The organism is Streptomyces sp. NPDC059454 (assembly GCF_042749965.1).
In the GTDB taxonomy this organism is placed as follows: domain Bacteria; phylum Actinomycetota; class Actinomycetes; order Streptomycetales; family Streptomycetaceae; genus Streptomyces.
The window spans coordinates 56,603-103,319 of the sequence record NZ_JBHYVC010000025.1; the positions used below are offsets into that span (position 1 = coordinate 56,603).

At 71.4% G+C, this 46,717-nt stretch carries 41 protein-coding genes and 1 tRNA gene (1 of these 42 only partly in view); 20 read left to right on the plus strand and 22 right to left on the minus strand.

Annotation, left to right across the window (positions count from 1 at the left end):
• Both gltB and ACFXAE_RS19065 read left to right on the plus strand, forming a co-directional pair.
• Positions 1-1,300: the 3' portion of a glutamate synthase large subunit gene (gene gltB, locus ACFXAE_RS19060; protein ID WP_384715907.1), read on the plus strand. Its footprint begins 3,299 nt before the window's first position; the window shows 1,300 of its 4,599 coding nt (coding positions 3,300-4,599); its start codon lies off the left edge, out of view; it ends in the stop codon at positions 1,298-1,300.
• A complete protein-coding gene (locus tag ACFXAE_RS19065; RefSeq protein ID WP_384715787.1) occupies positions 1,293-2,756 on the plus strand; it encodes a glutamate synthase subunit beta in 1,464 nt (487 codons plus the stop codon). The genes gltB and ACFXAE_RS19065 overlap by 8 nt, the downstream gene beginning before the upstream one ends.
• Positions 2,757-2,880: 124 nt before the next feature.
• Here the strand turns inward: ACFXAE_RS19065 and ACFXAE_RS19070 are convergent, their stop codons facing one another.
• Positions 2,881-3,783 carry a chitosanase gene (locus ACFXAE_RS19070; RefSeq protein ID WP_384715790.1) on the minus strand — a complete coding sequence of 301 codons (903 nt, stop codon included), beginning with the start codon at positions 3,781-3,783 and terminating at the stop codon, positions 2,881-2,883.
• Complete coding sequence (locus ACFXAE_RS19075) at positions 3,780-4,709, minus strand: rhomboid family intramembrane serine protease (protein ID WP_384715793.1); 930 nt, start codon at positions 4,707-4,709, stop codon at positions 3,780-3,782. The genes ACFXAE_RS19070 and ACFXAE_RS19075 overlap by 4 nt, the downstream gene beginning before the upstream one ends.
• A 136-nt stretch (positions 4,710-4,845) precedes the next feature.
• On the opposite strand from ACFXAE_RS19075, the gene ACFXAE_RS19080 reads away from it, so the two are divergent.
• A complete protein-coding gene (locus ACFXAE_RS19080; RefSeq protein WP_384715796.1) occupies positions 4,846-5,571 on the plus strand; it encodes a vWA domain-containing protein in 726 nt (241 codons plus the stop codon).
• A 75-nt stretch (positions 5,572-5,646) separates the two neighbouring features.
• On the opposite strand, the gene ACFXAE_RS19085 is transcribed toward ACFXAE_RS19080, so the two are convergent.
• The gene (locus tag ACFXAE_RS19085) at positions 5,647-6,543 is read right to left on the minus strand and encodes a hypothetical protein (protein ID WP_384715798.1); all 897 of its coding nucleotides are present in this window, start codon (positions 6,541-6,543) and stop codon (positions 5,647-5,649) included.
• 81 nt (positions 6,544-6,624) lie between these two features.
• Here ACFXAE_RS19085 and ACFXAE_RS19090 point away from each other — a divergent pair, with 81 nt between their 5' ends.
• From ACFXAE_RS19090 to ACFXAE_RS19105, 4 genes are all read left to right on the plus strand, one after another.
• Positions 6,625-7,002, plus strand: coding sequence for a chorismate mutase (locus ACFXAE_RS19090; RefSeq protein ID WP_384715801.1), 378 nt, complete (start codon positions 6,625-6,627; stop codon positions 7,000-7,002).
• Between the two features lie 110 nt (positions 7,003-7,112).
• On the plus strand, positions 7,113-7,655 hold the full coding sequence (locus ACFXAE_RS19095; protein ID WP_384715804.1) for a two-component system response regulator: 543 nt from the start codon (positions 7,113-7,115) through the stop codon (positions 7,653-7,655).
• A gap of 48 nt (positions 7,656-7,703) precedes the next feature.
• On the plus strand, positions 7,704-10,298 hold the full coding sequence (gene pepN / locus ACFXAE_RS19100; RefSeq protein WP_384715807.1) for an aminopeptidase N: 2,595 nt from the start codon (positions 7,704-7,706) through the stop codon (positions 10,296-10,298).
• Positions 10,299-11,056: 758 nt separating this feature from the next.
• The gene (locus ACFXAE_RS19105) at positions 11,057-12,460 is read left to right on the plus strand and encodes a lysine N(6)-hydroxylase/L-ornithine N(5)-oxygenase family protein (RefSeq protein WP_384715810.1); all 1,404 of its coding nucleotides are present in this window, start codon (positions 11,057-11,059) and stop codon (positions 12,458-12,460) included.
• A 24-nt stretch (positions 12,461-12,484) separates the two neighbouring features.
• Here ACFXAE_RS19105 and ACFXAE_RS19110 read toward each other — a convergent pair whose 3' ends face one another.
• Positions 12,485-14,290 carry a 5'-nucleotidase C-terminal domain-containing protein gene (locus tag ACFXAE_RS19110; RefSeq protein WP_384715813.1) on the minus strand — a complete coding sequence of 602 codons (1,806 nt, stop codon included), beginning with the start codon at positions 14,288-14,290 and terminating at the stop codon, positions 12,485-12,487.
• A gap of 152 nt (positions 14,291-14,442) precedes the next feature.
• Between ACFXAE_RS19110 and ACFXAE_RS19115 the strand changes: the two genes are divergently transcribed.
• Together ACFXAE_RS19115 and pyk are read left to right on the plus strand one after the other, a co-directional pair.
• Positions 14,443-15,114, plus strand: a complete 672-nt coding sequence (locus ACFXAE_RS19115; protein WP_384715816.1) for an SIMPL domain-containing protein — start codon at positions 14,443-14,445, stop codon at positions 15,112-15,114.
• Between the two features lie 133 nt (positions 15,115-15,247).
• Positions 15,248-16,684 carry a pyruvate kinase gene (gene pyk / locus ACFXAE_RS19120; RefSeq protein WP_384715819.1) on the plus strand — a complete coding sequence of 479 codons (1,437 nt, stop codon included), beginning with the start codon at positions 15,248-15,250 and terminating at the stop codon, positions 16,682-16,684.
• A 102-nt stretch (positions 16,685-16,786) separates the two neighbouring features.
• Here the strand turns inward: pyk and ACFXAE_RS19125 are convergent.
• A tRNA-Leu gene (locus tag ACFXAE_RS19125) sits at positions 16,787-16,859 on the minus strand.
• Positions 16,860-16,964: 105 nt separating this feature from the next.
• On the opposite strand from ACFXAE_RS19125, the gene ACFXAE_RS19130 reads away from it, so the two are divergent.
• Complete coding sequence (locus tag ACFXAE_RS19130; protein WP_384715822.1) at positions 16,965-17,621, plus strand: ANTAR domain-containing response regulator; 657 nt, start codon at positions 16,965-16,967, stop codon at positions 17,619-17,621.
• 70 nt (positions 17,622-17,691) lie between these two features.
• Here the strand turns inward: ACFXAE_RS19130 and ACFXAE_RS19135 are convergent, their stop codons facing one another.
• From ACFXAE_RS19135 to ACFXAE_RS19175, 9 genes are all read right to left on the minus strand, one after another.
• Positions 17,692-18,408, minus strand: coding sequence for an ABC transporter ATP-binding protein (locus ACFXAE_RS19135; protein WP_384715825.1), 717 nt, complete (start codon positions 18,406-18,408; stop codon positions 17,692-17,694).
• Positions 18,405-19,358, minus strand: coding sequence for an ABC transporter ATP-binding protein (locus tag ACFXAE_RS19140; RefSeq protein ID WP_384715828.1), 954 nt, complete (start codon positions 19,356-19,358; stop codon positions 18,405-18,407). The genes ACFXAE_RS19135 and ACFXAE_RS19140 overlap by 4 nt, the downstream gene beginning before the upstream one ends.
• A gap of 5 nt (positions 19,359-19,363) precedes the next feature.
• Positions 19,364-21,190 carry a branched-chain amino acid ABC transporter permease gene (locus tag ACFXAE_RS19145; RefSeq protein WP_384715831.1) on the minus strand — a complete coding sequence of 609 codons (1,827 nt, stop codon included), beginning with the start codon at positions 21,188-21,190 and terminating at the stop codon, positions 19,364-19,366.
• Between the two features lie 5 nt (positions 21,191-21,195).
• Complete coding sequence (locus tag ACFXAE_RS19150) at positions 21,196-22,128, minus strand: branched-chain amino acid ABC transporter permease (RefSeq protein WP_384715834.1); 933 nt, start codon at positions 22,126-22,128, stop codon at positions 21,196-21,198.
• Between the two features lie 112 nt (positions 22,129-22,240).
• Complete coding sequence (locus tag ACFXAE_RS19155) at positions 22,241-23,476, minus strand: branched-chain amino acid ABC transporter substrate-binding protein (RefSeq protein WP_384715837.1); 1,236 nt, start codon at positions 23,474-23,476, stop codon at positions 22,241-22,243.
• Between the two features lie 288 nt (positions 23,477-23,764).
• Positions 23,765-24,367, minus strand: coding sequence for a Tat pathway signal sequence domain protein (locus tag ACFXAE_RS19160; RefSeq protein ID WP_384715840.1), 603 nt, complete (start codon positions 24,365-24,367; stop codon positions 23,765-23,767).
• Positions 24,364-24,798, minus strand: coding sequence for a hypothetical protein (locus ACFXAE_RS19165; RefSeq protein WP_384715843.1), 435 nt, complete (start codon positions 24,796-24,798; stop codon positions 24,364-24,366). Before ACFXAE_RS19165 ends, ACFXAE_RS19160 begins: the two co-directional genes overlap by 4 nt.
• A 76-nt stretch (positions 24,799-24,874) precedes the next feature.
• Complete coding sequence (locus ACFXAE_RS19170; RefSeq protein WP_384715846.1) at positions 24,875-25,357, minus strand: PaaI family thioesterase; 483 nt, start codon at positions 25,355-25,357, stop codon at positions 24,875-24,877.
• Positions 25,358-25,408: 51 nt separating this feature from the next.
• Positions 25,409-27,688, minus strand: coding sequence for an FdhF/YdeP family oxidoreductase (locus ACFXAE_RS19175; protein WP_384715849.1), 2,280 nt, complete (start codon positions 27,686-27,688; stop codon positions 25,409-25,411).
• Between the two features lie 219 nt (positions 27,689-27,907).
• Between ACFXAE_RS19175 and polA the strand changes: the two genes are divergently transcribed.
• On the plus strand, positions 27,908-30,634 hold the full coding sequence (gene polA, locus ACFXAE_RS19180) for a DNA polymerase I (RefSeq protein ID WP_384715853.1): 2,727 nt from the start codon (positions 27,908-27,910) through the stop codon (positions 30,632-30,634).
• A 429-nt stretch (positions 30,635-31,063) separates the two neighbouring features.
• Positions 31,064-31,483, plus strand: coding sequence for a hypothetical protein (locus ACFXAE_RS19185; protein WP_384715856.1), 420 nt, complete (start codon positions 31,064-31,066; stop codon positions 31,481-31,483).
• Here ACFXAE_RS19185 and ACFXAE_RS19190 read toward each other — a convergent pair.
• Positions 31,407-32,261, minus strand: coding sequence for a DUF4184 family protein (locus tag ACFXAE_RS19190; protein ID WP_384715859.1), 855 nt, complete (start codon positions 32,259-32,261; stop codon positions 31,407-31,409). The genes ACFXAE_RS19185 and ACFXAE_RS19190 overlap by 77 nt on opposite strands.
• A 286-nt stretch (positions 32,262-32,547) precedes the next feature.
• On the opposite strand from ACFXAE_RS19190, the gene ACFXAE_RS19195 reads away from it, so the two are divergent.
• A complete protein-coding gene (locus ACFXAE_RS19195) occupies positions 32,548-34,296 on the plus strand; it encodes a lytic transglycosylase domain-containing protein (RefSeq protein ID WP_384715862.1) in 1,749 nt (582 codons plus the stop codon).
• Positions 34,297-34,312: 16 nt separating this feature from the next.
• On the opposite strand, the gene ACFXAE_RS19200 is transcribed toward ACFXAE_RS19195, so the two are convergent.
• Together ACFXAE_RS19200 and ACFXAE_RS19205 are read right to left on the minus strand one after the other, a co-directional pair.
• Complete coding sequence (locus tag ACFXAE_RS19200) at positions 34,313-36,964, minus strand: ATP-dependent RNA helicase (protein ID WP_384715865.1); 2,652 nt, start codon at positions 36,962-36,964, stop codon at positions 34,313-34,315.
• 4 nt (positions 36,965-36,968) lie between these two features.
• Positions 36,969-37,844 carry a class I SAM-dependent methyltransferase gene (locus ACFXAE_RS19205; RefSeq protein WP_384715868.1) on the minus strand — a complete coding sequence of 292 codons (876 nt, stop codon included), beginning with the start codon at positions 37,842-37,844 and terminating at the stop codon, positions 36,969-36,971.
• Positions 37,845-38,148: 304 nt separating this feature from the next.
• Here ACFXAE_RS19205 and rpsA point away from each other — a divergent pair, with 304 nt between their 5' ends.
• The 4 genes from rpsA (at position 38,149) to ACFXAE_RS19225 (ending at position 41,880) form a co-directional block, all read left to right on the plus strand.
• Positions 38,149-39,645, plus strand: coding sequence for a 30S ribosomal protein S1 (rpsA, locus tag ACFXAE_RS19210; RefSeq protein ID WP_384715871.1), 1,497 nt, complete (start codon positions 38,149-38,151; stop codon positions 39,643-39,645).
• Positions 39,646-39,880: 235 nt separating this feature from the next.
• Positions 39,881-40,819 (plus strand): PAC2 family protein, encoded by a 939-nt coding sequence (locus tag ACFXAE_RS19215; RefSeq protein WP_384715874.1) that lies wholly within the window; start codon positions 39,881-39,883, stop codon positions 40,817-40,819.
• Between the two features lie 18 nt (positions 40,820-40,837).
• A complete protein-coding gene (coaE, locus tag ACFXAE_RS19220) occupies positions 40,838-41,449 on the plus strand; it encodes a dephospho-CoA kinase (RefSeq protein WP_384715877.1) in 612 nt (203 codons plus the stop codon).
• Positions 41,450-41,499: 50 nt separating this feature from the next.
• Positions 41,500-41,880, plus strand: coding sequence for a tetratricopeptide repeat protein (locus ACFXAE_RS19225; RefSeq protein WP_217136400.1), 381 nt, complete (start codon positions 41,500-41,502; stop codon positions 41,878-41,880).
• A gap of 9 nt (positions 41,881-41,889) precedes the next feature.
• Here the strand turns inward: ACFXAE_RS19225 and ACFXAE_RS19230 are convergent, their stop codons facing one another.
• Positions 41,890-42,153, minus strand: a complete 264-nt coding sequence (locus ACFXAE_RS19230; protein ID WP_384715910.1) for a DUF6343 family protein — start codon at positions 42,151-42,153, stop codon at positions 41,890-41,892.
• A 146-nt stretch (positions 42,154-42,299) separates the two neighbouring features.
• On the opposite strand from ACFXAE_RS19230, the gene ACFXAE_RS19235 reads away from it, so the two are divergent.
• Positions 42,300-42,986, plus strand: a complete 687-nt coding sequence (locus tag ACFXAE_RS19235; protein WP_384715880.1) for a class I SAM-dependent methyltransferase — start codon at positions 42,300-42,302, stop codon at positions 42,984-42,986.
• A gap of 15 nt (positions 42,987-43,001) precedes the next feature.
• Here ACFXAE_RS19235 and ACFXAE_RS19240 read toward each other — a convergent pair whose 3' ends face one another.
• A complete protein-coding gene (locus tag ACFXAE_RS19240) occupies positions 43,002-43,640 on the minus strand; it encodes an RNA-binding S4 domain-containing protein (protein ID WP_384715883.1) in 639 nt (212 codons plus the stop codon).
• Positions 43,641-43,714: 74 nt separating this feature from the next.
• Between ACFXAE_RS19240 and ACFXAE_RS19245 the strand changes: the two genes are divergently transcribed.
• On the plus strand, positions 43,715-44,431 hold the full coding sequence (locus ACFXAE_RS19245; protein ID WP_384715886.1) for a uracil-DNA glycosylase: 717 nt from the start codon (positions 43,715-43,717) through the stop codon (positions 44,429-44,431).
• A gap of 36 nt (positions 44,432-44,467) precedes the next feature.
• Positions 44,468-45,439: a prolyl aminopeptidase gene (pip, locus tag ACFXAE_RS19250; protein WP_384715889.1), complete on the plus strand. Its 972-nt coding sequence runs from the start codon at positions 44,468-44,470 to the stop codon at positions 45,437-45,439.
• 64 nt (positions 45,440-45,503) lie between these two features.
• Here pip and ACFXAE_RS19255 read toward each other — a convergent pair whose 3' ends face one another.
• The 3 genes from ACFXAE_RS19255 to ACFXAE_RS19265 all read right to left on the minus strand — a co-directional run bounded on the left by ACFXAE_RS19255 (position 45,504) and on the right by ACFXAE_RS19265 (position 46,650).
• Complete coding sequence (locus ACFXAE_RS19255) at positions 45,504-45,884, minus strand: hypothetical protein (protein ID WP_384715892.1); 381 nt, start codon at positions 45,882-45,884, stop codon at positions 45,504-45,506.
• 52 nt (positions 45,885-45,936) lie between these two features.
• On the minus strand, positions 45,937-46,155 hold the full coding sequence (locus ACFXAE_RS19260; protein WP_384715895.1) for a hypothetical protein: 219 nt from the start codon (positions 46,153-46,155) through the stop codon (positions 45,937-45,939).
• Positions 46,156-46,356: 201 nt separating this feature from the next.
• Positions 46,357-46,650: a hypothetical protein gene (locus tag ACFXAE_RS19265; RefSeq protein WP_384715898.1), complete on the minus strand. Its 294-nt coding sequence runs from the start codon at positions 46,648-46,650 to the stop codon at positions 46,357-46,359.
• Positions 46,651-46,717: the final 67 nt, after the last annotated feature.

Sequence of the window (46,717 nt, forward strand, 5' to 3'; positions counted from 1 at the left end):
CGTCGTGCAGACCGACGGCCAGCTCAAGACCGGCCGTGACGTGGTCATCGCCGCGCTGCTCGGCGCCGAGGAGTTCGGCTTCGCCACCGCCCCGCTGGTCGTCTCCGGCTGCGTCATGATGCGCGTCTGCCACCTGGACACCTGCCCGGTCGGCATCGCCACCCAGAACCCCGTCCTGCGGGACCGGTTCTCCGGCAAGGCCGAGTACGTCGTGAACTTCTTCCGGTTCATCGCCGAGGAGGTCCGCGAGCTCCTCGCCGAGCTGGGCTTCCGCTCCATCGAGGAGGCCGTCGGCCACGCCGAGGTGCTCGACGTGACCCGCGCGGTGAACCACTGGAAGGCGCAGGGCCTGGAGCTGGCCCCGCTGTTCCACGTGCCCGAGCTGCCCGAGGGCGCCGTCCGCCACCAGGTCGTCGCCCAGGAGCACGGCCTGGAGAAGGCGCTCGACAACGAGCTGATCAGGCTCGCCGCCGACGCGCTCGCCGCGTCCGGCGCCGAGGACGCCCAGCCGGTGCGCGCCCGGGTCGCCATCCGCAACATCAACCGCACGGTCGGCACCATGCTCGGCCACGAGGTGACGAAGAAGTTCGGCGGTGCGGGCCTGCCCGACGACACCATCGACATCACCTTCACCGGCTCCGCCGGCCAGTCCTTCGGCGCCTTCGTCCCGCGCGGTGTCACGCTGCGCCTGGAGGGCGACGCCAACGACTACGTCGGCAAGGGCCTGTCCGGCGGCCGGATCGTGGTCCGCCCCGACCGCGGCGCCGACCACCTCGCCGAGTACTCGACCATCGCGGGCAACACCATCGCGTACGGCGCGACCGGCGGCGAGCTGTTCCTGCGCGGTCGTACGGGCGAGCGGTTCTGCGTCCGCAACTCCGGCGCGCTGGTCGTCTCCGAGGGCGTGGGCGACCACGGCTGCGAGTACATGACCGGCGGTCACGCGGTCGTCCTCGGCGAGACGGGGCGCAACTTCGCGGCCGGCATGTCCGGCGGCATCGCTTACGTCATCGACCTCGACCGGGACAACGTCAACGCCGGTAACCTGGACGCCGTAGGGGCCCTGGACGACGCCGACAAGCAGTGGCTGCACGACGTGGTCCGCCGCCACCAGGAGGAGACGGGCTCCACCGTCGCCGGGAAGCTGCTCGCCGAGTGGGACACCGCCGTGCGGCGCTTCAGCAAGATCATCCCCAGCACGTACAAGGCAGTGCTCGCCGCCAAGGACGCCGCCGAGCGAGCCGGTCTGTCCGAGACCGAGATCACCGAGAAGATGATGGAGGCGGCGATCAATGGCTGACCCGAAGGGCTTTCTGAACCACGGCCGCGAGGTCGCCAGGTCGCGTCCGGTCGAGGAGCGCAGGAAGGACTGGAACGAGGTCTACGTTCCCGGCTCCCTGCTGCCGATCATCAGCAAGCAGGCCAGCCGCTGCATGGACTGCGGCATCCCGTTCTGCCACAACGGCTGTCCGCTGGGGAACCTCATCCCCGAGTGGAACGACTACGCCTACCGCGAGGACTGGGGCGCCGCCTCCGAGCGGCTGCACGCCACCAACAACTTCCCGGAGTTCACCGGCCGCCTGTGCCCCGCTCCGTGCGAGTCGGCGTGTGTGCTCGGCATCAACCAGCCGCCGGTCACCATCAAGAACGTCGAGGTCTCGATCATCGACAAGGCGTGGGAGACCGGTGACGTCGCCCCGCAGGTCCCCGAGCGCCTGTCCGGCAAGACCGTCGCGGTCGTCGGCTCGGGCCCGGCGGGTCTGGCCGCCGCCCAGCAGCTGACCCGGGCCGGCCACACCGTGGCGGTGTACGAGCGCGCGGACCGCATCGGTGGTCTCCTGCGCTACGGCATCCCCGAGTTCAAGATGGAGAAGCGGCACATCAACCGCCGTATCGAGCAGATGCGCGCGGAGGGCACCAAGTTCCGCACGGGCGTCGAGATCGGCCGCGACATGCCGGCGACGGCGCTGCGCAAGCGGTACGACGCCGTGGTCCTCGCCGTCGGTGCGACGACCGCGCGCGACCTGCCGGTGCCGGGGCGCGAACTCAAGGGCATCCACCAGGCCATGGAGTACCTGCCGCTGGCCAACAAGGTGCAGGAGGGCGACTTCGTGGCGCCCCCGATCACCGCCGAGGGCAAGCACGTCGTGGTGATCGGCGGCGGTGACACCGGCGCGGACTGCGTGGGCACCGCCCACCGTCAGGGCGCGGCCTCCGTCACGCAGCTGGAGATCATGCCCCGCCCGAACGAGGAGCGGAACCCGGTCTCCCAGCCGTGGCCGACCTTCCCGATGCTCTACAAGGTCACGTCCGCCCACGAGGAGGGCGGTGAACGGGTCTACTCCGTCTCCACCACCCACTTCGAGGGCGACGAGGACGGCAACGTCCAGTGGCTGCACCTGAGTGAGGTCGAGTTCGTCGACGGCAGGCTGACCCCGAAGCCGGGCACCGAGCGCAAGATCCCGGCCCAGCTGGTCACCCTCGCCATGGGCTTCACCGGCACCGACCGGGACAACGGCCTGGTCGAGCAGTTCGGCCTGGACCTCGACGAGCGCGGTAACATCGCCCGTGACGCCGACTTCCAGACCAACGTGCCCGGCGTGTTCGTCGCCGGTGACGCCGGCCGCGGCCAGTCGCTCATCGTGTGGGCGATCGCGGAGGGCCGCTCGGCCGCCCGCGGCTGCGACCGCTTCCTCACGGGGGCGAGCGAGCTGCCGGCCCCGATCCGCCCGACGGACCGCTCACTGATGGTCTGACGGAACGGTGCACAAGGAGACCTGACGGTCCCTCACACACGTCCCGTACAACGGCGTACGGAACACATGGTGGCGCCTGCCCGCCAGTCCCCGACCGGACGACTGGGCAGGCGCCTCCGCATGTTCAGGGAAGCCTGTGGTGCTCCCCGTACATCTCCCACACCAGCGGGGTGTCCAGCCCCAGGTTCCCCGCCTCCAGGAACCGGCGCTGGGCCGTGTCGACGCGGGAGGTGTCGCGGTCCGGGTACCGGGTCAGCATGGCCTCGCGGCGGATGTCGAGGAAGGCGTTCAGGTACCTCTTCTCGGAACCCCCCGCGGCGGGCGTCTTCGCCTGCTTCAGCGTGCGCTCACGCAGGCCGTAGAAGCCGTTCGTGTCGAGGTCGGGGCCGTGGGAGACCATCGCGTCGAAGTAGACGAACTGGCCCAGCGTGCCGAGACCGTCCAGCTTGGCGAGCCGCACCGCCGGCTCGAAGTAGATGCGGTCGCGCTCCGCCTCCTGCGCCTCGCGGAACGCCGGCAGCTCCGCCTCCGCCTCCCAGGCGGCGGGGAAACCGGGGTCCAGGCCCTCGTGGGAGTCCGATCCGTCGACCTCGCGCAGGGCGGGCAGATAGGACGCCAGCCCGTTGTCCGGGTGGTCCTCGGTGTAGTTCTCGACCAGCATGAGCAGATCGTGGGTGCCGGTGCAGAAGCCGATGATGCCCGCCGTGTACCCGCAGCCGTCGCCCTCGTCCTCGATGACCCCGTAGGTGGTGCGCCAGTCGGTGGTCGAGTGTTCGGCGCTCGCCACCAGCCGCTGGGCCAGCTCCTTCTTCGCGGGGGCGGCCAGCCCCGCCGGCAGACCGGCGACGACCGCGTCGTCCTCCGCCCGCTCCTCCTCGGCCCGTTCCTTGGCTTCCTCACGGGCCGACTGGGCGGTCGCCGCGGGCGGCGCCGCCGGCGCGCCGGCCGGGTCCGCCGGCATGACGAAGTACGCCCCCGTGGCGATCACGGGAACGGCCGCGAGGAACAGCACACCGGCACGTCTCACCGGGGGACACCTCCACCTGTCAGTTCGGACACCTTGACCACGGCCGCCACCGCCAGCACCACCACCAGCGCCACGCACGCGCCCGCCTGCACCACCGTCCGCCGCCCGTCCCTGGGGGCGTACGCGAACGCCACCGCCAGCGCGCCGCCCGTCAGCAGCCCGCCGAGGTGTCCCTCCCAGGAGGTGAGCCCGGCGGAGACCACCAGCCACAGCAGCAGGAAGGCCATGAAGCGGTTGACCGCCGCCATGTCCGCGCCCAGCCGGCGGTGCAGCACGTAGTATGCGGCCCCCACGCCGAAGACCGCCCCCGAGGCGCCCACCGAGGACCGCCCGGGATCGGCCAGGACCAGCACCAGGACGGAACCGCCCAGCGCGGACAGCAGGTACAGGACGGTGAAGCGGACCCGGCCCAGCATCAACTCCACCGTCCGCCCCAGCTGCCACAGCGCCATCATGTTCATGGTGATGTGCAGGATGCCGAAGGTGCCCTCGAAGGGCGACAGGTGGAGGAAGGCGCCGGTGAGCATGCGCTCCCACTCGCCGGCGGCGACGCCCTCCGCACGGAGATGCCCGAAGTACACGCCTTCATGGACGTAGTGACCGCCGTCCGGCCCGGCCAGCCGGGCACCCACCATCGAGAACCGGTCCACGATCTCCGGCCGCACCACCTCCGCCAGATACGCGAGCACGTTCAGCGCGAACAGCACGTACGTCACCACGGGCGTCGCCGAGATCCGGCCGCCCGCGACGGTCCGGGCCTGCCGGACCGACCTCGCCCCCTCCTTCACGCACTCGGGGCACTGGTGACCGACGGGAGCCTCCCGCATGCAGTCCGGGCAGATGAACCGCTCGCAGCGGGTGCAGCGGACGTGGCACTCCACCGCCGGATGGCGATAACAGGTCGTGACAGTGGACTCGGAATCCACGGCCGGCTCCTCGGGGTGGGACGGACGGTGAGCCGGTGGGGCGGCGGCGAACAAAATATCGAACACTGGTGACACGAGCGAATGGTGGGGTGGCTGCCGTACCCTCGGGCCAGTTCCATGACCGAGGGGGAGTCGTATGGCCGCGATCAGTCTCAGCAAGATCGAGGAGACGGCGCCCGCGCTGGTGAGCCTCTACAAGACCGCCGGGGTGTCCCTCGCCAAGCACGGTCTGGACGGGCTGCGCGCCGCGGTCTACCTGGTGGTCGACTACTCCGGCTCGATGAAGCCGTACTACAAGGACGGCAGCGTGCAGGCGCTCGCCGACCGGGTGCTGGGCCTGTCGGCGCACCTCGACGACGACGGCACCGTGCCGGTCGTCTTCTTCTCCACCGACGTCGACGCCGTCACCGACATCGCCCTCGCCGACCACCGGGGCCGCGTCGAACGGATCGTGTCCGGCCTCGGCCACATGGGCAGGACCAGCTACCACCTGGCGATGGACGCGGTCATCGACCACTACCTGGACAGCGGCTCCACGGCTCCCGCCCTGGTGGTCTTCCAGACCGACGGCGGACCCGTCAACAAACTCGCCGCGGAGAGGTACCTCTGCAAGGCCGCCCGCCTCCCCCTGTTCTGGCAGTTCGTCGGCTTCGGCGACCCGAACAGCAAACAGTTCGACTACCTGCGCAAACTGGACGAACTGGCAGTCCCGGCGAAACGCCCCGTGGACAACGCGGGCTTCTTCCACGCGGGCGAGGACCCGGGCAGGGTCCCGGACGCCGACCTGTACGACCGACTGGTGGGCGAATTCCCCAAGTGGCTGGTGACAGCACGCTCACAAGGGATCGTGCGTGAGGCATAGCGCCCCTATAGGGGCGCGGGGAACCGCGCGACAAGCCACCGCGCACCCGCACCCAAAAACTGAGCCCCGATACCGCTAGGTATCACACTCCAACACGGTGCGGCACAGCCCGCACCGCGCCCGCACACGCCCTCGCACCGGCACACGAATCCGCTGGTGACACGTAGGGCAGGGAAACGCCACCCGCAGGGAGCCGCGGTCCGCCGGACTGAAGCTGTACGGAACGTCCGGCTGCCCCGCGGACACGCGATGACCCTCCGCATGCCGCCGATCCCGCGCATACCGCCGCCTGCCGGCCCACCCGGCGGAAACGAGCGGCGGCTGCTGCTCGTCCCGGCGTGCCAGCGCCACCCCCTTCGTGTACGCCGCATACGCCTGCGCGCTGGTGAACCACACCGACGGATCCTCCCCGAACACCAGTGACCGCTTCGCCAGCACGTACCCGAACTCCTCCGGGGTGAGATACCCCAGCTTCTGCGACGACGCCCCGTCCTGGCGGAACGCGTCCAGCAGCAGCCACCCCGCACCCAGGTACGTCGCCGTCGTGTCCGTCAGGATCTCGTTCTCCCGTGTCCCCGGGAACGACAGGTCCAGCCGGTGCAGGTACACATGCGCCACCTCGTGCGCCAGGGCCGCCCCGATGTCCCGCCGATGCGTCCGGAACCGGTCGTTCAGCTCGACGAAGTACTCCGGCCCGGCCGCCAGTTCCACGTTCGCCGCATGCGTCATCTCACGGAACCCCACGATCAGCCGCGCGTCCGGCAGCCGGTAGTGCCGCACCAGCTCGCGGGCCACCCGCTGTGCCCCCAGATGAAGATCGTCGGTGTCGCAGAACGCCACGTCGGCCGGCGCCACACTCACCGAGAACGTGCGGACCGTGTCGTACGACAGCCGCCGGTACAGCGCGGTGACGGCCGCCCGCACCGTCTCCAGATGCGGATAACCGTGCTCGACCGGTCCGCCGTTCGCCACGTCTCACCCCCGGACGCCCTGAACCCGGTTCCACTGTACGGGCCCGCCCCGGACCGTGCCCGCCCCGTAAGGTGACCCACCATGACCACCAGCAACACCACCACCGGTGACGCCGACCCCGCCGTCCGCGAGGAGCTCGCCCGGCTGCGCGACAGCATCGACAACATCGACGCGGCCGTCGTCCACATGCTCGCAGAACGCTTCAAGTGCACCCAGCAGGTCGGCCGTCTCAAGGCCGCGCACCAGCTGCCGCCCGCCGACCCGGGCCGGGAGGCCCGCCAGATCGCCCGGCTGCGCGTCCTCGCCGAGAACGCCAAACTCGACCCGGCCTTCGCGGAGAAGTTCCTGAACTTCATCATCGCGGAGGTGATCCACCACCACGAGCGCATCGCCGAGGACACCCTGGACGGCGCCACGCCCTCAGCGAACCACGCCACGGTGTCCTTCCCCGGGGAGTGACACAGCCGCCCGCGCGGGGCATGCTGCGCTGTGCACTCCTTGTCGGCCGGCGAGCACCGTCCGCCGGCCCCCGGACAGCCATCCGGTCCCTTGCGAGGAGGGACGCGCGCATGCCGCCGAACGCCCGGATCCTCATCGTCGACGACCACGAGGACACCCTGTACGCCCTGGAGAGCGCCCTGGCCCCGCTGGGCCACCTGCTGGGCCGGGCCACCAGCGGCGACGAGGCCCTCAAACAGCTGCTGCGCGGGAACGTCGGCCTGCTGCTCCTCGACGTCCGGCCGCCCGGCACCGGCGGACTCGACGTCGTGCGCTACATGCGGCGCCTGGAACAGACCCAGCTCATCCCCGTCGTCCTGCTCACCGGCTTCGCCCGCGACCCGCAGCTCGCCGCCGCCGCGTACGCCCTCGGCGTAGCCGACCTCGTCACCCAACCGGTCGACCCGTGGGCGCTGCGCACCAAGATCCGTCACCTCTACGACGCACACCAGCGCCATCTCGCCCTGGAACGCGAGGTCCGCGCCCTGCGCGCCCGGCTCGAGGAACGCACCCCCACCCCCGGACAGCCCGCCCTGCCCCACCCGCACGCGCATGTGCCGCCCGGACAGCCCGCCGGGGCGCACACCGGGGAGCTCGAACGAGACCGGACATAGGGCACGTACCCGATCCGCCCCTGTGGTTCGGCGACCGCATCAGGCAGCATGGCCCGCATGTCCGTACTGACGCGCGACGAAGCGCAGAACCGAGCACAGCTCCTCGACGTCCACCGCTACACGATCGAACTCGATCTGAGCACCGGTGACGAGACGTTCGACTCCCGCACCCTGATCAGGTTCAGCGCCCGCACGGACGCGGACACCTTCGTCGAGCTCAAGCCCGCCGAGCTGCGCTCCGTCACCCTCGACGGACAGCCCCTGGACGCCGGCACCCTCGACGGCAACCGGCTGCCGCTGAAGAACCTCACCGCCGGCGAGCACGAACTGCGCGTCGACGCGAGCATGCGCTACTCCCGCACCGGCGAGGGCATGCACCGCTTCACCGACCCCACCGACGGCGAGACCTACGTCTACACCCAGCTGTTCCTCGACGACGTGCAGCGCGTCTTCGCCGCCTTCGACCAGCCCGACCTCAAGGCCGTCTTCGAGCTGACCGTCACCGCCCCGCGGCACTGGACCGTCCTCGCCAACGGCATCACCGAGCACACCGGCGAAGGCGTGTGGCGGGCCGCGCCCACCCCGCTGATCTCCACCTACCTCGTCGCCGTCGCCGCCGGCCCCTGGCACTCCGTGCGCACCGAGCACCGCGGCCTGCCCTTCGGCATCCACTGCCGCCGCTCGCTCGCCCCCCACCTGGACGTGGACGCCGACGAGCTCCTCGACATCACCCGCGCCTGCTTCGACCGCTACCACGAGAAGTTCGAGGAGCCCTACCCCTTCGACTCCTACGACCAGGCCTTCGTCCCCGAGTTCAACGCGGGCGCCATGGAGAACCCCGGACTGGTCACCTTCCGCGACGAGTTCGTCTACCGCTCCGCCGTCACCGACACCGAGCGCCAGACCCGCGCCATGGTGATCGCCCACGAGATGGCCCACATGTGGTTCGGCGACCTCGTCACCCTGAAGTGGTGGGACGACATCTGGCTCAACGAGTCCTTCGCCGAGTACATGGGCTACCAGACCCTCACCGAGGCCACCCGCTTCACCGACACCTGGACCGACTTCGGCGTCAACCGCAAGTCCTGGGGGTACGACGCCGACCAGCGGCCCTCCACCCACCCCGTGGCCCCCGAGAACGTCCAGGACACCGCCTCCGCCCTGCTCAACTTCGACGGCATCTCCTACGCCAAGGGCGCCTCCGCCCTGCGCCAGCTCGTCGCCTGGCTCGGCGAGAAGGACTTCCTCGCCGGCATCAACACCCACTTCGCCCGGCACCGGTTCGGCAACGCCGGCCTCGCCGACTTCATCGACTCCCTCGCCGCCACCACCGACCGCGACGTCCACGCCTGGGCCGACGCGTGGCTGCGCACCACCGGCGTCGACACCCTCACCCCCGAACCGAGGAGCGGCGACAACGGCCACTGGCACCTCGGCATCGGACACCTGGGCAGCCCCGGGGGCCGGCCCGGGCCCGACCCCGACGAGAACCTCCACGGTCCGGAGCACGCCGGCCGGCTCGAACCGGCCGGCGGCACGCGCCCGCACCGCATCACCATCGGCGTCTACGACCACGACCTGCACGAACCCGACCGGCTCACCCTGCGCGACCGCTTCGAGGCGGACATCCCCGCCGGCGAGGACATCGCCCTCAGCAGCGGCGGCACCCGCCCGGCCCTCGTCGTCCTCAACGACGGCGACCTCACCTACGCCAAGATCCGCTTCGACGCCGAGTCCCTGGAGACCCTGCGCGCCCACCTGTCCGGCCTGCCCGAACCCCTCACCCGCGCGGTGGTGTGGAACGCGCTCAGGGACGCCGTCCGCGACGGCGACCTGCCCGCCGGCGACTTCCTGGACGTCGCCCGCGCCCACCTCCCGCACGAGACGGACCTCGCCCTCGTCCAGGGCGCCCTCGCCTTCGCCTCCGTCCACATCGCCGACCGCTACCTCACCCCCGACAAGCGGCCCGCCGCGCTCACCACCCTCACCCACCTGTGCCGCGACCTCATCCGCCGCACCGAGGACGGCGACCACCCCGGCCTGCGCCTCATCGCCGTACGCCAGTTCATCGACGTCGCCGCCCACCCCGACACCATCGCCGCCTGGCTCGCCGACGGCACCGTCCCCGGCGGTCCCGAACTCGATCCCGAACTGCGCTGGCGCGTCCTCGCCCGGCTCGCCGTGCTCGGCGCCACCGACGAGGCCGCCATCGCCGCCGAACTCGCACGCGACCCCAGCGCCACCGGCCAGGAGGGCGCCGCCCGCTGCCGCGCCGCCCTGCCCGACGAGGAGGCCAAGGCCCGTGCCTGGGAGGCCATGTTCGGCTCCGACGACCGGGCCGACCTGTCGAACTACCTGTTCACCGCCACCGCCCGGGGTTTTTGGCAGCCCGAACAGGCCGACCTCGTACGGCCCTACGTGTCCCGCTACTTCAAGGACGCCGTCGCCGTCGCCGCCCGCCGCGGTCCCGCCATCGCCGAGGCCGCCGGCCGCTGGGCCTTCCCCGCCCACGCGGTCGACGCCGAGACCCTGAGGCTCGGCGAGAAGTGCCTGCGCAAGGCCGACCCGATCCCCGCCCTGCGCCGCAAGCTCGTCGACCAGCTCGACGACCTGGCCCGCGCGTTGCGTGTGCGGGAGGTGTAGCCGGGCGCGCGGGGCCCGCCCGTCCGTCCGGCGGGCGCGGACGGGCGGGCCCGGGCCCTCCGGCGGGCGCGGAGGGGCGGGGGCGTGGGCGGCCGGTACGACGGTCGCTCCGGAGGTACCGCCTCGAGCACCGACCGATCCGGTACGCGCGGGTCGGAGTCCCGGGTTTCCCGCATCCGGGCGACGTCGTCGAACGGAGGCGGCAGTGGATCGTTCCGGGTCAACGCGGTGAGCGCCCCGGCGACCCACGGCGGATCGGTCAGGCCCGCCGCCTCGCAGGCCCGGCGGGCGGCCGGCGACACCACAGCGCCCGGGACCGCGGCCCCGCACAACCCCCGGCTCTGACCGGCGAACGCCTCGGAGAGGCCCGGGGGCACGCCGTCCGGACCGCTCTCCACGCAGATCTGGCTGTAATGGACGTGCACCTCGCCCGGGACCGGCCCGCGCATGGCACCCTCCCCTCCGTCGCCGACGGCCCGGGGGCCCGCTGCCGGACGGGCCGTCACATCCCGCATCATGCCGCGGCCCACTGACAACAGGTCCGGCGACAACAGCCGCCGGGCCCGCCCCGCGCTCCGGGGGACCGCCTCCGACGGAAGGCGGGGAGGCGGGAAGGCACCTCGCACACACCTCACTATTCCGGACGTACCTCCTTTCGGGTTCCCTTCCCGTCTCTTCCGGGCGCGGCGTCCTCCCGCGCGTACAAGCTGGGGCCCCGCCGCCCGCCCCGGCGACCTTGCGCACGCGGAAGGACCCCGATGACCCCCACACCCCCCGACACCCCCCGCGACCTCGTCGGCATCGGCATCGGCCCCTTCAACCTCTCCCTCGCCGCCCTCGCCCACCCCCTCACCGCGCTGCGCACCGCCTTCTACGACCAGCGCCCCCGCTTCACCTGGCACCCCGGACTGCTCCTCGACGACGCCACCGTCCAGGTCCCCTTCCTCGCCGACCTCGTCACCCTCGCCGACCCCACCAGCCCCTGGACCTTCCTCAACCACCTCAGGGACCGCGAGCGCCTCTACCCCTTCTACTTCGCCGAGCACTTCCACATCCGCCGCACCGAGTACGACGCCTACTGCCGCTGGGTCGCCGAGCACCTCCCCGCACTCCACTTCGGCCACCGCGTCGACACCGTCCACTGGGACCCCGCGCACGCCCTCTTCGACGTCCGCCTCACCCGCCTCGACGCCGACGGGAACGCCACCCCCACCGACCGCGTCCGCACCCGGAACATCGTCCTCGGCGTGGGCACCGAGCCCTGGGTGCCCGAACCGCTCAGACCCCTCGCCGACGACCCCGCCCTGCCCGTCGTGCACGCCGACGACTACCTCGCCCACCGCGACGCCCTGCTCGCCGCCGGCCACGTCACCGTCGTCGGCACCGGCCAGTCCGGCGCCGAGGTCTTCCTCGACCTGCTCCGCCGGCGGCCCGCCGGCCGGGAACGGCTGCACTGGCTGGGCCGCACCGAGGCCTTCGCCCCCATGGAGTACTCCAAGCTCGGCCTGGAGCACTTCACCCCCGACCACACCCGCTACTTCCACGCCCTGCCCGAACCCGTCCGCGACCGGCTCGTCCCCGCGCAGTGGCAGCTCCACAAGGGCATCGACGCCGCCACCATCGCCGCCGTCCACGACGAGCTCTACCGGCGCACCCTGCACGGCGGCTGGCCCGACGCCGCCCTCACCCCCGCCGTCCGCGTCCACGCCGCCGCCCGCACCGGCGCCGCCGGGATCGAGCTCCACCTGGAACACACCCTGCAGGGCACCCGCACCCGCCTCACCACCGACGCCGTCGTCCTCGCCACCGGCCACCGCGAGCGCCCCCTCGACGCCCTCCTCGCGCCCCTCGGCGCCCACCTGCGCCGCGACCGCGCCGGCCGCCCCCGCGTCGACGAGCACCACCGGCTGGTCCTCGGCCCCGCCGTCACCGGCGGCGTGTACGTGCAGAACGCCGAACTCCACACCCACGGCGTCGGAACACCCGATCTCGGACTCGCCGCCTGGCGCAGCGCCACCATCCTCAACCACCTCACCGGCGAGGAGACCTACCCGCTGCCCGCCCGCACGGCCTTCACCACGTTCGGCCTCCACCCCCCGACACGGCAGGTCCCGCCCGCCCGGCGAGCCGCACGGCTCACCCCACTGGCGGACGGGACCTGAGACCCGTACGGACCGGAGGAACGGTCAGAACACCGGCGTACCGTCCCGCGTCAGCCTCCAGTCGACGGACGCGAAGTCCTTCGGGTCCAGCACACCCTTCGCCGTCACCCACTCGGCGATCCGGGTCCGGATCTCCGTCGACTCCGCCCACAGCTCCTTCGCCGACGCCACGTGCGGGAACGCGCCGCCGCCGTTGGCGCGGTAGTTGTTCACCGCGAACACGAACCGCGCCGCGTCGTCCAGCGGGACCCCGCCGTGGGCCAGGTTCCGGATGCGTGAACCCGCCGGCCGCGCGATGTCGATGTCGTAGGTGAGTCCCGAGACGTAGTCGTAGTTGTAGTCCGGGCGGTTGCCCGCGTTCGTCAGCTTCGCCACGTCCACCGGGGCGCCCGCCGCCGTCTGGGCGAAGTACTCCGCCGAGTACTCCAGGTACGCCCGCACCTGTGCGCCCGTCATCAGCTTCGCGACCAGCGTGTTGTCGTACACGTACAGGCTGGACAGGTCACGGATCGTCACCTCGCCCGCCGGGATCTGGGACGTCCGGGAGAACGGCGAGGCCTGCGCCAGCACCGGCAGCGACGCGTACTCGGTGCCGGCGAGGGCCGCCCGCACCACGTCCTCCTGCACCTTGGCGATGAGGTCGATGATCGGCGCGTCCTTGTAGCGCGCCTCCACCGTGGTCAGGGTCTCCGTCGCCGTGCCGACCACCTGGTTGACGTACGCCACGACCACGGCGTGCTCGTCCGCCAGCAGCTCGGTGATCGCCGGGTCGTCCTGAACCGTCGCCGCGTCCCGCAGCGACGCCTTCACCGACTCCACCCGCCACCGGCCCCGCTCGAAGGCCAGTTCGAAATCGAACAGCGTCAGCCGCTCGGCGTAGCACAGGGGTTCCGACAGCACGACGTCCCTGCCGGTCTCCTCGTTGACGACCCGCAGTTCCGCGATCTCCTGGTGCGCGTGCCCGACCAGGATCGCGTCGATGCCCGGCACCTGCCGCGCCACGTTCGCCGCCGCGTTCTCCACGTACGGGAGCTGGTCACCGTACGACGACGTCCCCGAGGACCCGGAGTGCGCCGACACGACGACCACGTCCGCGCCCATCGACCGCAGCTTCGGCACCCACTTCGCCGCCTGCTCCTCCAGACCGGGGAACGTCAGCTTCCCCTGCACGTACGCCTTGTCCCAGATCGCGATGCCCGGGTTGGTCAGGCCCAGCACCGCCACCTTCACCGGCGGGGCGCCCTTCACGTGGAACTTCTTGATGAAATAGGGAGGGAAGGCGGGCCTCAGCGTCTTCGCGTCCAGCGCGTTCGCGCCCAGCAGCGGGAAGTCGCACTGCTCCTCGAACTTCCGCAGCGTCTCGATGCCGTAGTTGAACTCGTGGTTGCCGAGCGCCACCGCGTCGTACCCGATGGCGTTCATCGCCTGCGCCATCGGATGCACCGGACCGCCCTTCGCGGTGATCGGGTCCACCTTCGCGTAGTAGTACGTCAGCGGGGTGCCCTGGATGGTGTCGCCCGCGTCCAGCAGCAGCGTGTTGTGCCGGCCCTTCTCCTCGCGCACCTGGTCCACCAGCGTCGACACCCGCGCCAGGCCCTGCGCGTTGCCGGCCGCGTCCGCGTACTCGGCGTCCTTGAAGTAGTCCCAGTTGAAGACGTGACCGTGCAGATCGGTCGTGCCCATCACGGTCAGCGCGTACCGCTTCACCGGCTTCCTCCCCCGCCCCGCCGCCCCGGCGGCCTCGGCCGGGGGGACCGCCGTACCCGCCAGCGCCACCCCCGCCCCCGTCACGGCGGACCTCTTCAGAAACTTCCGGCGGTTCAACGGCATGTCAGGCTCTCCTCGGACAACGACGAACAACGCGCGTAGATTCGCCCGATGATTCTGACCTGAACACGCCCATGCGGAACAGTCCCCACAGATTGCGATCCGGTGTCCGGCAGCCGCCCCGCGCCCGCACGACCGGTGACACAGTAGGACGCATGACCACCCCTCACCCGTACGGCACCCCCGGCGCACCCCATCTCGCCGTCCGCGGCGAGGCCCACCTCGAAACCGCCCCCGACCTCGCCCGCATCGCCGTCACGCTCACCGCGCGCGGCCGCGACCGGCGCGCCACCCTCGACGACCTCACCCGCCGCAACACGGCCGCCCTCGACCTGCTCAAGTCCTACGGCGACGCCGTCGAGCACCTCGAGACCGGCGCCCTCACCGTCACCCCGGAACTCACCGCCCACGGCCGCGGCGAACGCGTCCGCGCCCACCACGGCACCGTCCACCTCACCGCCGACCTGGGCGACTTCACCGCCCTCGGCACACTCGTCACCCGTCTGGCCGACCTCGACCTCACCCGTGTCGACGGCCCCTGGTGGACCCTCCGTCCGGATTCCCCCGCCCACCGCGAGGCGCGGCGGCAAGCGGTGCACGACGCCGTCCGGCGCGCCCGCGAATACGCCGAGGCGCTCGGCACCGCCCTCGCCGCCCTCATCGAGCTCACCGACACCGGGACGGGGCCCGAACCCTCCGCCCGCACCCGGTCCATGGCGTTCGCCGCGGGCGCCGAGGACGCCCCGCCCCTCGACCTCGAACCCCGGCGACAGCACGTCCACGCCGAGGTCAACGCCCGCTTCACACTCCAGCCGCCCCGCCTGTAGAACCGGCGTTCGAGCGCTCATCGGAGCGGCCTGGCGCACACTTCAACACTTGTCAACAACCCTTCATCCAGCGGCCGTTGAGTCGTCACGCGCAACCAGATCACTACCGACGGGTAAGCCCTAGGCTCGAAACATGCGCCGAGCGAAAATCGTCTGCACACTGGGCCCTGCCACCGACACGTACGACCAGATCAAAGCCCTGGTCGACGCGGGGATGGACGTCGCCCGATTCAACCTCAGCCACGGCGAACACGCCGAGCACGAGGAGCGCTACCGAAGGGTGCGGAAGGCCGCCGACGAAACCGGCCGCAGCGTCGGCCTCCTCGCCGACCTTCAAGGCCCGAAAATCCGCCTCGGCCGCTTCACCGAAGGCCCCGTACTCCTTGAACGCGGCGACACCTTCACCATCACCGTCGAAGAGGGAGTCGAAGGCGACGGCCGCACCTGCGGCACCACCTACGCCGGCCTCGCCACCGACGTCACCACCGGCGAACGCATCCTCGTCGACGACGGCAGGGTCACCCTCGAAGTCACCGCCGTCGACGGCCCCCGCGTCCGCACCACCGTCGTCGAAGGCGGCATGGTCTCCGACCACAAGGGCCTCAACCTCCCCGGCGTCGCCGTCTCCGTCCCCGCCCTCTCCAAGAAGGACGAGGACGACCTGCGCTGGGCGCTGCGCACCGGCTTCGACGTCATCGCCCTCTCCTTCGTGCGCAGCGGACGCGACATCAGGGAGGTCCACCGCATCATGGACGAGGAAGGCCGCCGCCTCCCCGTCATCGCCAAGGTCGAAAAGCCCCAGGCCGTCGAGAACATCGACGACATCGTCGCCGCCTTCGACGGCATCATGGTCGCCCGCGGCGACCTCGGCGTCGAAATGCCCCTCGAGCAGGTGCCGATCGTCCAGAAGCGGGCCATCAAACTCGCCAAGCGCAACGCCAAACCGGTCATCGTCGCCACCCAGATGCTCGACTCGATGATCGACAACGCCCGCCCCACCCGCGCGGAGGCCTCCGACGTCGCCAACGCCGTCATCGACGGCACCGACGCCGTCATGCTCTCCGGCGAGACCAGCGTCGGCAAGCACGCGGTCGAGACGGTGCGCACCATGGCCCGCATCGTCGCGGCCGCCGAGGAGGACATCCTCGCCAAAGGGCTCCCGCCCCTCACCGAACGCAACAAGCCCCGCACCCAGGGCGGTGCCGTCGCCCGCGCGGCGGCGGAGATGGGCGACTTCCTCGGCGCCCGCTTCCTGGTCGCCTTCACCCAGTCCGGCGACACCGCCCGCCGCCTCTCCCGCTACCGCAGCCCCATCCCCCTGCTCGCCTTCACCCCGGACCCGGCCACCCGCTCCCGGCTCAGCCTCACCTGGGGCGTGGAAACCTTCCTCGGCCCGCATGTGGACTCCACGGACGCGATGGTCGACCAGGTCGACGAGCTCCTCCTGAAGTACGCCCGCTGCGAGAAGGGCGACACGGTCGTCATCACGGCGGGCTCCCCTCCGGGGGTCTCCGGCTCGACCAACCTGGTCCGGGTCCACCACATCGGCGAGGACGACAGCCCGAAGTGACCGGGCGCCGGGCGCGCACGCGGGACGGGCGGCAAAAAGCGGATGTTCACCGGAAAGGTGGACATCCGCCCTCAAATAGTGACCTTGGATGTTAAGGAAAAGTACCCCGGGTCGGATTCGAACCGACGCTGGATGGTGTTTGAGACCATTGCCTCTACCGCTGGGCTACCGGGGCGCCCTGCAAAACGAAGGTCGACGGTCACCCGCCGTGCCCCCACCTTATCGCAGCTGGGTACGCTCTTGTCAGCAGTACCGGTCTGCCCCGCACCAAGGAGCCCACGTGAGCGCCCCCGAGTCGCCCCAGCCTGTAGACGCGCCCGATGACGACAAGTCGCACGTGCCTCCGATGACGACCCGCGTCGTGATCGCCGAGGACGAGGCGCTGATCCGGCTCGATCTCAAAGAGATGCTGGAGGAGGAGGGGTACTCCGTCGTCGGTGAGGCCGGTGACGGTGAGCAGGCCGTGGAGCTGGCGCGCGAGCACCGGCCCGATCTGGTGATCCTCGATGTGAAGATGCCGAAGCTGGACGGTATCTCCGCGGCGGAGAAGATCGCGGAGGAGAGCATCGCCCCGGTGCTGATGCTGACCGCGTTCTCGCAGCGTGACCTGGTGGAACGGGCGCGGGACGCGGGCGCGATGGCGTACCTGGTGAAGCCGTTCAGCAAGAGTGACGTGGTGCCCGCGATCGAGATGGCGGTGTCGCGGTTCACGGAGCTGAAGGAGCTGGAGCGCGAGGTCGCGGACCTGAGTCTGCGGCTGGAGACGCGGAAGCTGGTGGACCGGGCGAAGTCGGTGCTCCAGACGCAGTACGGGCTGACGGAGCCGGCGGCGTTCCGGTGGATCCAGAAGACGTCGATGGACCGACGGATGTCGATGCAGCAGGTGGCGCAGGCGGTCATCGACGACGCCGAGGAGAAAAAGGCGTCGAAGGACTGAGCGCTGTATACGACGAGAGGCCCGCGCTCCCTGTTCGGCAGGGGGTGCGGGCCTCTCGTCGTCGTACGGTTCAGTCCTCGCCGAGGTAGGCCTTGCGGACGGACTCGTCGTGGAGGAGGTCCCGGCCGGTGCCGGAGAGGACGATGTTGCCGACTTCCATGACATGACCGTGGTCGGCCAGGGAGAGGGCGGCCTGGGCGTTCTGCTCGACGAGCAGGATGGTGGTGCCCTGGGACTTGAGTTCGGTGATGGTCGCCATGATCTTCTGCATCATGATCGGTGAGAGGCCCATGGAGGGTTCGTCGAGCATGAGGAGCTGGGGCCGGGACATCAGGGCCCTGCCCATGGCGAGCATCTGCTGTTCTCCGCCGGAGAGGGTTCCGGCGGCCTGCTTGCGGCGTTCCCCGAGGATGGGGAAGAGGTCGTAGGCGCGCTGGATGTCCTTGTCGATGCCCGCCTTGTCGGTGCGGAGGAAGGCGCCGAGGCGGAGGTTGTCCTCGATGGTCATGCGGGGGAAGATGTGCCGCCCCTCGGGGGAGTGGGCGAGCCCGAGGGAGACGATCTTGTGGGCGGGGATCTTCTTGAGCGACTTGCCGTTGAACTTGATCTGGCCGCCGACGGGCTTGAGGAGCCCGGAGAGCGTGCGCAGGGTGGTGGTCTTGCCGGCGCCGTTGGTGCCGATGAGGGTGACCACTTCGCCGGCGTCGACGCTGAAGGAGATGCCCTTGACGGCCTGGATCTTGCCGTAGGCGACTTTGAGGTCCTCGACTTCGAGGAGTGCGGTCATCGGTCGTTCTCCTTGCCGGGCGCTGAGTCCGTGGTGGCCTCGGCCTCTGTCTTCGCCTCTGTCTTCGCCTCTGTCTTCGCTCCGGCCGCGGCTTCGGCGGCTTCGACTTCGGCGGCCTCGGCGGCGCCGGGGTCGTTCTCCAGGGGTTCGCCGATGTAGGCGGCGATAACGCGTTCGTCGCCCTGGACGGTGGCCGGGTCGCCCTCGATGAGCTTCTGGCCCTGGACGAGGACGGCGACGCGGTCGCAGAGGTTGAAGATGAACCGCATGTCGTGCTCGATCACGAGGACGGCGATGCCCTGGTCGCGGATGGCGAAGATGAGTTCCTCGGCCGCCCGGGTCTCCTGGGGGTTCATGCCTGCGGTGGGCTCGTCGAGGAGCAGCAGGCCCGGCTCGCTGGCGAGGGCGCGGGCGATCTCGAGCTTGCGCTGTTCGCCGTAGGGGAGGTTGCGCGCGAGGTGGTCGGCCTTGGCGTCGAGGCCGACGAACTCCAGGAGTTCCATCGCCCGTGCGCGGGAGGCCGCCTCGGCCCTGTGGAAGCCGGGGCCGCGCAGGATGGCGGACCAGAAGCCTTCCTTGGTGCGGGTGTGCCGGCCGACGAGGACGTTCTCGAGGACGGTCATGTTGGCGAAGAGCCGGATGTTCTGGAACGTCCGGGCGATGCCGGCGGCGGTGACCTTGAAGGACTTGGGCGGCAGCACCTTGTCCTTGTAGCGGACCTCGCCCTCGGTGGGGATGTAGAGACCGGTGAGGCAGTTGAAGAAGGTGGTCTTGCCGGCGCCGTTGGGGCCGATGAGGCCGACGATCTCGCCGCTGTTGACGGTGAGGTCGACGTCGCGGACGGCGGTGAGGCCGCCGAAGCGCATGGTGACGCCGCGTGCGTCGAGGACGGTGGTGCCGGGGGCGGGTGCGCCCGGTGCGGTGTCCTTGGTGGTGGTGTCGGTGGTCATGGTGGTCAGGCCCCTGTCTTGCTCAGGACTGTGGGCGCGTCGGCCTCTTCGTGGAACTCCAGTTGGCGGCGCCGGTTGGGGATGAGGCCCTCGGGCCGGAAGCGCATCAGCAGGACGAGTGCGAGTCCGAAGGCGAGGAGCTGGTAGTCGCCGAGGAACTGGAGCTTGTTGGGGATCAGGAAGAGCAGCGCGGCCCCGATGAGGGGTCCGGCGATGGTGCCCATGCCGCCGAGGACGACCGCGGCGAGCAGGAAGGCGGAGTTGGGCGGGGTGGTGCCGGCGAACAGGTACTGCTCGGGCGTCACGGTGTAGGTGACGTGTGCCTGCACGGTTCCGGCGAGGCCGGCGAGGGTGGCGCCGACGGCGAAGGCGATGAGCTTGACCCGGAAGCCGTGGATGCCCATGGCCTCGGCCGCCGTCTCGTCCTCGCGGATGGCGACCCAGGCGCGGCCGATGCGGGAGTCGCCGCTGCGCCGGAAGACGAGGACGACGACGGCCGTGATGAGCAGCATCAGGAAGAAGTAGTTGGCGAACCGGCCGATGGTGAAGCCGGCGATGTCGTGCTGGACCCCGAGGTCGAAGCCGAGGATGTTCAGGTCCGGGATCGAGGCGATGCCGTTGGAGCCGTTGGTGAGGTCGGGTCCGGAGGTGCCGTCGGTGTTGTTGGCGGCGATACGGAAGATCTCACCGAAGCCGAGGGTGACGATGGCGAGGTAGTCGCCGCGCAGTCGCAGGGTCGGGGCGCCGATGAGGACGCCGAAGACGAGGGAGGCGACGGCTCCGACGATGACGGCGGCCCAGAAGGGGAAGTGGACGCCGAAGGGCGAGCTGGGGGAGCCGGAGACGAGCGCGGCGGCGTAGGCGCCGACGCCGAGGAAGGCGACGTAGCCGAGGTCGAGCAGACCGGCGAGGCCGACGACGATGTTCAGACCGAGGGCGACCGTGGCGAAGATGAGGATGTAGACGCCGAGGGTGGCGTACTGGTCGTCGGTCTGGGTGAAGGGGAAGCAGGCCGCCGCGATGAAGGCGCCGCAGACGGTGATGTTGGTGTGCCGTGCGGTGATCTGCGAGGCGTGGGCGACCAGGCCGGCGCGGTTGAGCGCGGCGAACGCGAAGCCGGCGGTGATGAGGAAGCCGATGAAGAGTTCGTCGTACTCGGTGCCGATGCCGTAGGTGAAGACGAGGAGGGCGAGTGCCAGGACGGCGACGATGATCAGGATCTCGGCGTACGACGGCAGGGCGCGCACCGGGCGCGGGCTGCCGGAGGCGAACGCGGCCCGGACGGTGGCCCAGTGGTGGCCGGCCTGGTGCCTGAAGTGCTCCCAGCCGGTGTCGTCGGGGTCGATCGGGTCGGGTTCGGGTCGCTCGAAGGGGAGGGCGAGGGCGCCGAGGAGCGCGATCAGGGTGGCCGCGGCGACGACGTAGCCGCCGGGTTCCAGGTTGACGAGGCCGCCGAGGTTGAAGCTGATCGCGAGGATCGTGTACCAGGCGGTGACGAAGGTGCCGAGGACGGCGTACTTGAGGGCCGCGTCGGCGCCGGCGGGGGTGAGCCAGCCGAGTCCCTTGACGCCGTAGGAGGCGAGGGCGAACAGGGTGGCGAGGGCACCGCCGACGAGGACGAGGACCTGGAGTCCGCCGGGGTAGCCGTAGAAGGTGAGGTCGCCGGGGAACTCGTCGGTCCAGGTCCAGGCGAGGAACGTGGAGACGACGGCGAGGATGCTGCCGCCGGTGGCGAGGGCCCTGCCGATGTGCGGGGGTATGCCGATGAGGCCGGTGGAGGCGTTCTCGGTGAGGGCGGCCGCGGGGGTCGCGGCGGTGGTCTGTGTGGTCATCGGTGTCACGCCCTGTCCGCAACGCGTTCGCCGAGCAGGCCCTGTGGCCTGAACAACAGCACGAGGATGAGGAGGATGAAGGCCCAGACGTCGGCCCAGGACTGGCTGCCGAACTTGTCCAGGCCGGGGATGTCGGCGATGTAGGCGGTGGCCAGGGTCTCGGCGACGCCGAGGACCACTCCGCCGATCATGGCGCCGTAGATGTTGCCGATGCCGCCGAGAACCGCCGCGGTGAAGGCCTTGAGGCCGAGGATGAAGCCCATCTTGAAGTCGATCTGGCCGTACTTGAGGCCGCTGGCGACTCCTCCGACGGCGGCGAAGACGGCGCCGAGGGCGAACGCGATCACGATGATGCGGTCGGTGTTGACACCCATGAGCTTGGCGGTGTCCGGGTCCTGCGCGGTGGCCTGCATGCCGCGTCCGGTGCGGGTGCGCATCACGAAGTAGGCGAGGACGGCCATGCTGATGGGGGCGACGACGAGGAGGAAGATGTCGCCGGTCTGGATGGTGGCGCCGCCGATGCTGAAGGGGCCGCCCTCGATCTGCGGGAAGGGCAGCTTGGACTTGGCCTCGGGGTAGAAGGCCCAGACGGCCTGCTGGAGGGCGAGGGAGAGTCCGATGGCGGTGATGAGCGGGGCGAGGCGGGGTGCGCCGCGCAGGGGACGGTAGGCGAACCGTTCCGCTCCGATGGCGACGAGGACCGAGACGATCACGGCGCCGAGCAGCATCAGGGGGAGCGCCACCCAGATGGAGGTGCCGTCGGGCAAGATGTACAGATGTACGGTCAGGGCGCCGAAGGCGCCGACCATGAAGATCTCGCCGTGGGCGAAGTTGATGAGCTGGACGATGCCATAGACCATTGTGTAGCCGATGGCGACGAGGCCGTACATGGATCCCAGTAGCAGGCCGTTGACCAGCTGCTGCGGCAGTTCGTTCACCGCATGTCCTCCGAGCTTCGGAACGTTCGACGGATGGGGCCGGATGCGAGTCCGCGCGGGACGCCAGTGGAACAGCGCCCCGCGCGGCTCGTGGGAGTGGTGCGGGCGGTGGTCAGCCGGTGAAGGTGCCGGACTTCACGGTGCCCCAGTCGCCGTCCTTGACGGAGTACACGGTGAGCTGCTTGTTGGTGGCGTCGCCGAACTCGTCGAAGGAGACCTTGCCGGTCACTCCGTCGAAGGAGACGTTCTGCATGGCGTCGACGACCTTGGAGCGGGCGTCGTCGGGGAGCTTGCCGTCGTTGTCCTCGACGACCTTCTTGACGGCCTCGATGATCGCCCAGGCGGAGTCGTAGGAGTAGCCGCCGTAGGCCTCGAAGGCCTCCTTGTATCCGGCGTCCTTGTAGTTGGCGACGAATTCCTTGGCGGAGGGGAGCTCCTCGACGGGCGCGCCGACGGAGGTGGCGAGGTCGCCGGTGCCGGCCGCGCCGGACAGCTTGATGAAGTCGGCGCTGTAGATGCCGTCACCGCCGACCAGCGGGATCTTGGCGCCGGCTTCCTTGATCTGCTTGCTCAGGGGGCCGGCCTGCGGGTACTCGCCGCCGTAGTAGACGACGTCGGCGCCGGACTGCTTGACCTTGGTGGCGACGGCGTTGAAGTCCTTGCTGTCGGGGTTGATGTGCTCGGTGCCGACCACCTTGCCGCCGAGCTTCTTGAACTCCTCGGTGAAGGTGGCGGCGAGGCCGGCGCCGTAGGTCTTCTTGTCGTCGATGACGAAGACCTTCTTCTTCTTGGCGTCGTTGTAGACGTACTGCGCGGCGAACGGGCCCTGGATGGCGTCCGTGGTCGCGGTGCGGAAGTACGACTTGTACGGCCGGACCTTCTTGGTCTGCCAGTCCACGCCCTGGGTGAGGGCGGGGTTGGTGTTGGCGGGGGAGACCTCGACCAGCTTGGCCGTGTCGAAGACCTTCTGCATGGACTCGCCGACGGAGGAGTTCAGCGGGCCGACGACACCGAGGACGTCTTTGTTGGCGACGAGCTTGGTGGCGTTCTGCTGGCCGACGGAGGCCTGGCCCTGGTCGTCGAGGGCTTCGATCTTGAAGGTGATGCCCTCGACGTACTGCTCCTTGTTGGCGGTCTTCGCCGCGAGGTCCACGGAGTTCTTGATACCGAGGCCCAGCGCGGACAGGTCGCCGGTCAGCGGCGCGTCGACGCCGATGACCACGGTGGTGCCACCGTTGCCGGAGTCCGAGCTGCCGCCGCCGTCCTCGTCGCGTGAGCCGCAGGCGGTGAGGGTGAGTGCTCCCGCCGCCAGAGTGGCGGTGATGGCGATGAGCGAACGTTGACGCACGATCCAGTCCTTTCCCCTGACAGCCGCTTCCCGGTGGAAACGGCCGAGTCGAGCGCTGGGCCGAAGTGGGAATCGGGCGGCGCGGTGACTGGCCGTGACTCTAAGCGTGGGTGGGGAATGTGGAGGAGACTCTGGCCAAGGCTGTGACGCTCTTGTTATGACACGACGTATTGCAGAGCGGTACCGAGTGGGGGGAACGGCTGAATTCTCGCCGTTTTGCCCTGTCCGCATGCTGAGAAACCGCAGGACCGGGAGGGGCTGGTTCAGGTGTATCAGGCGTTTTGATGATTACCTGAAGTCGTTGCTGCAGGCTACTTGTAGGGCGCGGGAGAGGTCCTGCGCGTACTGTGGCCCGAGGATGAAGCTGTGCGCTTGGATTGCGCGCGTATTACGCAAAGTTACATCCAGGAAAGGGAGTCCGGCGTTCCGTGGCACTTTTCCGCATTCCGCCACTTCCATGGTGATCGTGATCTTGCGGGGGGATCCCGCTTTGGTCCGGAAAGGGGTGCGTGGGCTGGATGTCACGGACAGTCCCGCGTACGGCTGGGATATCCGCGTGACGGTAACCGGAGGTCCGGATTCCATGCTCACCTCCACGTCGAAGGAAAAACTCCGCGGGCCGCTTCCGTCCCCTGTGGCCTGCGGGTTCAGATAGGCGATGGTGGTCACCTGGCTCGGGTACGGCGGGGCCGGCGGCGGCTCCGGTCGGGGCCGGGTGACGTAGAGGTAGCCGCTGCCCGCGAGTACGGCGGAGGTGAGGAGCGCGCCGAGCGCGGCCCTGCGGTGCCGCTCGAAGTGCCGTACCGCGGGGCCGAGTCGAAGGCGGGGTGCGGCTGGGACGTCCCGGTCGTGAGTGCCCTCGCCCGGCTCCACCGGGCCGACCCCGCTCATGGCCAGGGGCCCTGGTCCGGCCCGCCGGCGCGGTACCACCCGATGCATCCTTCGCGCGCCTCACGGTCGATCAACCGGCCGACGTCCACCGCCCCTTGACGTTTGGCGGCCCGCGCGGAGTCGACTACCTCGCGCAGGATGTCGTACTGCCCGCCGGACAGCCCCATGGACTGGTAGTCGCCATAGGTACGGTCGTCCGGCACGGTACGCGACCAGTGACCGACGATCTTCGTGCACAGGTCCGCGTCCGACACCGGCCGCGGTGACGGCGCGGCCGTGCGGCCGCTGTCCACTCCGGACGGAGGGACTCGGCCCGTGTGGCCGGAACCCGTCGCACCGCAGCCGGTCACCGTCGAGCCCGCCGACAGCGCGGCCACGAAGGGCGCGACGAACGCCCCCGCCCGCACCCGAGAGGTGCCTCTCCGTCGCATGCCCCGAACGCTAGGGCGCCGGTCCGCCGGAGGCAATGGTGGTGGGGCGCGAGGGCTGCCCGCACCCCAACAGCCGTCAGCCCGCCGCCTGTTCCCCGTCGCCGGGCCTGACGTCCCGCAGCAGGCAGGTCAGCCGCGCGGTGCACACCCGCCTGTCCGCCTCGTCGGTGATGACGATCTCGTACGTCGCCGTGGACCGCCCCCGGTGCACCGGAGTGGCGACCCCGGTGACCAGGCCGGAGCGGACGCCGCGGTGATGCGTGCAGTTGAGGTCGACACCGACGGCGAGCTTGGAGCCGCCGCCGTGCAGCATCGACCCCACCGACCCCAGCGTCTCGGCCAGCACGGCCGAGGCGCCACCGTGCAGCAGCCCGTACGGCTGGGTGTTGCCCTCCACCGGCATCGTCCCGACGACCCGCTCCGCCGACGCCTCCAGGACCTGCACGCCCATCCGCGTGCCCAGGTGACCCGCCGAGAACAGCGCCGACAGGTCCACACCGAGCGTGGCGTACTCGTCTATGACCTCCTGCGGGAACTTCACCTGCTGCTGCTCTCCCATGGGCCCGGCTCCTTCGTCGCGCGTCGGTACGGCTGTCTGCTGAGCGAACGCTCAGTCGGTCGCCGATTGTTCCAGACGCACCACGACGGACTTGCTGGCCGGGGTGTTGCTGGTGTCCGCGGTGGCGTCCAGCGGCACCAGGACGTTCGTCTCCGGGTAGTACGCCGCCGCACAGCCCCGCGCCGTCGGATAGTGCACGACGCGGAAGCCGGGCGCCCTGCGTTCCACACCGTCCTTCCACTCGCCGACCAGATCGACGTAAGCGCCGTCCACGAGCCGCAGCTCCCGTGCGTCCTCCGGGTTGACCAGCACCACCCGGCGGCCGTTCCTGATGCCCCGGTAGCGGTCGTCCAGGCCGTAGATCGTGGTGTTGTACTGGTCGTGCGAGCGCAGCGTCTGCAGCAGCAGCCGGCCCTTCGGCAGCTCGGGGTACTCCACCGGCGCGGCGGTGAAGTTGGCCTTGCCGGTGGCGGTGGGGAAGCGGCGCTCGTCGCGCGGGGCGTGGGGGAGGGCGAAGCCCTCGGGGCGGGCCACACGCGCGTTGAAGTCCTCGAAGCCGGGGATCACCCGCGCGATGCGGTCGCGGATCGTCGCGTAGTCCTTCTCGAACTCCTCCCACGGCACCGTGTCGTCCTGGCCGAGGACGCGGCGGGCCAGCCGGCACACGATGGCCGGCTCGGACAGCAGCTGCCCGCTCGCCGGTTCGAGGCGTCCGCGCGAGGCGTGCACCATGCCCATGGAGTCCTCGACCGTCACGAACTGCTCGCCGCCGCCCTGCAGATCGCGCTCCGTGCGGCCGAGCGTCGGCAGGATCAGGGCACGCGCGCCCGTGACGGTGTGCGAGCGGTTCAGCTTGGTCGACACGTGCACGGTGAGCCGGGCCCGGCGCATCGCGGCCTCGGTGACCTCCGTGTCGGGGGAGGCGGAGACGAAGTTGCCGCCCATGGCGAAGAAGACCTTCGCGTGGCCGTCGCGCAGGGCACGGATGGCCCGTACGACGTCGAAGCCGTGCTCGCGCGGGGGCGCGAAGTCGAACTCCTTCTCCAGGGCGTCCAGGAACGCCGGTGCGGGCCGCTCGAAGATGCCCATGGTGCGGTCGCCCTGCACGTTGGAGTGACCGCGCACCGGGCACACGCCCGCACCCGGGCGGCCGATGTTGCCGCGCAGCAGCAGGAAGTTGACGACCTCGCGGATCATGGGCACGGAGTGCTTGTGCTGGGTGAGCCCCATCGCCCAGCACACGATGACGCGCTTCGACTCGAGGACCATCCGCAGGCACCGCTCGATGTCCCCGCGCGTGAGGCCGGTCGCGGTGAGCGTCCCGTCCCAGTCGGCGGCGCGCGCGGCCTCGGCGAACTCCTCGTAGCCGTGCGTGTGTGCGCGCACGAACTCCTCGTCGACCGCGCCGGGGGTGTCGAGGATCAGCTTGTTGAGGAGGCGGAACAGGGCCTGGTCGCCGCCGAGGCGGATCTGCAGGAACAGGTCGGTCAGGGCGGCGCCGGTGGTGAGCCCCTTGGCGGTCTGCGGGTTCTTGAAGCGCTCCAGGCCCGCCTCCGGCAGCGGGTTGACACTGATGATCCGCGCGCCGTTCTCCTTGGCCTTCTCCAGGGCGGACAGCATGCGCGGATGGTTGGTGCCGGGGTTCTGGCCGGCGACGATGATCAGGTCGGCCTTGTGGAGGTCCTCCAGCAGGACGCTGCCCTTGCCGACGCCGATCGTCTCCGACAGGGCCGAGCCGGACGACTCGTGGCACATGTTGGAGCAGTCGGGCAGGTTGTTGGTGCCGAGCCGGCGGGCGAACAGCTGGTAGAGGAAGGCGGCCTCGTTGCTGGTGCGTCCGGAGGTGTAGAAGACGGCCTCGTCCGGGGAGCCGAGGGCGGCGATCTCCTCCGCGACGATGTCGAAGGCCCGCTCCCAGGTGACCGGCTCGTAGTGCTCGCCGCCCTCGGGCAGGTACATGGGGTGCGTCAGCCGCCCCTGCTGTCCCAGCCAGTAGCCGCTGCGGCCGGACAGGTCGGCGACGGAGTGCGCGGCGAAGAACTCCGGGGTGACCCGGCGCAGGGTGGCCTCCTCGGCCACCGCCTTCGCACCGTTCTCACAGAACTCCGCGCGGTGCCGGTGCTCCGGCTCCGGCCAGGCGCACCCCGGGCAGTCGAAGCCGTTCTTCTGGTTCACGCTGAGCAGCGTCAGCGCCGTCCGCTTCACGCCCATCTGCTGCTGGGCCATCCGCAGGGTGTGCCCGATCGCCGGCAGCCCCGCGGCCGCGTGCTGCGGCTCGGCGACCTGCGGCGCGTCCTGAACCGGATCCCCTTGGGGCGGTTTCGTGGCCATCGCACACTCCTGTTCCACATACACGTATGAGGTGGACCTCCGATCCTGCCACGTCTTTTCGGCCCGTCCGGCGTTCGAGGACGAGGCCCGTTCAGGGCCGAAGGAGGGGCTGGGGGCACAGCCCCCGGGGACGGGACGGGAAGGGGCGGAGGGGGCGAACTCACCCCCACCCCACACGGCCGCCCCCGACTGTCGGTGCCACGTGGCAGGATCGGACACGTGGCAGACACAGCATCGAAGAAGACCGACCAGCCCCCCGCCGGCCCCCGCCCCCGCCTGATGCTCATGGACGGGCACTCCCTCGCGTACCGCGCGTTCTTCGCGCTGCCCGTGGAGAACTTCACCACCGCGACGGGCCAGCCGACGAACGCGATCTACGGCTTCGCGTCGATGCTGGCCAACACGCTCCGTGACGAGGCCCCCACCCACTTCGCCGTCGCCTTCGACGTCTCCCGCAAGACATGGCGCTCGGAGGAGTTCACCGAGTACAAGGCGAACCGCTCCAAGACCCCGGACGAGTTCAAGGGCCAGGTGGAGCTCATCGGCGAGCTGCTCGACGCGATGCACGCCGACCGCTTCGCCGTCGAGGGCTTCGAGGCGGACGACATCATCGCCACCCTCGCCACCCAGGCCGAGGCCGAGGGCTTCGAGGTGCTGATCGTCACCGGCGACCGGGACTCCTTCCAGCTGGTCTCCGAGCACACCACGGTGCTGTACCCGACGAAGGGCGTCTCCGAGCTGACCCGGTTCACCCCGGAGAAGGTCGTCGAGAAGTACGGCCTGACCCCCGCGCAGTACCCCGACTTCGCGGCGCTGCGCGGCGACCCGTCGGACAACCTGCCCGGCATCCCCGGCGTCGGCGAGAAGACGGCCGCGAAGTGGATCAACCAGTTCGGCTCCTTCGCCGAGCTGGTCGAGCGCGTCGAGGAGGTCAAGGGCAAGGCCGGGCAGAACCTGCGCGACCACCTGGAGGCGGTCAAGCTCAACCGCCGTCTCACCGAGCTGGAGCGTGCGGTCGAGCTGCCCAAGGGTGTGTCCGACCTGGAGCGGACCGCCTACGACCGCAAGACCGTGACGATGATCCTGGACACCCTGGAGATCAGGAACCCGTCGCTGCGCGAGCGGCTGTTCGCCGTCGACCCGGGCGCGGAGGAGGCCGAGGCCACCCCGGTCGTCGCGGCCGGCGTGGAGCTGGACGGCACGGTGCTGGGCACCGGCGAGCTGACCGCCTGGCTCACCGAGCACGGCACCGTCCCACTCGGCGTCGCCACGGTCGACACCTGGGCCCTCGGCACCGGCTCGGTCGCCGAGGTCGCGCTGGCCACGTCCGCCGGACCGGCCGCCTGGTTCGACCCCTCCGAGCTGGACGAGGCCGACGAGCGGGCGTTCGCGGCCTGGCTCGCCGACGCGGACCGGCCCAAGGTGTTCCACAACGCCAAGGGCGCGATGCGGGTCTTCGCCGAGCACGGCTGGACCATCGAGGGCGTCACCATGGACACCGCCCTCGCCGCGTACCTGGTGAAGCCGGGCCGTCGCTCCTTCGACCTGGACGCGCTGTCCCTGGAGTACCTGCACCGCGAGCTGGCGCCCGCCGCCGCGCCCGACGGCCAGCTGGCCTTCGGCGCGGACGACGGCGCCCAGGCCGAGGCGCTGATGGTGCAGGCCCGCGCCGTCCTCGACCTGGGCGAGGCCTTCGGGGACCGCCTGGAGGAAGTGGGCGCGGCGGACCTGCTCCGTGACATGGAGCTGCCCACGTCCGCGCTGCTCGCCCGCATGGAGCGGCACGGCATCGCGGCCGACCGGGAGCACCTCCAGGCGATGGAACAGATGTTCGCGGGGGCCGTGCAGCAGGCGGTGAAGGAGGCGCACGCGGCGGCGGGGCACGAGTTCAACCTGGGCTCGCCCAAGCAGCTCCAGGAGGTCCTCTTCGGCGAGCTGGCCCTGCCGAAGACGAAGAGGACGAAGACCGGCTACACCACGGACGCCGACGCCCTGGCCTGGCTCGCCACGCAGACCGACAACGAACTGCCGGTGATCATGCTCCGCCACCGTGAGCAGGCGAAGCTGCGCGTCACCGTCGAGGGCCTGATCAAGACGATCGCCGCGGACGGCCGTATCCACACCACGTTCAACCAGACCGTCGCCGCGACGGGCCGGCTGTCCTCGACGGACCCCAACCTCCAGAACATCCCGGTCCGCACGGACGAGGGCCGCGCGATCCGCCGCGGCTTCGTGGTCGGTGAGGGCTTCGAATCGCTCCTGACCGCCGACTACAGCCAGATCGAACTGCGTGTGATGGCCCACCTCTCCGAGGACGCCGGGCTGATCGAGGCGTTCACCTCGGGCGAGGACCTGCACACCACGGCGGCGGCGCAGGTGTTCTCGGTCGAGCGGTCCGCGGTGGACGCGGAGATGCGCCGCAAGATCAAGGCGATGTCGTACGGGCTGGCGTACGGGCTGTCGGCCTTCGGCCTCTCCCAGCAGCTGAACATCGAGGCGGCGGAGGCACGCGCCCTGATGGACGCGTACTTCGAGCGCTTCGGCGGCGTACGGGACTACCTGCGCCGGGTCGTCGACGAGGCTCGGGCGACCGGCTACACGGCGACGCTCTTCGGCCGCCGCCGCTACCTGCCCGACCTCAACAGCGACAACCGCCAGCGCCGGGAGGCGGCGGAACGCATGGCACTGAACGCGCCGATCCAGGGCACGGCGGCGGACATCGTCAAGATCGCCATGCTGAACGTGGGCCGGGCGCTGCGCGAGGCGGACCTGCGCTCCCGCATGCTCCTCCAGGTCCACGACGAGATCGTCCTGGAACTGGCCCCCGGCGAACGCGCGGCGGTGGAGGACCTGGTCCGCCGGGAAATGTCCACCGCGGTCCAGCTCAGGGTCCCCCTGGGCGTCTCGGTGGGCGCGGGCCCCGACTGGGAGTCGGCGGCCCACTGACCCGCTGAAGCGAGGGGCGGGGCCGGCGCCCTGCAGAGCGCGCCGGCCCCGCCCACCCCGGAGCGGGACCCGGCCCCCGCTCCCGCCACGACGGCGAACACCACAGGTCGTTCCCCCACGACGGTGAGCACCACGACGGTGCGGTGCGGTCCGGCGGTGCGGTGCGGTCCGGCGGTGTGGTGCGGTCCGGCGGTGCGGTGCGGTCCGGCGGTGTGGTGCGGTCCGACGGTGCGGTGCGGTCCGACGGTGCGGTGCCGGCCGAATCCCGGTGGGGCACCGCGACGGCGCCCGGCGGTGCCCGGCGCGCCCCTACCCCGCGGGGCGCCGCGCACGCCCGCCGCGTAACCCTGCCGCACCCCGGAGGGAACCTTCACCCGCGTGGCCCCCGCGGAAAAGCCTCCGCCGGGGCGGGCGGACACCATGCCATGCATGGGTATACGCATGCTTCACCGCAGAGCGGCACCCCCGCGCCCCGGCGGACACGCGGTGTTCCCGCCGGTTCCGGTCTTCGCGGTCGCCGCAAGTACCGCCCGCGCCCCCGCCACCCTCGCGACCGCGCTGCGGAACGCCACGGCGGACCTCGGCCGCCGTATCGTCGGCGGCCGCCGGAGAACCGCCCGCACCCCCACCGCCGTGGGCCTCGCAGGCGAGCAGCCGCCCTGGCGGCTGTGGGCCGAGCTGGCCCGCGCCTACCTCACCCTCGTGCTCACCCTGCTGCCCCGCCCCCGCCCGGTTCGCACCGTCACCGTGTTCGTCGCGGCGAGCGACACCCTCAGCGTGCGCCCGTACGGCTCGACCGCCGCGTATCGGCGCCCGCAGGGACCCCCGTGGCCGGACGCCGCCACCTGACGGCCACCGCGTACAACGGCAGCGCGAGGACCAGCCCCGCGCCCGCACCGAAGCACACCGTCGGAATCAGTTCCCAGGGCTTCGCGGTCGAGCCCCAGTGGACCCACCACCGCGAGGCCCGCTGCACCGCCCCCACCACCGCGCACCCGCCGAGCAGCGCGACGGCCCACCACCGGTCCCCGGCGGACAGCGGGGGAACCCCCACCGGCTCGGCCAGGGGGTCCGTCCGGCGCAGCGCCCGCGCCACGAACAGCGCGATGACGACCGCGGCCACCGCCGAACCGCCGTACTGCAGGTACCAGTACAGCGGCGACCCCGCCACCTCCTCGCCCAGCACGGGAAACACCCGCGTCCCCCACCGGTCGAGATGCGTGAACGCGTCCCAGACCACATGCGTCGACGCCCCCACCACGGCCGAGACGTACCAACGCGCCACCAGAGACGGCCGCATCCGCGCACGCGGCGCCCCGCAGCGCAGCAGCGCCGCCGCCCGCCCCTGCCGGGCCCGTGGCAGCAGCGCCACCAGCGGCTCGCGCACCAGCAGCCACAGCCCCACCAGGGCCCAGGCGATGAGCACGTCGACCGTGAACACACCCCGGAACGCATGGGTGACGTCACCGAACTCCATCGCCCCGGAAAGGACACTCGCCGCGTAATAGGTCATGTCGGGAGCGAAGGTGCCCGCGACCAGCACGGCGGGAACCAGGGAGCCCCGCCCGCTCCCGTCCGTGCGCACGGCGGGCAGCACCGCCGCCGCATGGCTCAGCGTGAACGGCAACTCGGCTCCTTGTGGCAGTGGTTGACCGGGACCACAGACCCCCCGATCGGCAGGCCCCAGTATGCGGGACACCCCGCACCGGCCCCCCACCCTGCGGGAACGTGGCCAACCGGTGAATATCGGGCATGAACGGGTGTCCGAGCAAGGGAAGTTGTCATAGGGTCGCGAGGGTCGTCGCGCCGGATACCCCCAGGAGGGCAACCGGCGGGGCGGGCAGATCGTCACAACAGGGCGAACACAACACAGGCTGACGGACGCCACGGCGTCCACGGGAGGGGTTCACTCTATGGCGGCGCAATTCGGCAGGAGGCTGCGCAAGGGAGTGACGACCACCGCCGTGGCCGCGGCGGCGGTGGCGGCCCTGGCCGCGTCCCAGGCTCCCGGCGTGACCACCGACGACCAGGGCAGACGGACCACCTCGGACACCACGCCCTCGCCCGAGGAGGCCGCCGACGGCGCCGGGGCGACCGGCAACTCGCCGTACTACACGGACCTGCCGCCGCTCAACAGCCCCAACCCCGCCCCGTCCGCGAGCGCCGGAACGGACCTGTCCGGCGTGACCGAGGCCGGCATACCCGCGACCGTCCTCGACGCCTACAAGAAGGCCGAGGCCGCGCTGCGCGAGAAGAAGCCCGGCTGCAACCTGCCCTGGCAACTGCTCGCCGCCATCGGCAAGGTGGAGTCCGGCCAGGCCCGCGGCGGACGCGTCGACGCCGACGGCACCACCCTCTCGCCCATCCTCGGCCCCCAGCTCGACGGCAACGGCTTCGCCCTCATCAGGGACACCGACAACGGTGCCTACGACGGCAACAGCTCCTACGACCAGGCCGTCGGCCCCATGCAGTTCATCCCCTCCACCTGGGAGTGGGCGGGCCGCGACGGCAACGGCGACGGCCGTGAGGACCCCAACAACATCTACGACGCCGCCCTCGCCGCCGGCCACTACCTGTGCCGCTTCGACTGGGACCTGTCCGACCAGCGCGACCTCGACCGGGCGATCCTCAGCTACAACAACTCGACGGACTATCTGAACACCGTCATGTCGTGGCTGGAGTACTACCGCAAGGGCACCCACGAGATCCCGGACGGCTCCGGCACGCTGCCCGTGGACCGCAGCGACGACGATCCGGTACGGCCCTCCCCGTCGACGCCGGCCGCCCCGCCGACGCAGAAGCCCAGCCCCAAGCCCGAGAACAAGCCGGGCGGATCCATCCCGACCACCCCGCCGCCCACCACCCCGCCGCCCACCACTACCCCGCCGCCCACCACCCCGCAGACCCCCACCGACACGGTGGACCACCTGGAGGACGCCGGCACCGCGAAGCTCACCGCGATGGCGGGCGACGCGTTCACCGAGCGGATCAGCGCCCGCGCCGAGACGGACACCGGCAAGGCCGTGGCCAAGGTGCGGATCCGGTTCACCGTCGTCGGTGACACCGACACCACCTTCACCGGCGGCGAGAGCGTGGCCACCGTCGTCACCAACAAATCGGGCGTCGCCGTGGCCCCCGAGCTCCGGGCGGGCGAGAAGACCGGCCCCGTCGTCGTCCGGGCCACCGTGGTCGGCCGGACGGTCAAGGGCGTCGCCTACAGGGCGACGGTCACCGAGCGCGCCGCCGATACCCTCGTCCGCACCGGCGAAGAGGCGCTCACCTGCACGCCGGGCGGCGAGTTCGCGGACGCGGTCGAACTGAAGGCCACGTACGAGGGCGCCGCCGCCGACAAGGTGGCCGCCACCGCCACGCTCATCAAGTCGGCCGACGACTCGGCCGCGAACGACAAGGGCCCCTACTTCAAGGGTGCCGACGGCAAGGCCGTCCGCACCCTGAGCGGTCTGACGACGGACGCGAACGGTTTGCTGAAGCTGCCTCAGCTGTACGCGGACGACACCACCGGCACGTTCCTGCTCCGCGTCACCACCGCGGGCGGAGCGACCGTCACGGTCACTCTGACCGTGGAGGCGGCGGCCGGGACGGAGTCCCCGGCCCCGTCCGCCGACCCGTCCGCCGCCCCGTCGGCGAGCCCCACCGCCTGACGGAACGCGGAACCGATCACCGCCGGAGCCGGGCGTTGGTGTACCGGGTCGGCTCGGCGGTGGCCGGATCCTCCGGCCACGGGTGCTTGGGATAGCGCCCGCGCAGTTCGGCCCGCACGCCCTTGTAGCCGTCCCGCCAGAACGAGGCGAGGTCGGCGGTCACGGCGGCGGGCCGGCCGGCCGGGGACAGCAGATGCACCAGCAGCGGCACCCCGGCCACCTGCGGCGACTCCTGGAGCCCGAACATCTCCTGCAGCTTCACGGCGAGCACCGGCTGCTCCGGGTCGGAGTAGTCGATCCGGATTCCGGACCCACTGGGCACGGTGATCCGCTCGGGGGCGAGCTCGTCGAGCCGTACGGCCTCACCGGAGGCCCAGGGCAGCAGCCGCGCGAGCGCCTGCCCGGCGTCGATCCGCGCGAGATCGGCCCGCCGCCGGGCACGGCTCAGCTCCGGCTCCAGCCACTCCTCCACGCGCGTGTGCAGCGCCTCGTCGGAGACATCGGGCCACGGCTCACCGAGCCGGCCGTGCAGAAAGGCCAGCCGCTGCCGCAGTACGGCCGCCCCGGACGGCCACCGCAGCAGCCCGAACCCCTCCCGCCGCAGCCCGTCCAGCAGCGCGGACCGTACGAGCGAGGGGGCGGCGCCGGTGTACGGCCGTACGGCCACCTCCACCGCCCCGAGCCGCTCGACCCGCCGTGCGACGACGTCCCCGTCGACCCAGCCCACTTCCTCCCGGCGCTCCAGCAACGCCCCCGCCGCGACCCGCGCGACCCCCTCGTCGACAACGCCCCCGAGCTGCACGCGCGCGTGCCCCCGCCCCACAGGCCGATCGGCCACGGCAACGGCGATCCACCCGGCCCCCCGCAACGGGGACCCCGCCCCCACCTCGGCCCGTGTCCCGCCCACCATCAGATACGAACCGCCCTCCGCGCGGGCCACCCGCTCCGGAAACGCCAGCGCCGCCACCAGCCCGACCCGCCCGTCCTCCCCACCGGCGAGTCCCCTCCCCGCCCCCGCGCGGGCGCGGGGCGTCAAGCCCTCCGAAGCGCTGTCCCCACCGCCCGGCATCCGCCCGGAGCCCGGTGCGAACACTCCCGGGACGGGCGCGGCCTCGGACCCGGCCTCCGGCGTCGGCAGGAAGCCCCGTGTCGTCCCGCCGGCGGTGTCGGAGGTCAGACGGCGCAGACGGCCGGTCTCCCTGCGCCAGCGGGCGGCGTACGCGTCGCCGCCGCGCCGGGCGGCCCGCAGCGCGGCGGCGAGGTCGTCGCCGTACTCGCGCGGCGGTTCCTCGCCGATGAGGGCGATCACCTCGGCCGCGAGGTCCGGACCCACCACCGGTGCCGCGTCCAGCAGGGCGCGGCCCAGACGCGGGTGCAGGCCCAGGCCGGCCAGCCGCGCCCCGCGCTCGCCGGCCCGCCCGTCGGGGCCCACCGCCCCGATCGCCGTCAGGACGGAGCGGGCCGCCGCCATCGCCCCGGCCGGCGGAGGATCGAGCAACGCCAGCCCCGAGGCGTCGGGATCGCCCCAGCAGGCCGCCTGGAGCGCGAACGCCGTCAGGTCGGCCACCTTGATCTCGGGGGAGGGGAACCGCGGCAGCCGCGCGTCCTCCGCCTCCGCCCAGCAGCGGTACACCGCCCCCGGTGCCTCACGCCCGGCCCGCCCCGCCCGCTGCCGCCCCGCCGCGCGGGAGGCCCGTACCGTCGTCAGCGCGCTCAGCCCCCGCGCGTGGTCCACGCGCGGCTCCCGCGCCAGCCCCGAGTCCACGACCACCCGCACGCCCGGAACCGTCAGCGACGACTCCGCGACCGAGGTCGCCAGCACCACCCGGCGCCGCTCCCCGGCGGACAGCACCGCGTCCTGCACGGCGGCCGGCGCCCGCCCGTGCACCTGGAGCACGTCGACACCGGCGAGGTCCCCGAGCCGCCCGGCCACCCGGGCGATCTCGCCGACCCCCGGCAGGAACGCCAGCACGTCCCCCTCCCGCTCCGCCAGCGCCCGCCGCACCACCGACGCCACATGCGTCAGCAGCGCCGGATCGACCCGCGTCCCGTGCGGCGGCCGTACCGCACGCGCGGGCGGCGCCCACACCACGTCCACCGGGTACGCGGCACCGCGCGCCTCGACCACCGGCGCGTCCCCCAGCAGCCGGGCCCAGCCCTCCGCGTCCGTCGTCGCCGACGCGGCCACCAGTCGCAGTTCCGGGCGCAGCGCCTGGCGCACGTCCCACAGGAACGCCGCCGCCGTGTCCGCGTCCAGATGCCGCTCGTGGCACTCGTCGAGCACCACCGCGTCCACACCGGAAAGCTCCTGGTCGCGCTGGAGGCGCTGAAGGAGCACACCGGTGGTGACGACCTCCACGCGCGTGTGCCGCCCCACCGCCCGCTCCCCGCGCACGGTGAAACCGACCGACTCGCCGACCCGCTCGCCCAGCAGCCACGCCATCCGCCGTGCCGCCGCGCGGGCCGCGATCCGCCGCGGCTCGGCGACCACCACCCGCCGCGCCGGCCCGTCCCCGAGCAGCCCCGCCAGCGCCAGGGGCACCAGCGTCGTCTTGCCGGTACCGGGCGGCGCCACCAGTACGGCCGTGCCGTGCGCGTCGAGCGCGTCGGTCAGCCCCGGCAGGGCCTCGCGTACGGGAAGGGAGTCCAGGGCGTCATGACGGATCACGTACTCAGTCCCGTACGCACACGAAGATCGCCGTCCCCGGGATCAGGTTCCCGCGCAGTGGCGACCAGCCGCCCCACTCGGCGGTGTTCCAGGCCGGCCACTCCGGCTCCACCAGATCCACCAGCCGGAACCCCGAGGCGACGACGTCACGGACGCGGTCCCCGAGCGTCCTGTGGTGCTCCACGTACACCGCGCGGCCCCCCTCGTCCTGCTCGACATAGGGAGTGCGGTCGAAGTACGACGCGGACACGCTCAGTCCTTCCGGACCGGGCTCGTCGGGGAACGCCCAGCGGATCGGATGCGTGACCGAGAAGACCAGCCGGCCGCCGGGCCGCAGCACCCGCCGCACCTCGCGCAGCACCAGCCGCGGATCGGCGACGAAGGGCAGCGCCCCGTACGCCGAGCAGGCCAGGTCGAAGGAGCCGTCCGCGAACGGCAGCGCGCCCGCGTCGGCGCACACCAGCGGGACCGGCCCGCCGATCCGCAGCGCGTGCTGCAACTGCCGGTGCGAGATGTCCAGCGCCACCGGACGCGCCCCCTGGGCGGCCAGCCAGCGCGAGCACTGCGCCGCGCCGGCCCCCAGTTCCAGGACGTCCCGGCCCTTCAGCTCCTCCGGCGGACCGAGCAGCTCCGCCTCCACCTCGTCCAGCCCCTCGGGGCCCCACACGAAGCGGTCGTCGCCGAGGAACGTGCCGTGCTCGATCTGGTACTCGTCCGCGTTGCGGTCCCACCAGCCCCGGTTGGCGCGGGAGCTCTCCGTGACACCGGCCTGCCGCCGGGTCGCCTCCGGGTCGGGCGCTTCGGGCTCTTGGATGATGGGCTCCCTCGTCGTACTCTTCCGTCCAGCCGGTCCCCGGCGTGTCGCAGAAGGGGTCCTCACCGCCCCTGCGTGGCCTCGGGAGACCGCAGTTGTGCCGGTTATGCGGCGATCCGCCCCGGGTGGGCGGCTTCGCGCATTGACCATGTCCGGCAGCCCCCGTATGCTACAAGTTGCGCTGCGAGCCTGCGCACCTCAGACGTAGCAGGCTGCGCTCGCATCTGTTGTATGTCCCCTCGGTTCTCGAGGCGTCGTCACCGGCGAACGGTGATGCGCTTCCTTGGCTGTCCGGCTTCTGCAGAGCGAAACGGGCTCCCGGCGTAAGCAGTACCTACGACTCAATGTCCGTACCGGAGCCCTTTCCCACATGACGAGCAGCACCGAGACCACCGCCACCACCCCGCAGGTTGCGGTCAACGACATCGGTAACGAGGAAGCCTTCCTCGCCGCGATCGACGAGACGATCAAGTACTTCAACGACGGCGACATCGTCGACGGCGTCATCGTGAAGGTCGACCGGGACGAGGTCCTGCTCGACATCGGTTACAAGACCGAAGGTGTCATCCCGAGCCGCGAGCTCTCGATCAAGCACGACGTCGACCCGAACGAGGTCGTCAAGGTCGGCGACGAGATCGAGGCCCTTGTTCTCCAGAAGGAGGACAAGGAAGGCCGCCTGATCCTCTCGAAGAAGCGTGCCCAGTACGAGCGGGCCTGGGGCACCATCGAGAAGATCAAGGAAGAGGACGGCATCGTCACCGGTACCGTCATCGAGGTCGTCAAGGGTGGTCTCATCCTCGACATCGGCCTCCGTGGCTTCCTGCCGGCTTCTCTCGTCGAGATGCGTCGTGTCCGCGACCTCCAGCCCTACGTGGGCAAGGAGCTCGAGGCCAAGATCATCGAGCTGGACAAGAACCGCAACAACGTGGTCCTGTCCCGCCGTGCCTGGCTGGAGCAGACCCAGTCCGAGGTCCGCCAGACGTTCCTCACGACCCTCCAGAAGGGTCAGGTCCGTTCCGGCGTCGTCTCCTCGATCGTCAACTTCGGTGCCTTCGTGGACCTGGGTGGCGTCGACGGTCTGGTGCACGTCTCCGAGCTCTCCTGGAAGCACATCGACCACCCCTCCGAGGTCGTCGAGGTCGGCCAGGAGGTCACGGTCGAGGTCCTCGACGTCGACATGGACCGCGAGCGTGTCTCCCTGTCGCTGAAGGCGACCCAGGAAGACCCGTGGCAGCAGTTCGCCCGCACCCACCAGATCGGCCAGGTCGTGCCCGGCAAGGTCACGAAGCTGGTTCCGTTCGGCGCGTTCGTCCGCGTGGACGAGGGCATCGAGGGTCTGGTCCACATCTCCGAGCTGGCCGAGCGCCACGTGGAGATCCCGGAGCAGGTCGTCCAGGTCAACGACGAGATCTTCGTCAAGGTCATCGACATCGACCTCGAGCGCCGTCGCATCAGCCTCTCGCTGAAGCAGGCCAACGAGGCCTTCGGCGCCGACCCGTCGGCGGTCGAGTTCGACCCGACCCTGTACGGCATGGCCGCGTCCTACGACGACCAGGGCAACTACATCTACCCCGAGGGCTTCGACCCCGAGACCAACGACTGGCTCGAGGGCTACGAGACCCAGCGCGAGGCGTGGGAGACCCAGTACGCCGAGGCGCAGCAGCGCTTCGAGCAGCACCAGGCGCAGGTCATCAAGTCCCGCGAGGCGGACGAGAAGGCCGCTGCCGAGGGTGGCGAGGACGTCGCTCCGGCCGCGTCCGGTGGCGGCGGTTCGTACTCCTCCGAGGGTGGCGACCAGTCCGGTGCGCTGGCTTCGGACGAGGCGCTGGCCGCGCTGCGCGAGAAGCTGGCCGGCGGCCAGAGCTGATCGCTCTCCGCTGATCCCCAGCGGTTGACCGAGGGGTCGTACCTTTCGAGGTACGGCCCCTCAGTGCTGCCCCCCTCGGGGTCGCGGTTCCGCTGCGGGCCGGTGGGAGCCGACGCGCCCGCGCGGCGGGGCCGCGCATCGATACGGCCCCGCGCCCCTGAGGGAGTCGCCCGCCCGGGAATGTCGGTGCCGTGTGTCACGTTGTGCAGTACGGACATGAGGAGGAGCGGTCACTGTGCTTGATCCGCAGGGTTTGTACGCATGGGAGCCGAAGGGGCTCGGCGTCGTCGACATGGCGCTGGCCCAGGAATCGGCCGGACTTGTCATGCTCTACCACTTCGACGGATACATCGACGCGGGGGAGACCGGGGACCAGATCGTCGACCGGCTGCTCGACTCACTGCCCCACCAGGTCGTCGCCCGGTTCGACCACGACCGGCTCGTCGACTACCGCGCCCGGCGCCCGCTGCTGACCTTCACCCGCGACCGGTGGAGCGACTACGAGGTGCCCGCCATCGAGGTGCGCCTCGTCCAGGACGCCACGGGAGCGCCCTTCCTGCTGCTCTCCGGCCCCGAACCGGACGTGGAGTGGGAGCGCTTCGCCGCCGCCGTCCAGCAGATCGTGGAGCGGCTCGGCGTACGCCTGTCGGTGAACTTCCACGGCATCCCCATGGGCGTCCCGCACACCCGGCCCGTCGGCCTCACCCCGCACGGCAACCGCGCCGACCTCGTCCCGACGGGCGGCAGCGTCTTCGACGAGGCGCAGGTGCCCGGCAGCGCCGAGGCGCTCGTCGAGTACCGGCTCATGCAGGCCGGGCACGACGTCCTGGGCGTCGCCGCGCACGTGCCGCACTACATCGCCCGTTCCCCGTACCCGGACGCGGCACTGACCGCCCTGGAGGCCATCACGGCCGCGACGGGACTGGTCCTGCCCGGCGTCGCGCACGCGCTGCGCACCGACGCCCACCGCACCCAGACCGAGATCGACCGCCAGATCCAGGAGGGCGACGACGAACTCACCGCCCTCATCCAGGGCCTCGAGCACCAGTACGACGCGGTGGCGGGCGCGGAGACCCGGGGCAACATGCTCGCCGAGCCGGTGGAGATCCCGTCGGCGGACGAGATCGGCCGCGAGTTCGAACGCTTCCTGGCGGAGCGCGAGGGCGACAGCTGACGCCCTAGGCTTCTTCCCATGCTGAAAGTGGGCCTGACCGGCGGTATCGGAGCCGGCAAGAGCGAGGTGTCGCGGCTGCTCGTCGAGTGCGGGGCCGTGCTGATCGACGCGGACCGGATCGCGCGCGAGGTCGTCGAACCGGGGACGCCCGGTCTGGCGGCGGTCGTGGACGTCTTCGGTACCGAGGTCCTCACCGCGGACGGCAGGCTCGACCGGCCCAAGCTGGGCTCCATCGTCTTCGCCGACCCGGAGAGACTGGCCGTCCTCAACTCGATCGTCCACCCCCTGGTGGGCGCCCGCTCCCGCGAACTGGAGGAGGAGGCCGCCGAGGACGCCGTCGTGATCCACGATGTCCCCCTCCTCACGGAGAACGGCCTGGCCCCCCTCTACGACCTCGTGATCGTCGTCGACGCCAGCCCCGAGACCCAGCTCGACCGGCTCGTGGGCCGGCGCGGCATGACGGCGGAGGACGCCCGCGCGCGGATGGCCGCCCAGGCGACCCGCGAGCAGCGCCGGGAGATCGCCGACATCGTCATCGACAACGACGTCCCCCTCGACGAGCTGGAACAGCGCGTCGAGGACGTGTGGTCCGGGCTCGTCCACCGGGCGCGGACCTCCCACCCGGAATAGCGGGTGCCGGACGGGGCGTTGAACCCGTTCAGTGAGGGAAGGATTCCGCCGTGCCCGAGACCAGCGGTTCGACCGGACGTACGCCGGAAACGCATGTCATCGACTTCCGTGCCGCCGAGCACCTGCTCGCCTCCCGCGACCCGAGGGGCGCGGTGAAGCTGCTCGACGGTGTCATAGACGTCCATCCGGAGAACACCGCCGCGCGCCTGCTGCGCGCCCGTGCCTTCTTCGCGGCGGCCCAGCTGCGCCCCGCCGAGCTGGAGTTCTCCCTCGTCCTGGAGCGCGAGCCGGACAACGCCTTCGCCCACTTCGCGCTCGCCCGCACCTACCAGCGGCAGGGCCGCCCGCACCCGGCCAAGCGCCACTTCCGGCTGGCGGCCGCGCTGGACCCGAACCCGGAGTACCTGGAGGCGGCCCGCTTCGACGCGTGACGGCCCGCGCTACGGGTGGCTCCTCGGCGGCTGGTACGGGGGCACATCGCGCCCCGGCTGGTAGTGCGGGCCCTGGCGGATGTGCCGCAGGACGACGGCCAGGTCGACCGTGACGACCAGCCACAGCAGCCCGCAGACGAGGGCCCAGCCCGGGTGCCCCGCGAGCGCGAACGCCACCGTCCCGGACACCGTCCAGACCACGCCCCACACGCTCAACCAGAACCGCATCCGCAGAGCACTGCGCGCGGTCGCCGGCTCACTGCCCGTACGCATCGCGATCACCGCCCCGTCCGTCCCGGCCTCCCGTTTCCGGGTTCCCTGGATCGCCTCCAGGACCACGTGTCACTCGGTCGGGTGAACCGGCGAGGAGGGGGAACGAACGTGCGGACGCGAGCCGTTTGGCGGGCATGGAACCGAAAATGCGTGAGGGCTATGAGGGGACGGGTCCCGGGGCGATCACCCCGGACGGCTGCGCGGTGGAGCTGTACGCGCGGCTGCCCGTCGGGGACGAGCCGGACATCATCGCCGCCGCGGTGCCGGCGCGGGCGCGGATCCTGGAGCTGGGCAGCGGCGTCGGGCGGATGACCCACGCGCTGCTGGAGCGGGGCTTCGAGGTCACGGCGGTGGACGAGTCCGCCGAGATGCTGGAGCGGGTGCGCGGGGCACGGACGATATGCGGCCCCGTGGAGCAGCTCGACCTCGGCGAGACGTTCGACGTGGTGCTGCTCGCGTCGTTCCTGGTGCACGCGGGGGACGTCGAGGTGCGGCGGGGGATGCTGCGCACCTGCGTGCGGCATCTGGCGAAGGGCGGATGCGTGCTGATCCAGCGGGAGGGCGAGGACTACCACACCGATGTGCCGCGCGAGCGGGTGGACCCGGCCGGCTTCACCATACGGATCGTGTCGACGGAGCCGGTCGGCGACGGCGTCGACTCGGTGCACGCGGAGTACGTGTTCCCGGACGCGACCTGGACCCAGACGTTCCGCTCCCGCCCTCTGACGAGGGAGCAGTTCGAGGAGGCACTGGCGGAGGCGGGCCTGAAGGTGGACCGGTACCTGACGGAGGACAGGGTGTGGGTGAGGGCGGTGCCGATGTCCGGCACCTGAGCGCGCGGACCGCCTTCACGGCCGGGCCGCACCACCGGTCCCTCTGCCACGGGTCTTGTGCCCACCACCGGCCGTCCCACGTCCGGTGGTCCCATGTCCGGCCGCCCCGCGTCCGGCGGACCCACCACGGCTGCCGGTTCCGCCGGACGCGGCGCCAGGGTCACCGCTGCTGCCCGGTCCGCCCGGTCCCGCGTGCCCACCGAACGGGCCGGGTCCGCCCAGCCCGCGCAGCCGTTCCATCTCCCGGCGGTCGCGCTTGGTCGGGCGGCCCGTGCCGCGGTCGCGGATGCCGGCCGGGGCGACGGCCTCGCGGGGCGGGGGCGGCGGGGAGTTGTCGAGGTAGCACTGGACGGCCACGGGGGCGCCGACCCGCTTGCGGATCAGCCGCTTGACGACGACGATCCGCTCCCGGGTCTCGGCCCGCAGCCGTACCTCGTCACCGACGCGGAGGGAGTGTGAGGGCTTCACGCGCTCGCCGTTGACCCGGACGTGCCCGCCCTTGCAGGCGGCGGCGCCGAGCGACCGCGTCTTGACCAGCCGCACCGACCAGATCCAGCTGTCGATCCGCACGGACTCGCCACTGCCCGGACCGGCCGCCTCGGCGGCGGCCATGGCAGCGGCGACCTTGGGGTCCTCGGCACTCTCAGAAGCCATGGTCCCGACCTTAACTCCCGGACCCGGCCGGCGGTGCGGGGTTTTCGCCCGCTCCGGGCACCTACCGTGGAGCCATGGACCCCAGCGGCCTCGACCGGCTAGACCAGCGCATCGCCGGCTGCCGTGCCTGCCCCCGGCTGGTCGACTGGCGTGAGGAGGTCGCCCGTACCAAGCGGGCCGCGTTCGCGGACTGGACGTACTGGGGGAGGCCGGTGCCCGGATTCGGGCCGGCGGACGCCCAGCTGCTGATCGTCGGCCTGGCACCCGCCGCCCACGGCGGCAACCGCACGGGGCGGATGTTCACCGGGGACCGTTCCGGGGACGTGCTGTACCAGGCGCTGTACGACGTGGGGCTCGCCTCGCAGCCGGGCTCCACCCACGCCGGGGACGGCCTGGAGCTGTACGGAGTGCGCGTCACCGCGCCCGTGCACTGCGCCCCGCCCGCCAACAAGCCCACCCCCGAAGAGCGGGACACCTGCCGGCCCTGGCTGGTGCGGGAGCTGCACCTGCTGCGGCCGACGGTACGGGCCGCGCTCGTGCTGGGGGCCTTCGGCTGGCAGGCCGCGCTGCCCGCGTTCGCCGAGGCCGGCTGGACCGTGCCCCGGCCCCGCCCCGCCTTCGCCCACGGCGCCCACGTCACCCTGGACGCTCCCGACGGGTCCGGCCTGAACCTCTTCGGCTGCTTCCACGTCAGCCAGCGCAACACCTTCACCGGCCGGCTCACCCCCGAGATGCTCCGGGACGTGCTGCGCACGGCGGCCGGGGCGGCGGGACTGCCCGCGCGAAAATGAGATGAACCGTCCCGCCGACGGCACTACGGTGTCCCGATGGCCAGGTATCCGGAGATCGAACCGTACGACCACGGCATGCTCGACGTCGGTGACGGCAACCGCCTCCACTGGGAGACCAGCGGCAACCCGCGCGGCAAACCCGCGGTGGTGCTGCACGGCGGGCCGGGTTCCAGCGCCGGCCCGAACCTCCGGCGCTACTTCGACCCCGCCGCCTACCGCATCGTGCTGCTCGACCAGCGCGGCGCCGGCCGTTCGACACCGCCCGCGAGCGACCACGCCACCGACATGGGCGTCAACACGACCGCCCACCTCATGGCGGACCTGGAGCGGCTGCGCACCCACCTCGGCATCGAGCGGTGGCTGGTGTGGGGCGTGTCGTGGGGATCGGTGCTCGGACTGCGGTACGCGCAGACGCACCCCGGTGTGGTCTCCGAACTGGTGCTGACCGGCGTGGCGACCGGCTCCAACGCGGAAGTCGACCTCTTCACCCGAGGGCTGGGCACCGTCTTCCCCGACGCCCACGAACGCTTCCTCGCCGCACTGCCCGCCGACGAGCGCGACGGCAACCTGGCCGCCGCCTACAACAGGCTGCTGGAGTCACCCGACCCGCAGGTCCGGGAACGGGCCGCGAAGGCCTGGACCGACTGGGAGACGGCGATGATCCCGGCGCCCCCGGGCTCGGTCGCGCGCTTCCGGGACCCGGTGTTCCGCATGGGCTTCGCCCGTACCGTCACCCACTACTGGGGCAACGACCACTTCCTCGGTGGCGGCGAGGACGACGACGAGGGGATCGTCCTGCGCGACGCCCACCTCCTCAAGGGCATCCCCGGCACCCTCGTCCAGGGCAGCCTCGACTTCGGCAACCTCCTCGGCATCGTCTGGCGCCTCCACCACGCCTGGCCGGACAGCGAGTTGACGATCGTGGACGAGGGCGGGCACGACACGGGCGACGTCGGTGACGACGCACTGGTGGCGGCGACGGACCGGTACGCGCGCCGCGGCGGGTGAACGCCGTCCCCCCTCGGACGTCCGACACGGGCGCCCCGCTGCCTGCGTCGTCCCGGCGCCGGACTCACACCGGAAGCCACGCGGGCCACCACGGCGGCACCTTGTCCGGTGGGCAGTGACTGACGGGGTAGCCGTCGGGCGCGTGCCATATCGCCATCAACGGCCGGAGCAGGACGATTCCCGTGGCGACGGTCAGGAGGAACGGCAGCAGCCGGCGTCGGCCGGTGACCCGGCGCATCAGGGCCCACACGGACGTCGACACGGCCGCCATGATCGTCGACGCGATCACCAGGTCCCCGAGGTCGGCCGACGCGTTGACGCCGATGTCGCAGTCGGCCCACGCGTTGCCGAGCAGGACGGACGCCATGAAACCGGAGGCCAGGAACACCACCCAGCCGATCAGCCAACTTGCCGCACTGTAGGGAGGGTTCGTGCTCTGTACCACAGAGTTCCCTTTGTTCGGTGGCCGGCTCGGTCGGGAACGAGAACGGTCCCTCTCAGGTCAGCGGCTCGTGGAACGGGCCGTCAGGCGCGAAGTCGTGAGAACACACCGTCACGTCCTGCCCTTCCGGATAAGCCGGCAACCACTCGCTGAACGTCATCCCGTAGAGGGTCCAGGCCGGACTGTCGAACTCCTGGACCACGACGCGCCAGGGTGACGAGGGAGCGTCGGGGACGCGGAGGAAGACCGCCTCGCCCGTCGTGGCCGTCGCCACCGGCACCAGTCCGCCCCTACCGGACTCGACAGGAATACCGAACCGCAGGCGTCCACGACCTCGCGGAAGTCCGATGGGAGTGCGACGCCGGGTTCCTGCTCCAGTGCGATCCATGGTGCAGGATCCGAGCAGTTGAACCGGGGCTCTCCCAGGAGGCCTCGTATCTCCGGGAGCGTTGCCACATCTGTGCTCCTCCTGATCTCAGAACGGGCTCGGGACCTGAGTCCAGACGATCACGACGAGGGCCAGGTGGACGAGGCACAGCAGTCGCGCGGACTTCCATCTGAACGACACCCCGGCCGTGGCGGCGAGGAACAGTGTGGACAGGACGAGGCAGAAGAAGGCGCCGGCCGCTGTGTCGGGGTCCGACGTCGGCGTGTTCTCGACGCCCACGGCGGGCAGGCTCAGGGCCAGCATGCCGACCGCGACGGCGTACAGTCCGGCGGTCAGCAGACCTCGCAGCCACAGGCCCGGCTTCTGGTTCTCAGCTATCACGTGCGTTCCATTCTGCAGGAGTTACTGACGCGGGGTGGGGGCGGGGCGGGGCCGGGGGCGCCCCCCC

Bases quoted from the DNA above. Each gene is read 5' to 3' on its own strand.
- ACFXAE_RS19065 (WP_384715787.1), top strand. From the start codon at position 1,293: ATGGCTGACCCGAAGGGCTTTCTGAACCACGGCCGCGAGGTCGCCAGG.
- ACFXAE_RS19080 (WP_384715796.1), top strand. From the start codon at position 4,846: ATGGCCGCGATCAGTCTCAGCAAGATCGAGGAGACGGCGCCCGCGCTG.
- ACFXAE_RS19090 (WP_384715801.1), top strand. From the start codon at position 6,625: ATGACCACCAGCAACACCACCACCGGTGACGCCGACCCCGCCGTCCGC.
- ACFXAE_RS19095 (WP_384715804.1), top strand. From the start codon at position 7,113: ATGCCGCCGAACGCCCGGATCCTCATCGTCGACGACCACGAGGACACC.
- pepN (WP_384715807.1), top strand. From the start codon at position 7,704: ATGGCCCGCATGTCCGTACTGACGCGCGACGAAGCGCAGAACCGAGCA.
- ACFXAE_RS19105 (WP_384715810.1), top strand. From the start codon at position 11,057: ATGACCCCCACACCCCCCGACACCCCCCGCGACCTCGTCGGCATCGGC.
- ACFXAE_RS19110 (WP_384715813.1), bottom strand. From the start codon at position 14,290: ATGCCGTTGAACCGCCGGAAGTTTCTGAAGAGGTCCGCCGTGACGGGG.
- ACFXAE_RS19115 (WP_384715816.1), top strand. From the start codon at position 14,443: ATGACCACCCCTCACCCGTACGGCACCCCCGGCGCACCCCATCTCGCC.
- pyk (WP_384715819.1), top strand. From the start codon at position 15,248: ATGCGCCGAGCGAAAATCGTCTGCACACTGGGCCCTGCCACCGACACG.
- ACFXAE_RS19135 (WP_384715825.1), bottom strand. From the start codon at position 18,408: ATGACCGCACTCCTCGAAGTCGAGGACCTCAAAGTCGCCTACGGCAAG.
- ACFXAE_RS19140 (WP_384715828.1), bottom strand. From the start codon at position 19,358: ATGACCACCGACACCACCACCAAGGACACCGCACCGGGCGCACCCGCC.
- ACFXAE_RS19145 (WP_384715831.1), bottom strand. From the start codon at position 21,190: ATGACCACACAGACCACCGCCGCGACCCCCGCGGCCGCCCTCACCGAG.
- ACFXAE_RS19160 (WP_384715840.1), bottom strand. From the start codon at position 24,367: ATGAGCGGGGTCGGCCCGGTGGAGCCGGGCGAGGGCACTCACGACCGG.
- ACFXAE_RS19165 (WP_384715843.1), bottom strand. From the start codon at position 24,798: ATGCGACGGAGAGGCACCTCTCGGGTGCGGGCGGGGGCGTTCGTCGCG.
- ACFXAE_RS19170 (WP_384715846.1), bottom strand. From the start codon at position 25,357: ATGGGAGAGCAGCAGCAGGTGAAGTTCCCGCAGGAGGTCATAGACGAG.
- ACFXAE_RS19175 (WP_384715849.1), bottom strand. From the start codon at position 27,688: ATGGCCACGAAACCGCCCCAAGGGGATCCGGTTCAGGACGCGCCGCAG.
- ACFXAE_RS19185 (WP_384715856.1), top strand. From the start codon at position 31,064: ATGGGTATACGCATGCTTCACCGCAGAGCGGCACCCCCGCGCCCCGGC.
- ACFXAE_RS19195 (WP_384715862.1), top strand. From the start codon at position 32,548: ATGGCGGCGCAATTCGGCAGGAGGCTGCGCAAGGGAGTGACGACCACC.
- rpsA (WP_384715871.1), top strand. From the start codon at position 38,149: ATGACGAGCAGCACCGAGACCACCGCCACCACCCCGCAGGTTGCGGTC.
- coaE (WP_384715877.1), top strand. From the start codon at position 40,838: ATGCTGAAAGTGGGCCTGACCGGCGGTATCGGAGCCGGCAAGAGCGAG.
- ACFXAE_RS19230 (WP_384715910.1), bottom strand. From the start codon at position 42,153: ATGCGTACGGGCAGTGAGCCGGCGACCGCGCGCAGTGCTCTGCGGATG.
- ACFXAE_RS19235 (WP_384715880.1), top strand. From the start codon at position 42,300: ATGCGTGAGGGCTATGAGGGGACGGGTCCCGGGGCGATCACCCCGGAC.
- ACFXAE_RS19240 (WP_384715883.1), bottom strand. From the start codon at position 43,640: ATGGCTTCTGAGAGTGCCGAGGACCCCAAGGTCGCCGCTGCCATGGCC.
- ACFXAE_RS19245 (WP_384715886.1), top strand. From the start codon at position 43,715: ATGGACCCCAGCGGCCTCGACCGGCTAGACCAGCGCATCGCCGGCTGC.
- pip (WP_384715889.1), top strand. From the start codon at position 44,468: ATGGCCAGGTATCCGGAGATCGAACCGTACGACCACGGCATGCTCGAC.